This is a genomic window from Cryobacterium frigoriphilum, from assembly GCF_004403305.1.
Lineage (GTDB): Bacteria > Actinomycetota > Actinomycetes > Actinomycetales > Microbacteriaceae > Cryobacterium > Cryobacterium frigoriphilum.
In genome coordinates this window covers 171,381-228,738 of the sequence record NZ_SOHE01000013.1, presented here as the reverse complement: position 1 = coordinate 228,738, position 57,358 = coordinate 171,381, and the positions used below count along the sequence as shown (strand labels likewise).

50 protein-coding genes (2 of these 50 only partly in view) are annotated in these 57,358 nt (G+C 68.5%); 28 read left to right on the top strand and 22 right to left on the bottom strand.

All coding sequences use genetic code 11. The features are described 5' to 3' along the window. The 8 genes from E3T55_RS02420 to E3T55_RS02385 form a co-directional block, all read left to right on the top strand. Positions 1-2,372, top strand: partial view of a transglutaminase-like domain-containing protein gene (locus tag E3T55_RS02420; RefSeq protein ID WP_134517962.1) — the 3' portion only. The gene continues 178 nt to the left of window position 1, outside the view; the window shows 2,372 of its 2,550 coding nt (coding positions 179-2,550); its start codon lies beyond the left edge, outside the window; the stop codon is at positions 2,370-2,372. Positions 2,373-2,381: 9 nt separating this feature from the next. Continuing rightward, positions 2,382-2,924: an FHA domain-containing protein gene (locus E3T55_RS02415; protein WP_134517961.1), complete on the top strand. Its 543-nt coding sequence runs from the start codon at positions 2,382-2,384 to the stop codon at positions 2,922-2,924. 195 nt (positions 2,925-3,119) lie between these two features. Beyond that, entirely contained in the window at positions 3,120-4,580 is a 1,461-nt protein-coding gene (gene leuC / locus E3T55_RS02410) for a 3-isopropylmalate dehydratase large subunit (protein WP_134517960.1), read from the top strand. A 2-nt stretch (positions 4,581-4,582) separates the two neighbouring features. Beyond that, on the top strand, positions 4,583-5,218 hold the full coding sequence (leuD, locus tag E3T55_RS02405) for a 3-isopropylmalate dehydratase small subunit (protein ID WP_134517959.1): 636 nt from the start codon (positions 4,583-4,585) through the stop codon (positions 5,216-5,218). 94 nt (positions 5,219-5,312) lie between these two features. After that, positions 5,313-6,635: a UDP-N-acetylglucosamine 1-carboxyvinyltransferase gene (gene murA / locus E3T55_RS02400; RefSeq protein ID WP_174775420.1), complete on the top strand. Its 1,323-nt coding sequence runs from the start codon at positions 5,313-5,315 to the stop codon at positions 6,633-6,635. A 94-nt stretch (positions 6,636-6,729) separates the two neighbouring features. After that, positions 6,730-7,407 carry a lysophospholipid acyltransferase family protein gene (locus E3T55_RS02395; RefSeq protein WP_420897959.1) on the top strand — a complete coding sequence of 226 codons (678 nt, stop codon included), beginning with the start codon at positions 6,730-6,732 and terminating at the stop codon, positions 7,405-7,407. Position 7,408: 1 nt separating this feature from the next. Next, positions 7,409-8,533 (top strand): NAD(P)H-dependent glycerol-3-phosphate dehydrogenase, encoded by a 1,125-nt coding sequence (locus E3T55_RS02390; protein WP_134517957.1) that lies wholly within the window; start codon positions 7,409-7,411, stop codon positions 8,531-8,533. Further along, positions 8,427-9,533 carry a D-alanine--D-alanine ligase family protein gene (locus tag E3T55_RS02385; protein ID WP_166791648.1) on the top strand — a complete coding sequence of 369 codons (1,107 nt, stop codon included), beginning with the start codon at positions 8,427-8,429 and terminating at the stop codon, positions 9,531-9,533. Before E3T55_RS02390 ends, E3T55_RS02385 begins: the two co-directional genes overlap by 107 nt. 272 nt (positions 9,534-9,805) lie before the next feature. Here E3T55_RS02385 and E3T55_RS02380 read toward each other — a convergent pair whose 3' ends face one another. Further along, the gene (locus E3T55_RS02380; RefSeq protein WP_241992795.1) at positions 9,806-10,354 is read right to left on the bottom strand and encodes a DUF3515 domain-containing protein; all 549 of its coding nucleotides are present in this window, start codon (positions 10,352-10,354) and stop codon (positions 9,806-9,808) included. A 23-nt stretch (positions 10,355-10,377) separates the two neighbouring features. Here E3T55_RS02380 and thiL point away from each other — a divergent pair, with 23 nt between their 5' ends. Next, positions 10,378-11,361, top strand: coding sequence for a thiamine-phosphate kinase (thiL, locus tag E3T55_RS02375; RefSeq protein ID WP_134517956.1), 984 nt, complete (start codon positions 10,378-10,380; stop codon positions 11,359-11,361). Between the two features lie 19 nt (positions 11,362-11,380). On the opposite strand, the gene E3T55_RS02370 is transcribed toward thiL, so the two are convergent. Together E3T55_RS02370 and E3T55_RS02365 are read right to left on the bottom strand one after the other, a co-directional pair. Then, positions 11,381-13,546 (bottom strand): S9 family peptidase, encoded by a 2,166-nt coding sequence (locus E3T55_RS02370; protein ID WP_174775417.1) that lies wholly within the window; start codon positions 13,544-13,546, stop codon positions 11,381-11,383. 38 nt (positions 13,547-13,584) lie between these two features. Beyond that, positions 13,585-14,184, bottom strand: a complete 600-nt coding sequence (locus E3T55_RS02365; protein WP_134517955.1) for an RsmD family RNA methyltransferase — start codon at positions 14,182-14,184, stop codon at positions 13,585-13,587. Positions 14,185-14,405: 221 nt separating this feature from the next. Between E3T55_RS02365 and E3T55_RS02360 the strand changes: the two genes are divergently transcribed. The 9 genes from E3T55_RS02360 to mutM all read left to right on the top strand — a co-directional run bounded on the left by E3T55_RS02360 (position 14,406) and on the right by mutM (position 24,708). Next, positions 14,406-16,733 carry an ATP-dependent DNA helicase RecG gene (locus tag E3T55_RS02360; protein ID WP_134517954.1) on the top strand — a complete coding sequence of 776 codons (2,328 nt, stop codon included), beginning with the start codon at positions 14,406-14,408 and terminating at the stop codon, positions 16,731-16,733. A 95-nt stretch (positions 16,734-16,828) separates the two neighbouring features. Then, on the top strand, positions 16,829-17,317 hold the full coding sequence (gene coaD / locus E3T55_RS02355; protein WP_134517953.1) for a pantetheine-phosphate adenylyltransferase: 489 nt from the start codon (positions 16,829-16,831) through the stop codon (positions 17,315-17,317). Further along, on the top strand, positions 17,314-18,342 hold the full coding sequence (locus tag E3T55_RS02350) for an AAA family ATPase (RefSeq protein ID WP_134517952.1): 1,029 nt from the start codon (positions 17,314-17,316) through the stop codon (positions 18,340-18,342). The genes coaD and E3T55_RS02350 overlap by 4 nt, the downstream gene beginning before the upstream one ends. Continuing rightward, on the top strand, positions 18,339-19,655 hold the full coding sequence (locus E3T55_RS02345) for a DUF58 domain-containing protein (protein ID WP_134517951.1): 1,317 nt from the start codon (positions 18,339-18,341) through the stop codon (positions 19,653-19,655). The genes E3T55_RS02350 and E3T55_RS02345 overlap by 4 nt, the downstream gene beginning before the upstream one ends. Beyond that, a complete protein-coding gene (locus tag E3T55_RS02340; RefSeq protein WP_166791647.1) occupies positions 19,648-22,152 on the top strand; it encodes a transglutaminase TgpA family protein in 2,505 nt (834 codons plus the stop codon). The genes E3T55_RS02345 and E3T55_RS02340 overlap by 8 nt, the downstream gene beginning before the upstream one ends. A 10-nt stretch (positions 22,153-22,162) precedes the next feature. After that, positions 22,163-22,771 carry a YceD family protein gene (locus E3T55_RS02335; protein ID WP_241992794.1) on the top strand — a complete coding sequence of 203 codons (609 nt, stop codon included), beginning with the start codon at positions 22,163-22,165 and terminating at the stop codon, positions 22,769-22,771. Between the two features lie 2 nt (positions 22,772-22,773). Then, positions 22,774-22,977, top strand: coding sequence for a 50S ribosomal protein L32 (rpmF, locus tag E3T55_RS02330; RefSeq protein WP_119976699.1), 204 nt, complete (start codon positions 22,774-22,776; stop codon positions 22,975-22,977). 15 nt (positions 22,978-22,992) lie between these two features. Continuing rightward, a complete protein-coding gene (rnc, locus tag E3T55_RS02325; protein ID WP_134517948.1) occupies positions 22,993-23,694 on the top strand; it encodes a ribonuclease III in 702 nt (233 codons plus the stop codon). A 78-nt stretch (positions 23,695-23,772) separates the two neighbouring features. Next, positions 23,773-24,708, top strand: a complete 936-nt coding sequence (gene mutM, locus E3T55_RS02320) for a bifunctional DNA-formamidopyrimidine glycosylase/DNA-(apurinic or apyrimidinic site) lyase (protein WP_134517947.1) — start codon at positions 23,773-23,775, stop codon at positions 24,706-24,708. A gap of 61 nt (positions 24,709-24,769) precedes the next feature. Here mutM and E3T55_RS02315 read toward each other — a convergent pair whose 3' ends face one another. Further along, positions 24,770-25,921: a GNAT family N-acetyltransferase gene (locus tag E3T55_RS02315; protein WP_166791646.1), complete on the bottom strand. Its 1,152-nt coding sequence runs from the start codon at positions 25,919-25,921 to the stop codon at positions 24,770-24,772. A 303-nt stretch (positions 25,922-26,224) separates the two neighbouring features. Between E3T55_RS02315 and smc the strand changes: the two genes are divergently transcribed. Beyond that, on the top strand, positions 26,225-29,887 hold the full coding sequence (gene smc / locus E3T55_RS02310) for a chromosome segregation protein SMC (RefSeq protein ID WP_134517945.1): 3,663 nt from the start codon (positions 26,225-26,227) through the stop codon (positions 29,885-29,887). Positions 29,888-30,201: 314 nt separating this feature from the next. Here the strand turns inward: smc and fdxA are convergent, their stop codons facing one another. The 11 genes from fdxA to E3T55_RS02255 form a co-directional block, all read right to left on the bottom strand. Beyond that, positions 30,202-30,531 (bottom strand): ferredoxin, encoded by a 330-nt coding sequence (fdxA, locus tag E3T55_RS02305; RefSeq protein WP_134517944.1) that lies wholly within the window; start codon positions 30,529-30,531, stop codon positions 30,202-30,204. Beyond that, entirely contained in the window at positions 30,528-31,943 is a 1,416-nt protein-coding gene (locus E3T55_RS02300; protein ID WP_134517943.1) for an FAD-dependent oxidoreductase, read from the bottom strand. Before E3T55_RS02300 ends, fdxA begins: the two co-directional genes overlap by 4 nt. 98 nt (positions 31,944-32,041) lie before the next feature. Continuing rightward, positions 32,042-33,037: an ABC transporter permease gene (locus E3T55_RS02295; RefSeq protein ID WP_134517942.1), complete on the bottom strand. Its 996-nt coding sequence runs from the start codon at positions 33,035-33,037 to the stop codon at positions 32,042-32,044. Beyond that, on the bottom strand, positions 33,027-33,752 hold the full coding sequence (locus tag E3T55_RS02290; RefSeq protein ID WP_241992806.1) for an ABC transporter ATP-binding protein: 726 nt from the start codon (positions 33,750-33,752) through the stop codon (positions 33,027-33,029). Before E3T55_RS02290 ends, E3T55_RS02295 begins: the two co-directional genes overlap by 11 nt. An 86-nt stretch (positions 33,753-33,838) precedes the next feature. After that, positions 33,839-35,293, bottom strand: a complete 1,455-nt coding sequence (locus tag E3T55_RS02285; RefSeq protein WP_134517941.1) for a sulfate adenylyltransferase subunit 1 — start codon at positions 35,291-35,293, stop codon at positions 33,839-33,841. 4 nt (positions 35,294-35,297) lie between these two features. Then, the gene (locus E3T55_RS02280; RefSeq protein ID WP_134517940.1) at positions 35,298-36,359 is read right to left on the bottom strand and encodes an ABC transporter substrate-binding protein; all 1,062 of its coding nucleotides are present in this window, start codon (positions 36,357-36,359) and stop codon (positions 35,298-35,300) included. After that, a complete protein-coding gene (gene cysD / locus E3T55_RS02275) occupies positions 36,359-37,345 on the bottom strand; it encodes a sulfate adenylyltransferase subunit CysD (RefSeq protein WP_134517939.1) in 987 nt (328 codons plus the stop codon). The genes E3T55_RS02280 and cysD overlap by 1 nt, the downstream gene beginning before the upstream one ends. Continuing rightward, positions 37,327-38,097, bottom strand: coding sequence for a phosphoadenylyl-sulfate reductase (locus E3T55_RS02270; RefSeq protein ID WP_134517938.1), 771 nt, complete (start codon positions 38,095-38,097; stop codon positions 37,327-37,329). The genes cysD and E3T55_RS02270 overlap by 19 nt, the downstream gene beginning before the upstream one ends. Continuing rightward, positions 38,094-39,812 (bottom strand): nitrite/sulfite reductase, encoded by a 1,719-nt coding sequence (locus tag E3T55_RS02265; RefSeq protein WP_277613480.1) that lies wholly within the window; start codon positions 39,810-39,812, stop codon positions 38,094-38,096. Before E3T55_RS02265 ends, E3T55_RS02270 begins: the two co-directional genes overlap by 4 nt. A 133-nt stretch (positions 39,813-39,945) precedes the next feature. Continuing rightward, positions 39,946-40,794, bottom strand: a complete 849-nt coding sequence (locus E3T55_RS02260) for a sirohydrochlorin chelatase (protein ID WP_134517936.1) — start codon at positions 40,792-40,794, stop codon at positions 39,946-39,948. A 63-nt stretch (positions 40,795-40,857) separates the two neighbouring features. Continuing rightward, positions 40,858-42,237: an FAD-binding oxidoreductase gene (locus E3T55_RS02255; RefSeq protein WP_166791645.1), complete on the bottom strand. Its 1,380-nt coding sequence runs from the start codon at positions 42,235-42,237 to the stop codon at positions 40,858-40,860. Between the two features lie 63 nt (positions 42,238-42,300). Between E3T55_RS02255 and ftsY the strand changes: the two genes are divergently transcribed. Next, complete coding sequence (gene ftsY / locus E3T55_RS02250) at positions 42,301-43,176, top strand: signal recognition particle-docking protein FtsY (protein WP_134517934.1); 876 nt, start codon at positions 42,301-42,303, stop codon at positions 43,174-43,176. A gap of 67 nt (positions 43,177-43,243) precedes the next feature. Further along, positions 43,244-43,747, top strand: coding sequence for a DUF2004 domain-containing protein (locus E3T55_RS02245; RefSeq protein WP_166791644.1), 504 nt, complete (start codon positions 43,244-43,246; stop codon positions 43,745-43,747). A 166-nt stretch (positions 43,748-43,913) separates the two neighbouring features. On the opposite strand, the gene E3T55_RS02240 is transcribed toward E3T55_RS02245, so the two are convergent. Continuing rightward, positions 43,914-45,398, bottom strand: a complete 1,485-nt coding sequence (locus E3T55_RS02240; protein WP_174775416.1) for an MFS transporter — start codon at positions 45,396-45,398, stop codon at positions 43,914-43,916. Positions 45,399-45,468: 70 nt separating this feature from the next. Between E3T55_RS02240 and E3T55_RS02235 the strand changes: the two genes are divergently transcribed. Then, the gene (locus tag E3T55_RS02235) at positions 45,469-46,041 is read left to right on the top strand and encodes a TetR family transcriptional regulator (RefSeq protein WP_134517931.1); all 573 of its coding nucleotides are present in this window, start codon (positions 45,469-45,471) and stop codon (positions 46,039-46,041) included. 21 nt (positions 46,042-46,062) lie between these two features. On the opposite strand, the gene E3T55_RS02230 is transcribed toward E3T55_RS02235, so the two are convergent. After that, entirely contained in the window at positions 46,063-46,374 is a 312-nt protein-coding gene (locus tag E3T55_RS02230) for a putative quinol monooxygenase (RefSeq protein ID WP_134517930.1), read from the bottom strand. Between the two features lie 125 nt (positions 46,375-46,499). Between E3T55_RS02230 and ffh the strand changes: the two genes are divergently transcribed. After that, on the top strand, positions 46,500-48,095 hold the full coding sequence (gene ffh / locus E3T55_RS02225) for a signal recognition particle protein (RefSeq protein ID WP_134517929.1): 1,596 nt from the start codon (positions 46,500-46,502) through the stop codon (positions 48,093-48,095). 195 nt (positions 48,096-48,290) lie between these two features. After that, a complete protein-coding gene (locus tag E3T55_RS02220) occupies positions 48,291-49,097 on the top strand; it encodes an LLM class F420-dependent oxidoreductase (RefSeq protein ID WP_134517928.1) in 807 nt (268 codons plus the stop codon). A 108-nt stretch (positions 49,098-49,205) separates the two neighbouring features. Here E3T55_RS02220 and E3T55_RS02215 read toward each other — a convergent pair whose 3' ends face one another. After that, on the bottom strand, positions 49,206-50,342 hold the full coding sequence (locus E3T55_RS02215; protein ID WP_134517927.1) for a glutamate--cysteine ligase: 1,137 nt from the start codon (positions 50,340-50,342) through the stop codon (positions 49,206-49,208). 189 nt (positions 50,343-50,531) lie between these two features. On the opposite strand from E3T55_RS02215, the gene rpsP reads away from it, so the two are divergent. From rpsP to rimM, 3 genes are read left to right on the top strand one after another with little or no spacing between them, the layout of a single operon-like run. Continuing rightward, the gene (gene rpsP, locus E3T55_RS02210; protein WP_134517926.1) at positions 50,532-50,945 is read left to right on the top strand and encodes a 30S ribosomal protein S16; all 414 of its coding nucleotides are present in this window, start codon (positions 50,532-50,534) and stop codon (positions 50,943-50,945) included. Between the two features lie 2 nt (positions 50,946-50,947). Beyond that, positions 50,948-51,184 carry an RNA-binding protein gene (locus E3T55_RS02205; RefSeq protein ID WP_119976672.1) on the top strand — a complete coding sequence of 79 codons (237 nt, stop codon included), beginning with the start codon at positions 50,948-50,950 and terminating at the stop codon, positions 51,182-51,184. Between the two features lie 7 nt (positions 51,185-51,191). Beyond that, entirely contained in the window at positions 51,192-51,824 is a 633-nt protein-coding gene (gene rimM, locus E3T55_RS02200; protein ID WP_174775415.1) for a ribosome maturation factor RimM, read from the top strand. Positions 51,825-51,916: 92 nt separating this feature from the next. On the opposite strand, the gene E3T55_RS02195 is transcribed toward rimM, so the two are convergent. Next, positions 51,917-52,831: an endonuclease domain-containing protein gene (locus E3T55_RS02195; protein ID WP_166791643.1), complete on the bottom strand. Its 915-nt coding sequence runs from the start codon at positions 52,829-52,831 to the stop codon at positions 51,917-51,919. 367 nt (positions 52,832-53,198) lie between these two features. Here E3T55_RS02195 and E3T55_RS02190 point away from each other — a divergent pair, with 367 nt between their 5' ends. After that, entirely contained in the window at positions 53,199-54,053 is an 855-nt protein-coding gene (locus E3T55_RS02190; protein ID WP_134517924.1) for a formate/nitrite transporter family protein, read from the top strand. A gap of 112 nt (positions 54,054-54,165) precedes the next feature. Here E3T55_RS02190 and E3T55_RS02185 read toward each other — a convergent pair whose 3' ends face one another. The 3 genes in view from E3T55_RS02185 to nirB are tightly spaced (at most 2 nt apart) and all read right to left on the bottom strand, a layout consistent with a single transcriptional unit that may run on beyond the window. Next, positions 54,166-55,329: a uroporphyrinogen-III synthase gene (locus tag E3T55_RS02185; protein WP_134517923.1), complete on the bottom strand. Its 1,164-nt coding sequence runs from the start codon at positions 55,327-55,329 to the stop codon at positions 54,166-54,168. Further along, positions 55,329-56,144, bottom strand: a complete 816-nt coding sequence (gene cobA / locus E3T55_RS02180) for a uroporphyrinogen-III C-methyltransferase (protein WP_134517922.1) — start codon at positions 56,142-56,144, stop codon at positions 55,329-55,331. The genes E3T55_RS02185 and cobA overlap by 1 nt, the downstream gene beginning before the upstream one ends. A 2-nt stretch (positions 56,145-56,146) precedes the next feature. Beyond that, on the bottom strand, positions 56,147-57,358 hold the 3' end of the coding sequence (gene nirB / locus E3T55_RS02175; RefSeq protein WP_134517921.1) for a nitrite reductase large subunit NirB. It continues 1,494 nt past the right edge of the window; 1,212 of the gene's 2,706 nt are visible here — the last part of the coding sequence; the start codon falls outside the window, past its right edge; the stop codon is at positions 56,147-56,149.

Genomic DNA, 57,358 nt, shown 5'->3' with positions numbered 1-57,358 from the left:
GCGACTACAACTTTCTGCTGGCCGGCCTCGGCGGCCTGCTCGTGGGCACCGCCGTCGCGATTGTCGGCTACCGGCTGCGGCTCGGCGTTCTGACCGCCGTGCTCGCCGGCGTTCTCGCCTACTTCGCGCTCGGCACCCCCTTCACGATGCCCGCGCAGGGGCTCTTCGTCGTGCTGCCCAGCCTCGAGTCCACGGCCGGCCTCGCACTCGGAGCGGTCTTCGGCTGGGCCGACATCGTCACCCTCGGCACCCCGGTCGAGGCGCCGTACTACATGCCCGTGCTGCCCTACTTCGCGGCCTGGCTCGTCGCCCTGGTCAGCACGATGCTCGCCAGTCGCTGGCTGCCCGGCCGCCGCCGCACGGTGTGGCGGGCAAGCCTGCTGCTCATCGGCCCGGTTCTGCTGTACCTGGCCGGCATCCTGATGGGTACCGATGAGGCCTACTACGCCGCCCTCCGCGGGGTGGCCTTTGCCGTCATCGCGCTCGTCTGGATCGGCTGGCGCCGGTCGAGGGGGAGCGTTGCGGCATCCGCTGCCGACCTGCCGAACGGCAGCCCGGTCCGTGTGGGCACGGACGGCGTGGGCACGGACGGCGTGGGCACAGGCCGGGTGGGCACAGGCCGGTTGCTGCGCCGCAAGGTGCTCGGCACGGCGACGCTTGTGGTGGGCGCCGTACTCGTCGGCTCGCTCGCCGGAGCCGCCCTCACCCCGCCGTCCGACGCTCGATTTGTGCTGCGCGACGAGATCGAACCGCCCTTCGACCCACTGCAGTTCGCGAGCCCGCTCGCCGGTTTTCGCATGTATACCAAGACCCTCGCCGACACTCCGCTCTTCACCGTGCAGGGCCTCGAGTCCGGGGACCTGCTGCGCCTGGCGAGCATGGACTCCTACGACGGCAAGCTCTGGAACGTCGCCGGATCGGGCGGCCCCAGTGGTTCGGGCGGGCCGGGTGATTCGGGGAGTTTTCGTCTCGTGGGCCGCAGCATTCCCGAGCCGGTGCTCGCGACATCCGTTCAGAACGCCGAGGTCAGCATCACGGCGACCGGCTATTCCGATGTCTGGCTGCCCGGAATCGGATACCCGCACACCGTCGACTTCGACGATGCCGACAGCCGTGCCCTCGCCGAAAACCTGCGCTACAACTCCTCGAGCGGCACGGCCGTGTTCACGAGCGGGGTCGAGGAGGGCTACGAGTACACGATTGCCGCGGCCCTGCAGCAGACGTATCGCGATGAGGACCTCGAGAATGTGCCGGTCGCTCAGCTCACCCTGCCGACCGTGCAGAACATCCCCGACGTCGTGGTGGCCAAGGCCGATGAGTTCGTCGGCACGACCGAAACACCGATCGACCAGCTGCGGGCCATCGAACAGGCCCTGAAGACGCAGGGTTTTCTCAGCCACGGTCTCGCCTCCGACGGCGCGCCCTCGCGCGCCGGACACGGCGCCGACCGCATCGACGAGCTCTTCACCCGCAGCCAGATGCTCGGTGACCAGGAACAGTACGCCTCGGCGATGGCGCTCATGGCGCGCAGCCTCAACTATCCGGCCCGGGTCGTGATGGGCTTCGCACCCGAGGTGCCGGAGGGCGCCGACAGCGTGGAGATCACCGGCACCAATGTGACCGCGTGGGTCGAGGTGGCCTTCGAGGGCATCGGCTGGATCCCCTTCTTTCCCACCCCGGACCAGACCGACGTTCCGCAGGACCAGACGCCCAAGCCCAAGACCGAGCCGCAGCCGCAGGTGCGTCAGCCGCCGCGCGCCGATAACGAAGCGGATGACCTGCTGACCGCCGTCGAGATCGACGACAGTACCGAAGACGAGCAGGACCGCGACTTCGAGCTGCCTGCCTGGGCCTGGGCCGTGATCTTCGGGGCCGGAATTCCGCTGCTCGCCTTCTTCGGACCGCTGCTCGTGATCGCCGCCCTCAAGGCCAGACGCCGTCGTCGTCGGCGCAACCGCGGGGCCGGGGATCTGCGTGTCGCCGGGGCCTGGGAGGAACTCACCGACGGTTACGGGGAGCTCGGCTTCGACGTTCCGACGCGCTCGTCGCGCCGTCAGGTCGCCGAGCAGCTCGAGGCCCAGCAGCTCGAGGCCCAGCAGCGTGAGGCCCAGCAGCCAGACACCGCGCAGCAGCCGTCGAGCCTCGTGACGCTCGCCCGCTCGGTCGACCGAGCCGTGTTCAACGGTCAACCCGTCGACGATGCCGCCGTCACGCGGCACTGGAGCGAGGCCCTGGCGTCGCTGGGTGCCGTGCGCGCCTCGGCAGGGTGGGCCAGGCGCCTCATCGCGAGGTTCCGCATCCGTTCGACCCGTTCGCCCCGTTCGACCCGTTCTGGTGGGCCCGGCCGACCTGGCCGACCCGGAAAGCCTTAGAGTTTTCCTGTGAGTACCGATGGATTCATTGTTCCGCCGCCGGGACTGTTCCCCCAGGCGAAGCCAGCGGCGGCACCGCCGGCGCCCGTCATCGAGGGCGCGCCGCCGGCCGCTGCTGCGACGGCGCCACCGCGAACCGAACCGACCGCCCCCATTTCGATCCCGAGCTTTCGCTCGGTGCCCCTGGGCTCGAGCGCGCCGCGCGCCGCGGCCTGGCACCTCGACTGTGCCGATGGGCAGAGCGTGTCGGTCACCGGGGTCGTGCTGCTCGGGCGGCAGCCCGCGGCCGACGCCGCCCGACCCGGGGCACGCCTGCTCGCGGTCGCGGATGCCGCCACGAGCGTCTCCAAGACCCATGCCGTCGTCGAGGTGGACCGGGCAGTGGGGCTGCCGGACACGCTCTGGGTCACCGACCTGCACTCCACCAACGGGGTCATGGTGACCGCCGCCGACGGCACCCAATTCGACCTGGAGCCGGGTGGCCGTGCCCCCCTGACCCCGGGTTCGAAACTGTTCCTCGGGGAGTTCCTCATCGACATCCGCTGGGCCTGACGCCGCGAGTGCTCGCTCGCGGCATGGTTGCTCACTGTGGACCTGTTAGCCTGACGGGGTGCTGTTCGGTCAACTTCTTCTTCCGTGCCGCGACGAGGCTCAGTTTCACCTGGCCGCCTAGTTCCTACTGGGCCCCTCGTCGCGGAGTTCGTCGTTGGCTGACCACCAAATCTTGAGGAAGACGGACAATCACAGATGACTAGTTCCACGAGCACGACCCCACGCACCCTGGCCGAGAAGGTCTGGGCCAAGCACCTCGTCGCTCAGGGCGAAGACGGCGCCCCCGACCTGATCTACATCGACCTGCACCTGCTGCACGAGGTCACGAGTCCGCAGGCCTTCGACGGCCTGCGCCTGGCGAATCGCCCGCTGCGCCGCCCCGACCTCACCATCGCGACGGAAGACCACAACACTCCGACCCTCGAGATCGACAAGCCGATCAAGGACATCACCAGCCGCACGCAGATCGAGACGCTGCGCCGCAACTGCGAGGAATACGGGGTGCGTCTGCACTCGCTCGGTGACATCGAGCAGGGCATCGTGCACGTCGTCGGCCCGCAGCTCGGCCTCACCCAGCCCGGCATCACCGTGGTCTGCGGCGACTCCCATACCTCCACCCACGGCGCCTTCGGAGCCATGGCGCTCGGCATCGGCACGAGCGAGGTCGAGCACGTGATGGCCACGCAGACCCTGCCGCTGAACCCGTTCAAGACCATGGCGATCACCGTCAACGGCACGCTGCGCCCCGGGGTTACGTCAAAGGACATCATCCTGGCCGTGATCGCCCGCATCGGAACCGGCGGCGGCCAGGGCTACGTTCTCGAGTACCGGGGCAGCGCCATCCGCTCCCTGTCGATGGAAGCCCGCATGACGATCTGCAACATGTCGATCGAGGCCGGCGCCCGCGCCGGAATGGTCGCCCCCGACCAGACCACCTACGACTACCTGAAGGGCCGCGCCCACGCGCCGGAGGGCCAGGACTGGCTCGACGCCGTGGCTTACTGGAACACGCTCGCGACCGACGAGGGCGCCGTCTTCGACGCCGAGGTCATCGTCAACGCCGACGAGCTCGAGCCCTTCGTCACCTGGGGCACCAACCCCGGGCAGGGCGTCTCGCTCAGCGGCAGCGTGCCCGACCCGGCGCTGATCGACGACGCCAACGAGCGCTCCGCCGCAGAGCGCGCCCTCGAGTACATGGACCTCACGGCGGGAACGCCGATGAAGGACATCCGCGTCGACACCGTGTTCCTCGGCTCCTGCACCAACAGCCGGGTCGAAGACCTGCGCGCCGCCGCAGAGATCGTCAAGGGCAAAACCAAGGCCGACAACATTCGAATGTTGGTCGTGCCTGGCTCCGCCCGGGTGCGGATCGAGGCGGAGGCCGAGGGCCTCGACAAGATCTTTCTCGACTTCGGAGCGGAATGGCGCTTCGCCGGCTGCTCGATGTGCCTCGGCATGAACCCCGACCAGCTCGAACCGGGGGAGCGCTGCGCGTCGACCAGTAACCGCAACTTCGAGGGCCGGCAGGGCAAGGGCGGGCGCACCCACCTAGTGTCGCCGCTCGTCGCGGCGGCCACCGCCATCCGCGGCACGCTGTCGAGTCCCTGGGACCTTCACAACGATGCCAGCTCGAGCACCTCGAACGGAGACAACTAATCATGGACAAGTTCACGACCGTCACCGGAATCGGCGTGCCGCTGCGCCGCTCCAACGTTGACACCGACCAGATCATCCCCGCCGTGTACCTCAAGCGGGTCACCCGCACCGGCTTCGAAGACGCCCTCTTCGCCGCCTGGCGTGCCGACCCCGAATTCGTGCTCAACCAGAAGGCCTATCGGGGTGGCCGGGTGCTGATCGCCGGCGCCGATTTTGGTGTCGGTTCGAGCCGCGAGCACGCCGTCTGGGCGCTGCGTGACTTCGGTTTCGACGTCGTGCTGAGCCCCCGGTTCGGCGACATCTTCAAGGGAAACTCCGGCAAGCAGGGTCTGCTGGCCGCAACCATCACCGACGAAGCCGCCGAGCAGCTGTGGGCGATCACCGAGGCCGACCCCGGCATCGAAATAACCGTGGATTTGATTGCCAGACACGCCCGTGTCGGTGACCTGACCGTGCCTTTCGAGATCGATGATTACACTAGATGGCGGTTGCTCGAAGGTCTCGACGATATCGGCCTGACCCTGCGTGAAGAAGCGCGGATAGCAGAATTCGAAGCGACGCGGGAGGCCTGGCTTCCCCGCACTCTCCCGGCACGAACCGCACCGGAACGATCAGCACCGGAACGAACCACAAGGTAGGTAATTTGTGAGCACAGTACTTGATGAAGCACGGGCTGCCCGTGAAGACGCCCTCCACCGCGCCAGCGCGGCCAACCACGGTGCAGCCGTGGGCATGAACGTGGACAAGGTCACCATTCGCGGTGGCCGGCCTCTCGTGGGCCGGATTGAGGTCAAGGGCGCCAAGAACCTGGTCACCAAGGCCATGGTCGCCGCGCTGCTCGGGGAAACTCCCAGCCTTCTGAAAGATGTGCCCAACATCAGCGACGTGCGCATCGTGCGTGGCCTGCTCGAGGTGCACGGCGTCAAGGTCACCGAGGGTGACGAGCCCGGCGACATGATCCTCGACCCGGTCGACGTCGAGAGCGCGCACTTCGCCGCGATCGACGCCCACGCCGGGTCCTCGCGAATCCCGATCCTGTTCTGTGGTCCGCTGCTGCACCGCCTCGGCGAAGCGTTCATCCCCGACCTCGGCGGATGCCGCATCGGCGACCGTCCGATCGACTTCCACCTCGAGGTGCTGCGCAAATTCGGGGCCGTCGTCGAGAAGCAGCCCAACGGCATCCGCATGTCCGCGCCGAACGGGCTCAAGGGCGCCAAGCTCGAACTGCCGTACCCGAGCGTCGGAGCCACCGAGCAGGTGCTGTTGACCGCGGTACGTGCCGACGGCATCACCGAACTCAAGAACGCCGCGATCGAGCCCGAGATCATGGATCTCATCCACATCCTGCAGAAGATGGGCGCCATCATCACGGTCGACACCGACCGCGTGATCCGCATCGAGGGCGTCGACAAGCTCGACGGCTACACGCACCGCGCCCTGTTCGACCGCAACGAGGCCGCCTCCTGGGCCGCCGCAGCACTCGCCACCCAGGGCGACATCTTCGTCGGCGGCGCCCGCCAGCCCGAAATGCTCACGTTCCTGAACGTGTTCCGCAAGGTCGGCGGTGCCTTCGATATTCACGACGACGGCATCCGCTTCTACCACCCGGGCGGCGACCTCAAGCCCGTGATCATCGAGACGGATGTTCACCCCGGCTTCATGACCGACTGGCAGCAGCCGCTCGTCATCGCCCTGACCCAGGCGCACGGTACCTCGATCGTGCACGAAACCGTCTACGAGCAGCGCTTCGGCTTCGTCGACGCTCTCGTGAAGATGGGCGCGACGATCCAGATCCACCGCGAATGCCTGGGTGGCCACCCGTGCCGCTTCGGGCAGCGCAACTTCAACCACTCGGCCGTCATCACCGGGCCGACGAAGCTGTACGGCGCCGACATCGAGGTGCCCGACCTGCGCGGCGGCTTCAGCCACCTCATCGCCGCGCTCACCGCCGAGGGCTCGTCGACGGTCAGCAACGTGGGAATCATCAGCCGGGGGTATGAGAACTTCATCACCAAGCTGCGGCTGTTGGGGGCGGATTTCGATCTCGAAGCCTAGCCCCACCGCCGGCGGCGCGGAGGCGCCTCGGGTTCGATCCGAGAAGAGCAAGCCCTCGATCTTCTGGGTGCTCGGCGCCCTCGTGCTTCCGGGCATGAATCTCGCCGTGAAGTTCAGAATTATTGATGGTCACAAGATGCCGCGGCAGGGTGCCCTGGTTTTCGCACCCAATCATTACAGCGAGATCGACCCGATCGTGATGGGCGTCGTCGCGTGGAAGCTCGGCCGGCTGCCCCGGTTCCTCGCGAAGGCCTCGCTGTTCACGATTCCCGTGGCTGGCTGGCTGCTGACCAAGTCCGGCCAGGTTCCCGTGCAGCGTGGCGGATCGGTGCGCGGTAGCCAGCCCGTCGCGGCCGCCCGCCGACTCGTCGAACTCGGACAGATGGTCGTCGTCTATCCGGAGGGCTCGCTCACCCGCGACCCCGACATGTGGCCGATGCGCGGCAAGACCGGCGCAGTGCGCATCGCGCTCGAGCAGGGCATCCCGGTCATTCCGGCGGCGCACTGGGGAACGCAGGCCCTCATGCCGCGGTACTCCAAGAAGCTCAACCTGTTTCCCCGCAAGACCATCTCCGTGAAAATCGGCGACCCCGTCGACCTGTCCCGGTTCAGCGAACGCAGCCTCGACACCGCGACCCTCAACGAGGCCACCGCGGTGGTGATGGATGCGATCACCCGCCTGCTCGAAGACCTGCGTGGTGAGACGGCGCCCGAAAAACGCTGGAACCCCAGCGAGCATGACCAGAAAGAGACCGGCCGTTTTGAAGCCTAAGATGCACCCCGGAACCCGGGTCGCCGTGCTCGGCGCCGGAAGCTGGGGAACCACCTTCTCGAAGATCCTCGTAGACGGCGGCGCCGACGTCGTGCTGTGGGCCAGACGCCCCGAACTCGCCCGTGAGATCACGGAAGCCCGCCGCAACAGCGACTACCTGAGCGGCATCAACCTGCCGGTCGGGCTGCGCGCGACCCCCGACCTGCAGAAGGCCCTCGCCGGGGCCAAGGTCGTGTTCATCTCGGTGCCGAGCCAGACCCTGCGCGACAACCTCGTGCTCATGGAGCCGTTCCTCGAACCCGGCGTGATCCTCGTCTCACTCATGAAGGGCGTCGAGCGTTCCACCGGCATGCGCATGAGCGAGGTCATCGCCGAGACCCTGCCGATCGCCCCCGAGCACATCGCGGCGATCAGCGGCCCGAACCTCGCGCTCGAAATCGCCCGCGAACAGCCGACCGCCGCCGTGGTCTCCTCGCTCAGCATGGAGACGGCGCACATCGTGGCGAAACTCGCCACCAACCGCTACTTTCGCTCCTACGTCAACACCGACGTCATCGGCACCGAGTTCGGCGGCGTGCTCAAGAACCTCATCGCGGTCGCGATCGGCATCGTCGACGGCGTCGGTTACGGCGAGAACACCAAGGCGTCGATCATCACCCGCGGCCTCGTCGAGATGACCGACTTCGCGGTCGCCTACGGCGCCCAGCCGGAGACCCTGTCGGGCCTCGCGGGACTCGGTGACCTGATCGCGACCTGCACGTCGCCGCTGTCGCGGAACAACACGGCGGGCCGGTTGCTCGGCCAGGGTTACAGCATCCATGACGTCGTCAAGCAGATGCAGCAGACCACGGAGGGCCTCGCATCCGTCGGCCCTATTCTGGATCTGGCGCGCGCCAAGGGCGTCGACATGCCCATCGTCGAGCAGGTACGCCAGGTGCTCGACGGCACACTCAACCCGCGGGACATTGCCCCGCACCTCACCACCGAGTCCAGCGAACCGCAGGGCGAAAGGAATATCGATGACTCTCACGGTGGTACTGCTTTTTGGGGGACGCTCAAGCGAGCATTCAATCAGCTGCGCAACGGCGGGCGGAGTGCTGGCGGCGATCGACCGCGAGCGCTATAACGTCATTCCCGTCGGCATCACCCGGGACGGTGCCTTCATACTGGAAGACGACGACCCGGCCAAGTTTGTGCTGCACCCGGATGCACCCGCTGACGACCTTCCCGTGGTCGTTGACAACGGCACGCGTGTGCGGTGGCCGGAGAGCACCGGCAGCCGCGAGCTGACCGTCGTCGAGAACGGCGTGTCGCGGTCACTGGGGTCGGTCGACCTGGTCTTTCCGATCCTGCACGGACCGTTCGGCGAGGACGGCACGATTCAGGGCATGCTCGAACTCGTCGGACTGCCCTTTGTAGGGTCGGGCGTGCTCGCCTCGGCGCTCGGCATGGACAAGCACTTCACCAAGACGGTCTTTGCGCAGGCCGGCCTGCCGATCGCGCCGTGGCACACGGTGACGGCGGAGGCGTGGGCCACAGATACCGCGCCCGCCTACGCCGCCCTCGACCGGCTCGGCCTGCCCGCGTTCGTGAAGCCGGCCCGGGCCGGGTCGAGTGTGGGCGTCAGCCGGGTTTCCTCTGCCGAGCAGCTGGCGGATGCGATGGCCGTCGCCCTGCGCGAAGACAGCAAGGTGCTCATCGAGTCAGGCCTCGTCGGCCGGGAACTCGAGGTCGCGGTGCTGCAGGGCCGCCCCGGGGAGCCGAGTCGGGCATCCGTCGCTGGCGAGGTCATCGTCACCGGGCGCGACTTCTACGACTTCGACGCCAAATACCTCGGCGCCGGCGGGGTTGAGCTGGTCTGCCCGGCACCGCTCGGCGCCGCGGAACTGGCCGAGATGCAGCGACTGGCCCTCGCCGCGTTCGACGCGATCGCCGGCGCCGGGCTGGCCCGGGTGGACTTCTTCCTGACGAAGGAGGGCTGGGTGATCAACGAGATCAACACCATGCCCGGCTTCACGGCGATCTCGATGTTCCCGACCTGCTGGCTGCAGAGCGGATACACCTACCCGGAGCTGATCGACGAGCTCATCGATGTGGCGCTCTCCCGCGCCGAGCGCCGCGGCTAGCTTCACTCTGCGGGTACGCGAGTGGGCGCATCCCGGACGTTCCGGCCGCTCAAGGGGCCGAGTGTGGCTTCTCGTGAGCGAGAAGCCACAAAACGCCCCTTGGGGCGGCTCGCCCCGCTGCGAGAAGCCGAAAAACGCCCCTTCAGGTCGATCCAAGGGGCGTTTTTTGGCGTCTCGCGAAGGGGCGGTGCCTCTCAAGGGGCCGTTGTTGGCTTCTCGTGAGCGAGAAGCCACAAAATGCCCCTTGGGGGCTCAGGGCTCAGGGCTCAGGCTCAGGAACCCGGGATGTCGAGGTCTTCGGCGCCGAGGCACGCGCTCGTGGCGGGAATGAACTCCATGGCGGGCGACAGATCGACGAGGGCGGTCGATCCGGCGACCCGGTCGGAGTCGATCACGATCTCGGTCGCGGGCTCGCGGCCGTAGCTCGTGAACCGGTAGAGCGGAGCCTCGGAGTCGTCTTCGATCCAGTCGATGCCGTTGATGGTCACGCACGGCAGCGTTGTCGGCCCCGGCACGTCGACGCCGCAGTGCAACAGAATGGCCGCCGGGTCGCCCCAGGCGCCGGTCGCCTGCGCGTTCGTCTCGCGGCTGGGCTGGTCGGCGACGGTGTCGGGCAGGCGCACGATCAGGTCGGCGCAGCCCGGGTTCTCGGCGTCGGCGGCCGGGTCGAGCGGCACCGACGGCGTGCAGCCGGTGAGCAACGCCACCGCGGTGAGGACGAGCGCCGCCGCTCCGATGCTGCGGGCGCGGCGCGGGCGTGCACCGCGACGAATCGGGCGGGAAAGCGGATGGTGCGGCGCGGGTGAAGAAGAGGGGGTCACACAATCAGGTTACCGTTTGAAGTATGACGACTTCCGCAGAGACCCTGGCCGACCTGAGCGAGGGCGCGGTGCTCGAGCGTATCTTTCCGCGGCTGCCGGCATCCGCTTCGCAGTTGCTGGGGCCCGGCGACGACGCGGCGGTCATTCGCGCCCCCGACGGACGCTTCGTCGTGACGACGGACATGATGATCCAGGGCCCCGACTTTCGACTCGCGTGGTCGACGCCGTTCGACCTCGGCTGGAAGGCCGCCGCGACGAACCTGTCCGACGTGGCCGCGATGGGCGCCGTGCCGACCGCGCTCGTACTGGCGATCGCCGCGCCGCCCTCGACCGCGGTGTCGGTGCTCGAGGGCATCGCCGACGGTGTGCGGGCCTGCTGCGCGGCGCTCGCTCCCGGATGCGGGGTGGTCGGCGGTGACCTGTCGGCCGCCGACGCCCTCACGCTCGCCGTCACGGCCTTCGGTGACCTCGAGGGCCGCGCACCCGTGCTGCGCTCCGGCGCGCGCCCCGGCGACGTCGTGGCACTGGCCGGCGCCCTCGGCGACGCCGGCGAGGGGCTCGCGCTTCTGTTTCGCTACGGCGTCGACGACGCGGGTGTGCCGGATGCCGGCCGGGCAGACCGGGTGAAGGCGGAGCATCCGCGGGCCCTCGCCGCCCAGTTGCGCCCGGAGCCGCCCATCGACCGGGGACCGGCCGCGGCCCTCGGCGGGGCCACCGCGATGCTCGACGTCTCCGACGGGCTCGCGATCGACGCCGGCCGCATCGCCCGGGCGAGCGGGGTCGGTCTCGACTTCTTCTCGACCGCGCTCGGCGAATCGCCCGAACGTGCCCTCGGCGGCGGCGAAGACCACGGCCTGCTCGCCACGTTCCCGGCCGGGGTCACCCTGCCGACCGGGTTCCGGGCGCTGGGCACGGTCACCGCGGATGCCGGCGCCGTGCTGCTCGACGGCGTGCCGCACGAGCAGGGCGGCTGGGACCCGTACCGCGGCTGGGACGGCGCCGCCTAACCCTTACTCGTGGCGGGACCTAGCCGAGCAGGGCGGGCCGCTGCCATTCGGCGTCGTGCACGTGCTGGTCGAGGAACGCGAACACCGTCTGGTACCAGACCACGGCGTGCTGCGGCTTCAAGACCCAGTGGTTTTCGTCGGGGAAGAACAGAAACTTGTGCGCGGTTGTTCCATCCGGCTCGGCGTGGTGCTCGGCGAGCTCCGACCAGAGCCGCAGGCTCTCACCGATCGGTACCCGGTAGTCGTGGTCGCCGTGGATGACAAGCATCGGCGTCGTGATGTCGCGCACGCTGTGATGCGGTGAATTGTCGATCATGCCCTGCTGCGAGAAAATGCTCTGCCAGTACTGCGAGTTGTCGGTCGTGCCGTTGAACTGGTCGAGCGCCCACAGGCTCGCGTGGCTCACGATCGCGCTGAACCGGTCGGTGTGCCCGGCGATCCAGTTCGCCATGTAGCCGCCAAACGAGCCGCCCATCGCCACCGTGCGGCTCCCGTCGATGTCGAGGCGGGCCTCAGCGGCATCCGTGATCGCGAGCAGGTCGGTGTAGGGAGCGGCGCCCCAGGCGTTCCAGCCGCGGGCAATGAAGTCGAGGCCGTACCCGGTCGACAGCGCCGGGTCGGGCAGCAGCACGGCATAGCCGCGGGCCACGGCGAGCAGCGGGCTCCACCGCCAGCTCCAGGCGTTCCAGCTGTTCAGGGGGCCGCCGTGGATCCAGAGCAGCAACGGCGCCGGATGCTCCGGGTTGGCACCCTCAGGCAGCAGCAGCCAGCCGCGCACCCGGGTTCCGTCCTCGGCGGTGGTCTCGACCTCGGTGATCGTGCCGGGAGCCGCCGGCAGACCCGCGGGCGTGGCGAGCACGGTGACGGCACCCGAGGAATCGATGCGCACCGGATGCGCCGGCGTGACCCACGAGGATCGCAGCGCGACCAGGTCCCCGGTCACCGCGTCGACGGCCACATCCGTGTAGCTGAAGTCGTCGGTCGTGATCTGTACGACCGGCTCGTCTCCGGCGGCGAGCGGAACCCGGAAGATGGGCCCGCGCCCGTTGTCGTCAGCCGTCACGATCAGGTTCTCGGCCGAGGCGTCAAAGGCGAGGCTGGTGGCCCAGCGGTCCCAGTCCTGGGCCACGCGGCGGGCATTGCCTCCATCCTGGTCGCTCACCCACAGTTCGTGGTCGGCTGGGCCGGTCGGGGTACTGAAGGCGACACGCACAAACGCGAGCCGCAGCCCGTCGCGGCTGAGGGCGGGCGAGCTGAAGTGCACGCGCGGTTCGTCGAAGAGAGGGGTGGAGGCCCCGGTGGCCACGTCGATCGACACGATCGCCTGGCGGCCGGAACGCTGTTCCTGCACGCGAACGGATGCGATCAGGGTGCGGCCGTCCGGCGTGAGCGCTTGCCCGGAGGTGTCCATCATGCGACCGGGGTGTGGAGCGAGATCGTGGGGCGTGGGGAGGCCGACCGGGTACCGGGCGGCGGCATCCGCTGAGCCGTCGGAGGTGGGCAGGTCACGGGCCGGGCTGGCGTCGTCTCGCAGGTCGTGCAGATCGAGGGCGAACAGGTGCGGCTCGGCCGGCCCGAGGTTGTGGTCCCAGAACCGCACGGGGTAGCTCTCGTGCAGAATGGCGGCGACCTTGGTCTCGGTGCGGCGGCGGCGGGCCGCGGCATCCGCGTGGATATCGGCCGAACCGGGCAGCAGATCGGCGGTGATGACGATGGTGTCGCTCGCGGTGGCGGTCGCAGCGATGCCGGAGACGCCGCCGGCGAGGCAGGTGAGCGGGCGCGCCTCGCCACCGGTGTGGGGGAGCGACCAGAGCTGAGCGGTGTCGGCGACCGCCGTCGGAGACCCGGAGTCTGGCCGTTTCGAAACGAACAACACGTCGCCGGAGGCGGTGAATCCGACGCCGGATTCGCCCTCGGCCGAGCGTGTCAGGCGGCGCGGAACGCCGGAACCGTCGGCGGCGACGCTCCACAGCGCACGCTCGTAGCGGGTGCGGTCGGCGGCGAGCGTCGCGACGGTCAAAATCACCCGCCGCCCGTCGGGGGTGAGCGCGAGGCTGTCCACGCGGGGGAGCGCGATGTAGCCGTCGAGGGACGAGAACGGTTCGTGCGGAATCAGTTCGGGCGGAATTAGTTCGTTCGGAATCTGTTCGTTCGGAATCTGTTCGTTCAAAATCTCAGGTGACATGGGTCCACGCTATCCCGCGCGTCCTCCCACCCCCGAAATCAGTCGGCGGCGAGCGGCTCGGCGGGGGAGGCGTACCAGACCGTGGTGTCGCCGTAGTCTTTGCGGCGGTCGAGATCGAAGGCCGGGCCCCACAGGGGTTCAGGCGAGCGCGAGCTGCGCTCCACGATCAGCAGGGCATCGTCGGCCACGAGCGGCGCGAGGGCGGCGAGGTTAGCGCCGAGCTCCACCTCGCTCAGGTCATAGGGCGGGTCGATGAAGACGATGTCGAAACCGTCCTTGGTGCCCGCGAGAAAGGACTGCACCGCTTGCGTGCTGACGTTGACCTTGAGCGTGTGTTCCTCGGCGCTGGACCGTTTGGGCGCCATGCGTGACACGGCATCCGCGTTCTTGCGACACATTTGCGCGGCGCCGAAACCGTTCTCGACGAGGGTCACGATGCGGGCGCCGCGGCTGGCGGCTTCGAGCCCGAGCGCGCCGGACCCGGCGTACAGGTCGAGCACCCGGGTGCCGCGCAGGGCGTCGCGCGCGTCGAGGGCGCTGAATATCGCCTCCCGTACCCGGTCGCTCGTGGGGCGCGTCCCCGATTTCGGAACGTGCAGGGTGAGGGAGCCGGCGAATCCGGAAACAATGCGGGTCATGGTCATTCGAGCCTAGCTTCCGCGGCGGTTGCGGCAGTCGCGGCAGTTACGGCAGTCGCGGCGCAGATTAGATTCACGGGCGCAGTTTCTATACTGCGCCACCGAATCTAACCTGCGCCACGAGCATCCATCGCTGGATTGTGGCACCGGCAACGCCGGCGACGGATGCCTCGCGCTGCCCGACCGCCCGCCGTGTCGGTGGCCCCGCCTACGATTGAGGCATGACCGGTTTGCAGCCCACCGCCGTGCCGAGCGACGCGAAGACACTCGACTCCTCCCTGGGTCCCGTGGTCGGCGGCGACACGGCGAAAGAACTCGCCACCGCCTTCGGAATGCACACCATCGCCGACCTGCTGGGCCACTATCCGCGCCGCTATGCCCTGCGCGGCGAATCGTCTGACCTCACCCGACTGATCGTCGGCGAGGACGTGACCGTCATTGCCCAGGTGGTCTCCGTCACCGAGTCCGAGATGAAGTCTCGCCCCGGAACCATGGTCACGGTCAAGATCACCGACGGCAAGGACACCCTCTCGCTGATCTTCTTCGGTAAGGGCAAGAACGGCACCAAGGGCAGCCAGAACTGGCGCACCAAAGCGCTGCACCCCGGCGTGCGCGGCATCTTCGCCGGCAAGGTCACCGCGCACGGCAACACCGTGCAGCTGGCGCACCCCGCCTACAAGACCTTCGACACCGAACTCGACGAGGTCGTGATCGACCCGAAGGTCAAGCGCATGCTGCTTGACATCGTTCCGATCTACCCGGCCACCGCACGAATCACCAGCTGGGAGATCGCCGACGCGGTGGCCCTGGCCCTGAACGCGCTCGGTCCCATCCCCGATCCGGTGCCCGAACTGCTGCGCGCCTCCGAGAAGCTGATGCCGCAGGGCCGCGCGCTCGAGCTGATCCACCGCCCGCACGCCTCGACCGACTGGCAGCAGGCCCGCGACACCCTCCGGTTCATCGAGGCATGGGTTCTGCAGTGCACGCTCGTGCAGCAGCACACCCAGGCCCGAGAGCGCCACACCACGGCCAGGGAGCCGGTGCCCGGCGGGTTCCTGGATCGTTTCGACGCCAACCTGCCCTTCGTGCTCACCACCGACCAGCAGATCGCCGCCGCCGAGATCGCCGTCGACCTGTCCCAGACCTCGCCGATGAGCCGGCTCGTGCAGGGTGAGGTTGGTTCGGGCAAGACCGTCGTCGCGCTGCGGGCCATGCTCGCCGTCGCCGACAGCGGCGGACAGGCCGCGCTTCTGGCCCCCACCGAGGTGCTCGCTGGCCAGCACCTGCGCTCGATCACCGCCATGCTTGGCCCCGACCTCACGGCCGAACTGATGCCGACGCTGCTGACCGGGCAGCTGCCGGCCGCCGAGAAACGCAAGGCCCTCTTGCGCATCGTCAGCGGGCAGTCGCACATCGTCATCGGCACCCACACGCTCATGAGCGACAACGTTGAGTTCTTCGACCTCGGGCTCGTCGTCATCGACGAGCAGCACCGCTTCGGCGTCAACCAGCGCGAGGTGCTGCGACGCAAAGGCGCGACCCCGCCGCACACCCTCGTGCTGACGGCCACGCCCATTCCGCGCACGATCGCGATGACCGTTTTCGGTGACCTCGACGTGAGCACGATCGCCATGTTGCCGGCCGGTCGGCGGCCCATCGAGAGTGTCGTCGTGTCGCTCGGTGAAAAACCCCACTGGTTCCTGCGCATCTGGGATCGCGTCGCCGAAGAGGTGGCGCTCGGCCGGCAGGTGTTCGTCGTGTGCCCCGCGATCGCGCCCAAACTGGCCGAAGAAGGCCAGACGCTCGATCAGGCCGACGGCACGGTGACGGATGCCGCCGCTCCGGCCCGCGCCGCCGCATCCGCCCCGCGCACCGCCCCCCGCCCCGGCCAGCTTGCGAGCCAGGGAACCGGCCAGCCCGCCGCCGAGAAGCGCCCGATCCACGATGTCGAGACGCTGCTCGAGCGCCTGCGGCAACACCAGCCGCTTGCCGGACTTCGACTGGAACCCCTGCACGGGCGCATGACGAGCGAGGAGAAAGACCTGACCATGCGGGCCTTCGCCGCGGGCGAGATCGACGTGCTCGTGGCGACGACGGTTATCGAGGTCGGCGTTGACGTGCCCAACGCGTCGGCGATGGTCGTCATGGACGCCGACCGCTTCGGGGTCTCCCAGCTGCACCAGCTGCGCGGCCGGGTCGGGCGCGGCGGTGTTCCCGGCCTGTGCCTGCTCGCCACCTACGCGAAGAGCGGGTCGACCAGCCGGCAGCGGATCGACGCGGTCGCCGCAACCCTCGACGGGTTTCGGCTGGCCGAACTCGACCTCGAGCTGCGGCAGGAGGGCAACGTGCTCGGCGATTCGCAGTCGGGGGACCGGTCCTCACTGCGGCTGCTGCGGGTCGCGATCGACGGCGACCTGATTGCCCGCGCCCGACAGGCCGCGCAGTTTTTGATCAGCGGTGACCCGGCACTGCGCACCGAGCCGGTGCTGCGGCAGGCCGTGGAACGCCGCCTGAACGACAATCAACGCTCCTGGCTGCACAAGGGGTAGGCGCACGGTTGCCCAGACGGGTAGAAACAAGGTTCTGCCCCTCAGTCTGCTCCTCGATGGGGGCAGCGTAACCGGGGGGCAGTAGTGTGTTTCCTATGCGCAGGATCGCCGTTGTCCCCGGATCGTTCGACCCCGTCACGCTCGGACATCTGGACGTGATCGACCGTGCCGCCGGCCTGTTCGATGAACTCCACGTTCTTGTCGTGCACAACCCGGGCAAGACCGCCCTGCTGCCCATCAGCCAGCGGGTGTCGCTGCTGCAACAGGCGATCGTCGAGGCCGGCCTGCCGCGCAACATCACCGTGTCGTCGTGGAGCATGGGCCTGCTCGTGGACTACTGCATGGACGTCGGGGCGAGTGTGCTCGTGAAGGGCATCCGCTCGCAGGTGGACGTGGCCTACGAAACGCCGATGGCCATCGTGAACCGCAACCTCGCTGCCGTCGAGACGATCTTTCTGCTGCCGAATCCGGCCAACGCCCACGTGTCGAGTTCGCTCGTGCGCCAGGTCGCGGCCCTCGGCGGAGATGTCTCACCGTATGTGCCCGCCGTCGTCAATCGCTTCCTGGAGCGAGCGAAGGCATGACCACCGCCCGCCTCGGCCTCGCCGCCGACGAACCCTCGATCGTGCAGACCGTCTCGCTGCCTGCCGTCGCCGAGGCGGGCCGCAACATCATCCGCAACGTCGAGACCGTCATCGACGGAAAACACGATGCCGTGCTGATCGCGCTCACCGTGCTGCTGGCCGGCGGCCACCTGCTCATCGAAGATGTGCCGGGGGTCGGCAAGACGATGCTCGCGAAGGCGCTCGCACGTTCGGTGGACTGCACCGTCGGGCGCATTCAGTTCACGCCCGACCTGTTGCCCTCCGACGTGACCGGGGTATCGGTCTTCAATCAGGCCCAGAACCGGTTCGAGTTCAAGCCGGGGCCGGTCTTCGCCAACATCGTGATCGGCGACGAGATCAACCGGGCGAGCCCCAAAACCCAGTCCGCGCTGCTCGAGTGCATGGAGGAACGCCAGATCACCGTCGACGGCGCGACCTACCCGCTCGATCTGCCCTTCACCGTCGTCGCCACCCAGAACCCGATCGAGATGGAGGGCACCTACGCCCTGCCGGAGGCCCAGCGTGACCGCTTCATGGCGCGCATCTCGATGGGCTACCCCGACGCCGGTTCCGAGCTCGCGATGCTCGATTCCCGCGACGACACCAGCCCGCTGTCCCGTATCGAACCGGTCGTCTCCGGCGCCGAGCTGCGGGCCATGATGGCCGCCGCCCGCGGTGTCTTCGCGTCCGGCGCGGTCAAGGAATACGCCGTCAACCTCGTGCGCGCGACCCGCGACGACCGGGAGTTGCGGCTCGGGGCGAGCCCGCGTGCGACGCTGCAGCTCATTCGAGCCGCGAAGGCGCAGGCGGCCCTGCACGGCCGTGAGTACGTGCTGCCCGATGACATCGACAGCCTCGCCGTGGCCGTTCTCGGCCATCGGCTGGTGCCCACGAGCCGCGCCCTGGGCCACCACCATCAGGACAGCACCCCGCTCATTGAGGAGATCGTACGGCGCATCGTCGCGGCGACCCCGGTTCCGGTCGGGGCGCAAGGCCGACCGTGACGAACCGCACGCGCCCGGTCTGGCTGCCGTGGCTGACCCTGCGCGGCGGTATGTTTCTGCTCGCCGGGTCGACGCTCGCGGTTCTCGGCGTGGTGCTGGGCCGCCGTGACCTGCTGTTCGTGGCCGCACTGCTCTTGGTGCTGCCAATGGTCGCCCTCGTCTTCGTGTCGGTGCGCCCGGTGCGCGTCGAGGTGCGGCGGGCGGTATTTCCCTCGGTCGTTGCCGCCGGCGAGAGCGCCCTGGTCTCGCTGCGGGTGCGCAACCTGTCGCCGCGGCCGGTGTTCGGTGCCCGCTGGCGCGATACGGTGTCCGGCGCCATCCGCCCGCCGGAGCGTCGTGACCTGCCGACGCTCGATCGTCGTGGCTCCGGCGCCGACGGCGGCCCCGACTCCGCCAGGGTCGACTATCCGGTGCTGCCGCCGACCCGGGGGCTGTATTCGAGCGGACCGTTGCAGCTGGGCCGCCGGGATCCTTTTGGCCTCGCCTTTCACGAACGACCGGTCGGTGACCCGCACGATTTTGTCGTCACGCCGCGCGTGACGACGCTTCCCGGCTCCGGGCTCGCCGTGGTGAGCGGGGACGGTGCCAGTCGAGAGGCCCTGCGCAACATCAGCCCCAACGCAGACGAGCTCATTGCCCGCGAGTACCGCCCCGGCGACCCCCTGCGGCGAGTGAACTGGCGCGCCACCGCCCGGCACGGCGAACTCATGGTGCGCCAGGAGGAACAGCGCAGCAACCCCGAGGCGCGACTCGTACTCGATACCACACCGCTCGATGCCCGGCCCGGTGCCCGGCTCCGCGGCATCCGCTCATTTGAACTCGCGATCGAGATCGCGGCCTCCGTCGGCGTGCACCTCATCGGTGCCGGATTTCGCATGCAGCTCGTCGAGACCGGGCCAAGCCAGATCGCTCCCGGCGCCGAGCGTGAACGCGGCGGGCTGCGCGGCGACGCACCGGTCTACTTCGACGTGGGTGGCGAGCGACCCCTGCTCGAGGCCCTCGCGACCGTGCAGCCCATTGCCGCGGTGCACGGCGACGACCCTCCCTGGCGATCGATGGGAACCGGCCAGAGCCCGACCATCGCGATTCTCGTCGAAACGGATGCTCGGGGTCTGGCCGACCTGCGAGCCCTGCGCGAGCGGTCCCATCCGGCGATCGCATTCGTGCTCGAAACGATGAGTTCGGGCAGCGTGGCGACCCTGCGTGAGGCCGGCTGGCGCTGCATCCTCGTCAACGCGGCCGCCGATATCCCCGAAGCCTGGGACTCGGCCCTGCGCGGCGGCTCCGGCCGGGATGGAGATCGCGATGCCTGACCCCAGCGTGCCTCATGAACCCAGCCTGTCTCACGCCGGCCGGACTGAACCGCGGCGCCGGACTGAAGCGCGCAGCGCCGAGTGGCCGCTCATGCTCGTGCTGCTCGTTCTGCTGCTCACCGGCTTCAGCGGACTCGCACCGGTGCTGCGTGGATCGGCGTGGTGGTGGGTGATCGCACTGATGGCCGTCGTGACCCTCGCGGCGCTCGCCGGGCTGCGCAGAATCGGGGTGCCGCGGGTGCTCGTGCCGTTCGCCGGCCTCGGGGTGCTCGTCATGCTGCTCACCCTCCTGTTCGGGGCCGGTACCGGGCTGCTCTGGCTGATTCCGACCCCCGCCACCATCGGCGTGCTGACCACGCTCGCCGAACAGGGCGCGAGCTCCATCAGCGAACAGACGACACCGGCCGTGTTGACCGAGGGCATCACGCTGCTGCTCGCGGCCGGTGCCGGGGTACTGGCGTGGCTCGTTCACCTCATCGCCGTCACCCTGCGCGTGCCGGCGGTTGCCGGGCTCGCCGTGCTGATTCCGGTGCTGATCCCCGGGCTCGTGCTGTCGGAGGGTGTCGGAACGCTTCCGCTGTTGCTCGTCGCCGCGGCGTATCTGTGGCTGCTGCGGATCGACGTGCGGCTGGGGCACGGGCGCGAGGAGCGCGCGAGTATGAGGCTCCGCGCCGTGGCATCCCAATCGCACGCATCCCAATCGCACGCGTCCGGATCGTGGGTGTCGGGGCCGTGGGGCGGCCCCGGCTCCGGTGGCGGCTCGCTGCTGCTGGGCGGCGTGACCCTGGTCGGAGCCCTCACGCTGAGCCTTGTGGTGCCCACCGTCGCCACGAGCGGCGCGGGCGGCGGGGCCGGATCGCTGTTCGGCGCGGGGGTGAGCCCGATGGTCGACCTCGGGCAGGACCTGCGGCGCCCCGAGGCCGGCCCGGCCCTGCACTATGTCACGACGGCCGAGAACCGCCCCTACCTGACGCTCCTGACCCTCGATACCTTCGAGGGAACCACGTGGACGTCCGATGACGACGTGATCGACCAGACGAACACGGTCGACGCGATCGACCGGCCGGCCGGACTCGGCGATGATGTCGAGACCGTGGAGTTCAGTTCGTCGATCGTCATCGATGGCGTGCGGTCGCCCCTGCTGCCGCTGCCGATGCCGGCCACCCGGGTGAACGGCCTGACCGGCAACTGGTATTGGAACAGCGAGACACTCACGGTGAAGGGCCAGAACGCGAGCACGCAGGGCCAGACCTACACGGTCTCGGGCTTCGAGGTCGTGCCAACGGCAGACCAGCTGCGCACGTCGAGCCGGGAGTACCCCGCGGATGCCGTCGCAAACCTGGAGCTGCCCGAGGAACGCCCGGCCATCATCGACGAGACCGCCCGCACGGTGACGGCCGACAGCGCATCCGTTTACGACTCGGCGGTGGCCCTGCAGGACTATCTGAACGGAGCGGACTTTCGCTACGACACCGAAGCGCCCGTTGAGGAGGGCTACGACGGTGGCGGCCTCGAGGTCGTCGGTACCTTCCTCGAGGCCAAGAGCGGATACTGCGTGCACTTCTCCTCGGCCATGGCCGTCATGGCGCGGGCACTCGGCATTCCGGCACGCATCTCGATCGGCTATCTGCCCGGTACGCGCAACTTCAGCCAGGGCATCGAGACCTTCGAGGTCGACTCGCACGACCTGCACGCCTGGCCAGAGCTGTACTTCGTGGGCGTCGGCTGGGTGCCGTTCGAGCCGACCCCCGGTCGCGGCAGTGTGCCCGACTATGCGCAGGTCGGTGTCACTCCGGCGCCGTCACGCACGCCGGGGGCGACGGATGCGGCGCAGACCCCGCGGCCAGAGGGGGTTGTTCCCACGGATGCCGGAACGGACCCCGGTCAGGCTGCTGCCGGCGATGAGGTGCTCACCGCGATTGTGTTCTGGCCCGGAACTATGCTGCTCGTGGTCTCGATGCTGTTGCTCGTGCCCGGTCTGCTGCGTGGCTGGCGGCGCCGCGGTCGGCTGCGCCGCATCCGTTCCGGGGCCGGTGCCAATATCGACGGGGTCAACGTCGGCCGGGGCACCGGACAGGGCCAACGCGGGGGAGCGGCGGAGGCCTGGGCGGAACTGACCGACACCGCGCTCGACCTCGGGGTGCGAGTGAGTCGCACCGACACGCCCCGCGAGGTGGCCGCCCGGCTGGAGGCCCGGCTGGACGCATCCGCTGACCGGGACGCGCTGAACCGGGACGCGCTGAACCGGGTGCTCGGCGACCTCGAACGGCTGCGCTTCGCCCAGCCGGGGGCCGCTCCGCTGCGGGGGGCCGGCGCGCTCGCCGACGACGTCGACCGGGTCGTGCGGGCGCTCTTCGCCGCGTCGGACCGTGCCGTCAGACTCCGGGCCGCGCTCGCGCCCGTGTCGCTGCTCGGTGCTCACTCCGGTGCTCACTCCGGTGCGCGCGCGAGCGAACGGTTCGCGGATGCGCGCGGGCAGGGTTCGACGAACGCGTAGACTAGGGCTGGTGACCAAGTTCAAGAAAACGCCGTACACGATTGATGTTCGTGACCTCATCAATCGTCCAGGCACAATGCACGAACGGGAACTCGACATCGTCGTTCCCGAAGACCTCGGTGCCGGCCTCGTGTCGGTCAAAGCGGGCTCAACGCTCGAGACCGACCTGCGCCTGGAAGCCATGCACGAGGGCATTCTGGCGACCTTCAGCATCACCGGAACCGCCGAGGGTATCTGCGGCCGATGCCTGAAAGACATCGCGCTGCCGGTTCGAGTTCATTTCTCGGAACTTTTCGGCTACTCTCAAGACGAAGCTTTTGAGTTTGAGATTTCGGACGACCATGTCGACGCGGAATCCTTGATTCGGGACGCGGTAGTCTTGTCACTACCGTTCCAGCCGGTTTGCCGGCGGGATTGCCCGGGTCTTGACAGTGAGACCGGGCAGCCCCTGGAAGACTCACCGCAACTCGATCCCACCCCGCCGACCGATCCACGGTGGTCAGCGCTTGCGGGATTCCAAGCCTCCACCACCATCAACACGGATGAGATCATCCATGCTGACTCGAACAGCGTTGATTTAGACTCACACAGCGTTACTTTAGACAGAGAAGAGAAGTAGTCATGGCAGTACCGAAGCGCAAGATGTCGCGTTCCAACACCCACTCCCGTCGCGCGCAGTGGAAGGCCACCCCTCCCACCCTCGTGAAGACGATGGAAAACGGCAAGGTTGTCTACAGCCTTCCGCACCGTGCCAAGGTTGTCACCGACTCCGCCGGCACCGCCCTCTTCATGGAATACAAGGGCCGTAAAGTCGCTGACATCTAAATCTGTCACCACACGATGACGAACTCTGATCCCGAGCGGTCGCCTCTTCTGGCGACCCTCGGTGTGCAGATCGAGCCGACCCTGCTGGAGCTGGCCCTCACTCATCGTTCGTTTGCGTACGAAAATGGCGGCATCCCCACCAACGAACGCCTGGAGTTTCTCGGCGATTCGATTCTGGGACAGGCCGTCGCGGTCATGCTGTATCGCAGCAACCCGCTGGTCGACGAGGGCGTTCTGTCCAAGCGTCGTGCCAGTCTGGTGTCAAGCGCCGCCTTGGCCGACATCGCTCGTGGAATCGACCTCGGACAGTACCTGCGGCTCGGCCGCGGGGAACTGCTCACGGGCGGCCGCGACAATTCGTCGATCCTCGCCGACACCGTCGAGGCACTCATCGGCGCCGTCTACCTCGATTCCGGCGGCGACGCGGCCACCGCGCTCGTGCTGCGCCTCATCGCGCCGCTGTTGGCCGACCCGAATCGTTTCGGCGGTTCCCTGGATTTTAAAACCTCGCTGCAGGAGCTCGCCGCCCGCCGGGGCACCGGCGCTCCCGCGTACACGGTCACCGAAACCGGGCCCGATCACGCCAAGGTCTTCATCGCCGCCGTCGCCGTCGGCGCCGACCTCGTCGCGCGCGGCGAGGGCACGAGCAAGAAATTCGCCGAAATGGCCGCCGCGCGCTCTGCGGTCGAGCAGCTCACCGCCCGCCGCTCCCGCTGAGCAGCCCGCGCGTGACAGCTGAGCTTGCCGATGTCTGAGCCTGTCGATGCCTGAGCCTGTCGATGCCTGAGCTTGTCGATGCCTGAGCTGCCCGAGGTCGAGGTCGTGCGTGCCGGGCTCGATCCGGCGCTCACCGGGGCATCCGTCACCGCCGTCGAGGTTTTCGAACCGCGCTCGCTGCGCCGTCACGACTCGACGGCCGGGCCCTTTGTCGATCTGCTCGAGGGGCAGCGGATGCTCGCGGTCGTGCGCCGCGGAAAGTTCCTCTGGGTGCCCCTCGCCTCGGGGCGCGCCCTCGTCGCCCACCTCGGCATGAGTGGTCAGGTGCTGCTGCGCGCGCCGGGAGCCGTCGACGACCGAATGCTGCGCATCCGCCTGCGCGTTGAACACCCGGTGCTCGGCGAGCTGTGGGTGCATTTCGTCGACCAGCGCATCTTCGGCAGCATGGCCATCGACACGATGACCCCGACAGCGGATGGCCGCTCCGGCGGCTTCTCGGGGCTGGAACCGATGGCAGCCGGTGATCGCCGTGAAACCGGTTGGCAACGCCGCCTGCCGTCCCAGGTGGCCCACATCGCGCGGGACCCGCTCGACCCTGCCTTCTCAGCGCCGGACTTCTATCGGGTGCTCGCCCGCAAGAAGGCAGGTATCAAGCGGGTGCTGCTCGACCAGACCGTGATCAGCGGTATCGGCAATATCTACGCCGACGAGGCGCTGTACGCCGCGCGGCTGCACTATGAGCAGCCCGCATCGTCGCTGACCTTGCCGCGGGCCCGAGCCCTGCTCGCGGCGGTGCGTACGATTCTGCAGCGCGCCCTCGTCGAGGGCGGCACCAGTTTTGACGCCCAGTACGTGAACGTCAACGGTGAGTCCGGCTACTTTTCGCACAGCCTCAGCGTCTACGGGCAGCAGGGCACCCCGTGCGCGCGCTGCGGCACAACGATCGTGCGGGAACAGTTCATGAACCGCGGCTCCCACCTGTGTCCGAGGTGCCAGCGGGTGCGAGGGAGCTAGGGCGTCACGAACTCCCACCATTCGCGAAGGCTGGGTCTCGAGGTTCGCTCGCAGACCTGCCCTAGTCCCGATCAGAGCTCGTCTCCTGATCCGCGCCGGTGCGCCCCTCCGGCAGGGCGTCCGTGCGTGATCGACGCCAGGCGCCCTCGTAACCGATCGGTACGAAGCCGAGGGCCTCATTCACGGCGAGCATGTGCCGGTTCTCCTCGGCATTGAACGTGATGATCGAGGGATGTCCCGGATGCTCCCGCTGCAGGTAGTGCAGGTTTGCCGCCTTCAGCAGCATGCCGAGCCGGTGGCCGCGATGCTCGCGCAGCACGAGGGTGTCCTCCTGGCTGACCGGTCGATCGCGTTCGGCCGGCACCGAGAGCTGGCTGAACCCCACCAGATGACCGCTCGGGATATACCGCACCGCGGCGGTCAGCAGTATGCGAGGGGAACCGGCGAACGAGCGCTCCTCGTCGACGAGTCGTTCGGCGGTCCACACATCTTCGGGCTCCTGCAGGCCGGCGGTGGGGGCATCCGTGCTCATGCGCGTGTACAGCACGGCCACGTCTTCGCGCCAGCCGGGCGGCGTGTTGTCCCGCCAGCAGTGAACGATGTAGTCCGTGCCCGCGAATCCGGCCGCCTGTTCGGCGAAACTGGCCAACAGGTCGGGACCGATCGGCAAGGCAAGCCGGCTGCCCCGCTCGACCTGCTCCAGACGGTAGCCGCGCTGAAGCAGAAACTGCACCTCGGCATTGTCGCGAGGAACGGCCCCGAACCCGGTCGGCGAGGGCATGGCCGGGCCCGGCGCGGGACGCGAGGCGGCATACACGATCAGAGTGCGGCATCCGTCGGCGGCGGCGAGGGCCTCGATGCGGTCGGTGAGGGCCGAGGCGATGCCTCGGCGGCGCCATCCGGGCAGTACCTGCACGGAGAGCCAGGCCACGTTGGCCGCTCCATCGGGATCGCTGGCGGGAAGCCGTTCCACTGTGGCACGTGCCACGATGGTGCCGCCGACGCGGGCGACGAGAACTCGTTTGGGTTCGTAGCGCTGGTTCTGCCAGACCGGCAGCAGCTCTTCCGGGGTGAAGGCCAGCTCGTCGCTCGCGTACGCCTCGGTATCGACCGTGTTACGGACAGCGACCATCGCGACGAAGTCGTTCCAGCCGGCGGCCCCGGAGGCCTCCGGAATTGTTAGTTCGTCTATGGTGAATTCGATCTCAGCCATGAGAAGCAGGATAGCCCCATTGGGGTGCTGCGGACGAGGGTGCTGCGGACGAGGGTGCTGCGGACGAGGGTGCCGCTGCTTGCGCATGCACGGGCCCTGCGCGTGCGTCACGGCCGCAAACCGGCGCAGGAGTCGCTCTTTTCGCCCGCCACACGGCGCGTGAAGCGCGGGCTCCGGGCTGTGTCGGTGGTGCAGGGTAGCGTTGAATCAGCCCCGCACGAGTGCGGTGACGCGTAACCGAACGACCAGCCGAACGACCAGCCGAATGAACAACCGAATGAGCAACCGACCGAAGGGGTGCGCGTGTATTTGAAGAGCCTCACCCTCAAGGGGTTCAAGTCTTTCGCCCAGCCCACGACCTTTGCCTTTGAACCCGGGGTCACCTGTGTCGTCGGCCCCAACGGTTCCGGCAAGTCGAACGTCGTCGACGCACTCGCCTGGGTGATGGGGGAGCAGGGCGTGAAGACGCTGCGCGGCGGCAAGATGGACGACGTCATCTTCGCCGGTACCTCGACCCGCGGTCCGCTCGGTCGGGCCGCGGTCACCCTGACGATTGACAACAGCGACGGCGCCCTGCCGATCGACTACTCAGAGGTCACCATTTCGCGCACCCTGTTTCGCACCGGTGCGAGCGAGTATGCCATCAATGGCCGCAACTGCCGGCTCCTCGACGTGCAGGAGCTGCTGAGCGACTCCGGCCTCGGCCGCGAGATGCACGTCATCGTGGGCCAGGGCCAGCTCGACGCGGTGCTGCGCGCGAGTCCCGAAGAGCGGCGTGGCTTCATTGAGGAAGCCGCCGGCATCCTCAAACACCGCCGCCGCAAAGAGAAGACCCTGCGCAAGCTCGACGCGATGCAGGCGAACCTGACTCGGCTCAGCGACCTCGCCGGGGAGATTCGCCGCCAGCTCACGCCCCTGGGCCGCCAGGCCGAGGTCGCCCGCGAGGCCCAGACCATCGCCGCGACCGTGCGCGACGCCCGCGCCCGACTCTTGGCTGACGACGTCGTCACGCTGCGGGCCGTGCTCGACGCACACGGTCGTACCGAGCGGGAACGCCACTCTGAACGCCTTGTTCTGCAGGAACAGCTCGCGCATCGGCAAGCCAGGGTGCTGCGACTCGAAGAAGAGCAGGTCGGTGACGTCGTCGACCAGGCGCGGCGCACGAGCTTCGCGCTCGAGGCCGTTCAGGAACGGCTGCGGGGCCTGTTGAGCCTCGCCACCGAACGGCTGGCGCTGCTCGGCTCCGCCGAGCAGCCGACGCCGGTGTCGCCGGGCGTGACGGCGGCCATGGTGCAGCAGGCCGAAGATGAGGTTGAGCGGCTGCTGTCGGCAATCGTTCTGGCCGACACCGACCACGAGTCGCGACGGGCGCAGACCGTCGCCGTGCGCGCCCGGGTCGATGTGGCCAACGAGCAGATCGCCGTGCAGGCCGCGCTGGTCTCCCGCTACGACCTCAACAAGTCCGAGTTGACCGGGCGGTCGGCGACGAGCGCGACGCGCCTCGCGGCCGTGCGTGGCGAGGTGGTGCGGCAGCAGAGCGCCCTCGACGCGGCGTTCGTCCGTCGAGCCTCCGCGCAACAGCTCGTCGATTCCGTGGAGGCGGCCGGAGCGCGCCTCGACAACGAGCAGCGGGCATCCGCCGACGAGGCCACGCCGGCGCCGAGCGCCGCCGCCCTCGATCGAGGCCGTGCCGAGATTCGCCGCACCGAGGGCGAGATTGAACGTCTGCGGGAGGCCCTGCACGGTCACGAACGAGAGCGCGACGCGCAGGCCGCCCGCGGGGGCGCGCTCGCGCTCGCCCTCGACCAGCGTGACGGATCGTCGGCACTGATCGGTGCCGGGCTTGCGGGCATTCGGGGGCTCGTCGCCGAGCACGTGCGCGTGCAGCCGGGCTACGAAACCGCCATCGCGGCCGCGCTCGGTTCACTCGCGAACGCGGTTCTCGCCGACACCCACGAGCACGCCGTCGCTGCCCTCGAGCAGGCAACCGCGAGTGACTCCGGTCGGGTGGAGCTCATCGTCGCCGACTCCTCGGTCGTCGAGCCGGTGACGGATGCCGATTTTGGCCTCGTGTGGGCCCGCAGCGTGATCGAGGCTCCCGCCGGGGTACTCGGAGTGCTGGGTGGCTGTGTCATTGCCGAGACCCTGGCCACGGCGCGGGCCGCGTATGCGGTCGCGAGTGGGTTTCACGGGCTGACCGTCGTGACTCGGGCCGGAGAGGTGCTCACCGACCATGCGCTGCGCGGCGGGTCGGGTGCGACCCCCAGCAAGGTCGAACTCATCGCCGAACGCGACACGGCCGCCGAACGTCTCGGCGTCGCGACGACACTCGTCGACCGGGTGCGCGGCGAACTCGCGGAGTTGCGCGCGGGTCTCCAGACGCAGAAGGGCCAGGTGGAGCGTGCCCGCACCGCACTGCGCGCCCTCGAGGCGGCACGCACGGCTCACGCCGACAAGCGCAGCCGCGCCAGGCTGCAGCTCGACGCCGCTGACGCCGACTACGAGCGGCTCGCGGCCGCCCATGAACCGGCCGTTCGCGCCGTGGCCGACGCCGAAGCCACAGCGGTCGCGGCCGAACAGGCCCTGCAGGCAGCCCTCGCCGTACCGCGTCCGGTGCTCGATGTGGCCGCCCGCGACGCCGTGGTCCTCGAGCTCGAGGCCTGTCGAGAACACGAGGTCGAAGCTCGATTGCGCGTCGACACCGCCCACGAGCGGGTCTCCGCGGCTCGCGCACAGACCGTGTCGCTCACGGCCCGGCTCGAAGACGAACGTACCGCGGCCCTCGAGGCCGCTCGCCGCGCCGTCATCAGGCGCCAGCAAGCGGATGCCGCCTCCAGCGTCGCGCAGGCGCTCCCGCTCGTTCTCGCCTCGGTGGATGCTGCCGTCTCCGCCGCACGACTGCGCGTCAGCACCGCCGAAGCTGACCGTAGCGCCCAGAACGATGAGCTGCGCTCCCTGCGCCGGGAGGAGTCGGCGCTGCGCGACCGGGTGCAGGCCGTCACCGAGACCGTGCACGGCCTCGAACTGCAGATCTACGAGAAGAAGCTGCACCTGTCCGGCCTGTTGGAACGTGCCCTCAGCGAGCTGGGCCTGACCGAGACGGTGCTCACCGCCGAGTATGGGCCCGAGGTGCTGATTCCCGAGGTTATGATTCCCGAGGCGCTGGCGACTGCGGTGCCGGATACTGCGGTGCCGGCTACTGCGGTGCCGGCTACTGCGGTGCCGGCTACTGCGGTGCCGGACGCATCCCCTCTTGCGCAGACGCGCTCGGCATCGGGCACGCGCTATGTGCGCGAGGAGCAACTCGCCCGTCTCGGTCTCGCTGAGCGCAAGCTCGGCCGACTTGGCCGCGTGAACCCCCTCGCCCTCGAGGAATTCGCCGCGCTCGAACAGCGGCACCGCTTTCTCACCGAGCAGCTCACCGACCTCACGCAGACCCGCGCCGACCTGCTCACAATCATCGACGAGATCGACGACAAGATGCAGGTCATCTTCCGGGCGGCATTTGATGACACCCAGGCCGCGTTCGCCGAGGTGTTCCCGGTGCTCTTCCCGGGCGGGGTTGGCAGCATCTGGCTGACCGATCCGAGTGATCTGCTCGCCACCGGCATCGAGGTCTCGGTGAAACCGGCCGGCAAGAAGATCGAACGGCTCTCGCTGCTCTCCGGCGGTGAGCGGTCACTCGCGGCCGTGGCGCTGCTGATCGCGATCTTCAAGGCCCGGCCGAGCCCGTTCTACATCATGGACGAGGTTGAAGCCGCCCTCGACGACGCCAACCTCGGCCGCCTGCTCACGATCTTCGAAGACCTCCGCGAAACCAGCCAGCTGATCGTGATTACCCACCAGAAGCGCACCATGGAAATAGCGGATGCCCTCTACGGCGTCTCGATGCGCCAAGACGGGGTCAGCGCCGTCGTCGGGCAGCGTGTTGAGCGGGAGTCCGTGCGCGAGTCCGTCGCCTCCTGACCCGCCCGCCCCGCCGCGCGGACACCGGCGGTCGTCGAGCCTCGTCGAGACACTCGGAGAGTGGCGCACCTACCGCGCAGTGGCGCTCCTACCGCGCAGTGGCGCCTGAGCGATGAGTGCTCTTCGTTGTCTCAGAGCTTCGCGGTACCTGCGCCGCTGCGCTGTGGGCACGCCTACCGCGCAGCGGCGCAACTACCGCGCAACGCCGTGCCGCGCTCGCGTCCCGCGGCGCAACTACCGCGCAGCGGCGCAACTACCGCGCAGCGGCGCAACTACCGCGCAGCGGCGCACTTACCGCGCAGCGCTCGGGGCGGTTACTCGGCGGGCGCAGCCTGGGGCGGCAGCACGGAGATGACCGGGTGGTCCTTGGCGATCACGCCGATCTTGGCCGCGCCGCCCGGCGAGCCGATGTCGTCGAAGAACTCGACGTTGGCCTTGTAGTAGTCGGCCCACTGCTCGGGCAGGTCGTCTTCGTAGTAGATGGCCTCGACCGGGCAGACCGGTTCGCAGGCGCCGCAGTCGACGCACTCGTCGGGGTGAATGTACAGCGAGCGTTCGCCCTCGTAGATGCAGTCAACGGGGCACTCATCGATGCAGGCCCGGTCCTTGACATCCACACAGGGCAGCGCGATCACGTACGTCATAGCGGCAGCAACGATTCGGAGCGAGCGATCTCGACCTGTTCATCGCGGGACACCACCTTGACTCGTTCCCGCGGTGTGCCCGCCGTGTCGGCCGCGGCCCCCGCCCCGAGCGCACGTTCGTGGGCGTCGAGGGTGATCCAGCCGGCCCAGTCGGTGTAGCGGATGCCGCGCTCGTCGAGCAGGGACAGAATCGCGTCGCCATCGGGCGCGATGTTCCACGCCTGCAGCTCCGGCAGGTCGGCGACGAGCCGGGTCACGGTCTCGAGGGCATCACCCTTGGTGTGTCCGATCAGTCCGACCGGGCCGCGCTTGATCCAGCCGGTGGCGTACAGACCCGGCACGGGCAGGCCCGCGTCGTCGACCACCCGGCCGCCGTCGTTCGGAATCACGCCGCGCGCCTCGTCGAACGGCACGTCGAGCAGGGCGCTGCCGCGGTAGCCGACCGCACGATACACGGCCTGGACCGGGTAGTCGAGAATCTCGCCGGTGCCGCGCACGCCGCCGTCTCCGGTGTGCTCGGTGCGCTCAAAACGGATGCCCTCCACTCGGCCGTCGCCGTAGACCTCGACCGGCGCGTGCAGAAAGTGCAGGTGCAGGCGACGCGAGGCGCCGCTCGGAACCCGGGTCAGCCATCCGTTCAGGGTGCGGGACATGATCTTGACCTGGTTGTTCGAGGCGACAAGCTGTGCCACGTGCTCATCGGGCACGAAGTCGTCGGCGTACACGACGAGGTCGACGTCGGGAATATCGGCCAGCTCCCGCAGCTCGATCGGCGTGAACTTCACCTGTGACGGTCCGCGACGGCCGAAGATGTGCACGTCGGTGACCGGGGATCCGGCGAGTCCGGCGTAAACGTTGGCCGGGATGTCGGTCGAGAGCAGGTCGTCGGGGTGCTTGGCGAGCACTCGCGCCACGTCGAGGGCCACGTTTCCGTTGCCGATCACGGCGATGTCGGTCGCGTCGAGCGGCCAGCTGCGGGGTACGTCGGGGTGCCCGTCGTACCACGAGACGAAGTCGGCCGCGCCGAATGATCCGGGCAGGTCGATGCCGGGAATCGCGAGCGGCGCATCGCTCAGCGCGCCGGTGGCGAAGATCACGGCGTGATAGTTGGCCCTGAGATCGGCGAGGTCCAGGTCGGCGCCGTAGCGCACGTTGCCGAGGAACCGCAGGTTACCGCCGGCGAGCATCTCGTGCAGCGAGTTGACGATGCCCTTGATACGGGGGTGGTCTGGGGCGACTCCGTAGCGAATGAGTCCGTACGGGGTCGGCAGCGCGTCGAACACGTCGATGGCGACCTCGTGGCCGGCCTCCCGCACCAGGCGGGTGAGGATATTGCCGGCGTAGATGCCGGCCGGCCCGGCGCCGATGATGGCGACGCGCAGGGACGAAGTGGTGGGGAGTGCGGCGGTCACGGAAGGCCTTTCGACAACAACGAATAAACAACAACGAATAAACAACAACGAATACACAACAACGAATGAAACGGATGCGCCCGGTCGGCGCGAAAAGGTCAGCGCAGGCCGGCGGCCATGAGCCCGCGGCGCCGCAACAGACGACGCTCGATCGGCGCGAAGATCACGAGCTCCACGAGAATGCCGACGAAGAGGATCACGAGGATCGTGGCGAGCACTCCGGACAGATCGGCGAGCTCGCGGCTCTGCTGCAACATTGAGCCGAGGCCGAATCCGATGGTACCCCCCATTGCGATGATCTCGGCGGCCATCAGCGAACGCCACGCGAACGCCCAGCCCTGTTTCAGGCCAGAGAAGTAGCCGGGAAGGGCGGCCGGCAGCACGACGAGGGTCGCCATCTGCAGTCGGGAGGCGCCGAGCACGGTGCCCACTCGGCGCAGCTGCGGCGGAATCTGGTCGACGCCCGAGACGAGCCCGTTGGCGATCGAGGGTACCGCGCCCATCAGCACGACGAAGTACACGGTGGCGTCGGTGAGGCCGAACCAGATGATGGCGGCCGGCACCCAGGCCACCGACGGCAGCACCTGCAGGCCCGACAGCAGCGGCCCGAGGGCGCGCCGCACCGGGCGGCACTCGGCCAGCAACAGGCCGATCGGCGTGCCGATGGCGACGGCGATGAGAAACCCGGCGCCGCCGCGTTCGAGGCTCGTCAGCACGGCGATCTGCAGGCGGTCGCTCGACCAGGCGCTCACGAGGGCACCGAACACGTCGATCGGGCCGGGAATCAGGTCGGGGCGCGGTCGAGCGATCACGATGTAGGCCTGCCAGGCCACTATCAGCCCGATGAGCAGCAGGATCGGCGGCACGACGCCATCGAGGGTGCGGCGCACGGCGCCGCGCGGCGTTTCGGGCACGGCTTGCAACGAGTCGAGTCCGGCCTCCAGGCGGCGGAGCTCGTCGTGGCCCGGAGCCTCGGCGGCGGCATCAGCGGCTGCGGAATCGGTGACGGCGGCATCAGCGGCTGCGAAATCGGCGGCTGCGGAATCGGCGGCGGCGGGAGCCGTCAGGGTTCGGGTCGTCGTTTCAGGCGGCATTGCGGCGGATCTCCTGTCGCAGCTGATCGGTGATTTCGTCGCCCAGACGGGCGACCTCGGGGGATTCGATGCGGCGCGACCCGGTATCGGTGATCGTCCACTCGTTGACGACCCGGCCGGGCCGGGACGACATCAGCAGGATGCGCTGGCCCAGCCGGGCGGCCTCACGCACGTTATGGGTGACGAAGACGATCGTGCGGCCGGTCTGCTTCCAGACCCGTTCGAGTTCTTCGTGCAATAGGTCACGGGTGATGGCGTCGAGGGCGGCGAACGGTTCGTCCATGAGCAGCACCTTGCGGTCCTGTGCGAGTGACCGGGCGAGGGCGACGCGTTGACGCATGCCGCCGGAGAGCTCGTGCGGGCGCTTGTCGGCGGCATCCGCCAGGTTCACGAGATCAAGCAGCTCGAGGGCGGCGGGGCGCCGGGCCGCGCGCGGCATGCCGCGCAGTTTGAGGGCGAGCTCCACATTGCGGCCGGCGGTCAGCCACGGAAACAGGGCGGCATCCTGAAACATGACGGCCGCCTTGCCGCTCGCCACGGTCACGGTGCCCTCGGTCGGTTTCTCGAGGCCCGCGATGATGTTCAGCAGGGTCGACTTGCCGCATCCGCTCGCCCCGAGCAGGCAGACGAACTGGCCGGCTTCGATGTTGAGGTTGATGTCGTCGAGCACGAGCGGTCCCGTGCCGTAGCGCTTGCCGAGCGCGGCGATACTGATCGCGGTCGGCTCGGTCGGCTCGGTCGGGGCAACGGCGACGGATGCTGGGGGCGCTGTCAGCAGTGACGTGCGCGCCGGGTCAGTGGTCACGGCGACACCTCGGAGCCCGCGCCCGAGCCGTCGCCGGCGCCGGTCAGCGGCCCCGGCACGGTCACAATGCCGGCGGCGAGGGTCGAGCCGTCCTGCGGGTGGATCACGAGGAACGCGCCCGAGCGACGGTTGTCGGCGTAGCGCTCGATGGGCAGGTCGCGCGACAAGCGGATGCTGGCCTGCCCGATATCGTTCACGGCGAGTGTCGTGGCGGGCTGCACCGCGAGGGTGGTCAGGTCGAGGCGGCCGGTCACCTCGGCGACGAGGGCCTGCACGACGGTGGTGCCGAACTTCACCAGCACCCGGGCGCCGGCGGCCAGCGGCCGGGGGTCGAGCCAGAACAGCTCGGCGTCGAGCGAGCGGGTGACGCCGGGCAGGGTGCCGGCCGCGGCGATGACCGCGCCGCGGGCGATGTCGAGCTCGTCGGCGAGGCGCAGCGCGACCGACTGCGGGGCGAAGGCCTCGTCGAGTTCCACGCCGGCGAAGTCGATGCCGGTGACGACGCTCGTGCCGCCGCCGGGCTGAACGGTGACGGCGTCGCCGACGCGGATGCTGCCGCTCGCGACCTGTCCGGCGTAGGCACGGTAGTCGCGGAACGAGTCGGCCAGTTCGGGGTCGACCACCACGGCGCCCTGCGGGCGCAGCACGAGCTGCACGGGCAGGCGGAAGTCCTCGGTGGCGCGGCCGTTCTCGTCGAGATCGTCGATCACCGTGAGGGCCTCGAGCAGTTCGAGCAGGCTCGGCCCGTCGTACCAGGGGGTGAGCGGGGAGCGGTCGACGACGTTGTCGCCGACCAGCGCCGACACCGGGATCACATGCAGTGAACCACGGCCGTCGGAGCCGCGGCCGTCCGCGCCGATGCCGAGTTCGGCAGCAACCTGCCGCACGCTCGCCTCAACCTCGCGGTAGGCAAGCTCGTCGTACTGCAGCAGATCGATCTTGTTCACCGCGACGATCACGTGCGGCACCCGCAGCAGGGCGACCACGCTCAGGTGCCGGCGGGTCTGTTCGAGCACACCCTTGCGGGCGTCGATCAGCATGATCACGGCATCCGCCGTCGTCGCGCCGGTGACCATGTTGCGGGTGTACTGCACGTGCCCGGGGCAGTCCGCGAGGATGAACGAGCGTGCCGCGGTCGCGAAGTAGCGGTAGGCGACGTCGATCGTGATGCCCTGTTCGCGTTCGGCGCGCAGGCCGTCGGTCAGCAGGGCGAAGTCGATTCCGCCGGCGGCACCGCCGAAGCCGCGCTCGCTCGAGGTGCGGGTGACGGCTTCGAGCTGGTCGGCAAGGATCGCCTTCGAGTCGTGCAGCAGGCGGCCCACGAGGGTGGACTTGCCGTCGTCGACCGAACCGGCCGTCGCGAAGCGAAAGAGAGTGCCCCGCGGAACCTCAGAAATCAGAGGCGCCTCGGTGGTGGGGAAGGGTGCGGGGGTGTCGGTTACCAAGGTCATGCGCTTACTCCGTTCCAAGTCCGGCGGCCGAGATGGGCGCGCCTCCCGCTTCGGCGAGCACGCCGTTGAGCAGGGTCAGGTCAAACAGGCCGTTGAGGTCGCCGTCTTTGGCGGTGCCGGCCGCCACGGCTTCCCGATGAGAGAGGGGAAAGGTGCCGGCCAGGGGGTCATTCGTGAACCTCAGGCCACCGAGGGCGCGATCGATGACCGCGTCAGAGAGTGGTTTTCCGGTGTCGGCGGTGAGCTTCGCGTTGATCACGTCGGCCGCCTCCTCGGGGTGCTCCGTGAGCCAGGCGACGGATGCCGTGTGCCCCGCCAGCAACGCCCGCACCGTCTCAGGGTGGTCACGGTTGAAGTCCGCGCCGACGAGCAGCACGGTGGTGGGAAAGTCGCCGTTGTCCCACAGGGAGGCCTCGTCGACGAGCACCGTGGCATCCGCCTCGAGAACGAGGCGGGATACCCACGGTTCGGGCAGCCAGGCGCCGTCGATCTGCCCGCTCTGAAACAGCGTGAGGGCACGGGCGTTGTCGGTCGGCGCGACGGTGACGTCGCCGCCACCGGTCGTGCTGGTGGCAAAACCTTCTCCCTCGAGCCAGGAGCGCAGTGCCACGTCTTGGGTGTTGCCGAGCTGCGGACTCGCGATGATGGTTCCGGCAAGGTCGGCGGGGGAGTCGATGCCTGCGCGCACGACGAGGGCGGCGCCGCCGACGGTCGCACCGGCGACGATGACCGCGCTCTGGCCGGCGCTCTGCACGAAGGTGTTCACGGCCGGGCTGGGCCCCACATAGGCGGCGTCGATCGCGCCGGCACTGAGGGCTTCGATTGCGGCCGGACCGGCACCGAAGGCCTGAGCGTTGAGCGTCGTGTCGCCGAGGGCGTCCTGCAGAAAACCGTTTCCAATACCGACCAGGGCCGGGGCGTGGGTGAGGTTGTCGAAGTAGCCCAGGCGCAGCTCGGTGGGCTCGCCAGAGGCCGTGGTGCCCGCGGTGGCCGCGCCGGAGCATCCGCTCAGCAGCAGACTGGCGGCGAGCACCGTGGCAACGACCCCCAGGGTCGAACCGCGCATCAGAAATAGCCTTCCTTCTTGCGGTCCTCCATGGCAGCCTCGGAGATGCGGTCGTCGGCGCGGGTCGCGCCGCGCTCGGTGATGGTGGACACACCCACCTCGCGCACGACGTCGGCGACGGATGCCGCATCGGAGTCGACCGCGCCGGTGCAGCTCATGTCGCCTACCGTCCGGTAGCGCACAGTGCGCAGCTCGACGGTCTCGTCTTCCCGAGCGGGGCTGACCGGGCTGACGGCGCGCCACATGTTGTCGCGGCGGTAGACCTCACGCTCGTGGGCGTAGTAGAGCGGGGGCAGCTCGATGTTTTCGCGCTCGATGTAGCGCCACACGTTGAGTTCGGTCCAGTTGCTGATCGGGAACGCACGCACGTGCTGGCCGACGGTGTGGCGGCCGTTGTAGAGGTTCCACAGCTCGGGGCGCTGATTGCGCGGATCCCACTGGCCGAATTCGTCTCGCAGCGAGAGGATGCGCTCCTTGGCGCGGGCCTTGTCCTCGTCGCGGCGGGCGCCTCCGAACACGGCGTCGTGCCGGCCGGCCGCGATCGCGTCGAGCAGCGGCAGGGTCTGCAGCGGATTGCGGGTGCCGTCGGCGCGCTCGGTGAGCCGGCCGTCGGCAAGATAGTCCTCGACCCGGGCGACGGTGAGGCGAACCCCGTGGCGGGCGACGGTCTCGTCTCGAAACTCGAGCACCTCGGGAAAGTTGTGCCCGGTGTCGACGTGCAGCAGCGAGAACGGAATCTTTCCCGGCCAGAACGCCTTCGCCGCGAGGTGCAGAACGACGACGGAGTCCTTGCCGCCGCTGAACAGCAGCACGGGTCGTTCGAATTCGGCCACGACCTCGCGGATGATGTGGATCGCCTCGCTCTCGAGCACGTCGAGTTCGCTGAGTCGGTGGTCGCCCGCGGCGGATGGCACGGGCGTGGGGATCGTGTCCGTGACAGTAGTCGTGACTGTACTTTCAATCGTGTTCACAGGTGCAGCCCGCATTCCGTTTTCTCGAGGGTGGCCCAGCGGCCGGATCGTGGGTCGTCGCCGGCGGCAACGCGTTTGGTGCAGGGGGCACAGCCGATCGAGGGGTACCCCTGATCGAGCAGCGGGTTCAGCACGACCTCGTTCGCGGCGGCGTAGGCGAGAATCTCGTCGTACGACCAGGCGGCCACCGGGTTGACCTTGACGAGGCCGTTGCGGTCGTCCCACACCACGAGGGGCGTGTTCGCGCGGGTCGGAGCTTCGTCGCGGCGCACCCCGGTGAACCAGAGTTCGTAATTCTTCAGGGACCGCTGCAGGGGTTCGACCTTGCGCATCGCGCAGCAGGCGTTCGCGTCGCGGCCGAACAGCTCGGCGCCGTACTCGGCGTCCTGCTCGGGCACGGTGAGGGCCGGCAGCACGTCGACGATCGTCGCGTCGAGGGAAGCGGCGACCGCATCGCGGGTCTCGTAGGTCTCGGCGAAGTGATAGCCGGTGTCGAGAAAGAGCACGTCAACACCCGGCAGTTGCTCGGCCACGAGGTGGGGCAACACCGCGTCGGCCATCGAGCAGGCGACGGCGGCGGCATCCGGCCGGAAATTCTCGGCGACCCAGGCCACGACCTGTTCGGCGCTCGCCTCACCAAGCAGGGCCGAGCCGCGGGCGGCGAGGGCCTGCAGCTCGGCGGCGGTGCGTTTGGCCGGGCGCAACGGTACGGTGACGGGCACGGCCGGGCCGGTACGCACGATGCGGGTCGGGGATGCTGAGGTCATTGCAGTGCCTCCTCGGGGGCGCGGTGCGCCCAGACGGCGAATGTCTCTTCGTTCTCACGGTCGGCGAGAAAGCGACGCACGATGCGTTCGACGTAGTCGGCGAGGTCGTCGGCGGTGACCTTGAGGCCACGTACCGTGCGGCCCAGGCCGGCCTCCTCGCGGTCGACGGATGCAAGGCCGCCGCCCAGGTGCACCTGGAACCCGGGCGTCGACCCGCCGTTGCCATCCGGCAGCAGCTGGCCTTTGAGGCCGATGTCGGCCGTCTGGATGCGTGCGCAGGAGTTGGGGCAGCCGTTCACGTGCAGGCTGATCGGGTGTGGGGCCTCGATGCCGGCGAGGCGCTTTTCGAGCTCGAGCACGGCATCCGTCGCCGCCTGCTTGGTCTCGACGATCGCGAGCTTGCAGAATTCGATGCCGGTGCACGCGATCGTGGATCGGCGGAACAGGCTCGGCCGGGCGGCGAGGCCGAGCTCGTCGAGGGCCGTGATGAGGGGTTCGACGTGCTCTTCGGCGATGTCGAGCAGCACGATCTTCTGGTGTGGGGTGGTGCGGAGGCGCGTCGAGCCGTGGGCTTCGAGCAGGTCGCAGAGGGCGATCAGCTGGGTTCCGGAGGTGCGCCCGACGAAGGGAGTGACGCCGATGTAGAAGCGGCCGTCCTTCTGCTTGTGCACGCCCACGTGGTCGCCCTGCGTCTTGGGGCGGGGTGCTGCGGGGCCATCCGGCAGGGTGAAGCCAAGGTATTCGTCTTCGAGAATGCGGCGAAACTTCTCGGGTCCCCACTCCGCGAGCAGAAACTTGAGGCGTGCCTTGCCGCGCAGGCGACGGTAGCCGTAGTCGCGAAAGATGCCGGCGACTCCGCGCCAGACCACTGAGACCTGCTCGGGCGCGACGAAGGCACCGAGGCGTTCGGCGAAGCGGGGGGTGGTGCTGAGGGCGCCGCCGACCCACAGGTCGTAGCCGATGCCCAGTTCGGGGTGGTCGACGGCGACGAGGCCGATGTCGTTGATCTCGTGCACGACGTCCTGGCTCGGGTGGCCGGTGATCGCGGTCTTGAACTTGCGCGGCAGGTTGGCGAACTCGTCGGTGCCGAGAAATTTGCGAGCGATCTCGGCGATCGCCTCGGTCGGGTCGATGAGCTCGTCGGCGGCGATGCCGGCGACGGGGGAGCCGAGGAAGACCCGGGGCACGTCACCGCAGGCCTGCGTGGTTTCGAGCCCGACGGCTTCGAGGCGACGCCAGATTTCGGGCATGTCCTCGATCTGGATCCAGTGCAGCTGCACGTTCTGGCGGTCGGTGATGTCGGCGGTGTCCCGGCCGAAGTCGCGCGAGATCTCGCCGATGACGCGGGTCTGGTCGGTGCTGAGCTGACCGCCGTCGATGCGCACCCGCAGCATGAAGAAGCGGTCCTCGAGCTCGTGCGGCTCGAGTGTGGCGGTCTTACCCCCGTCGATTCCGGGCTTGCGCTGCGTGTAGAGGCCCCACCAGCGGAACCGGCCGTGCAGGTCGGTGCCGTCGATGGAGTCAAACCCGTTCTTGGAGTAGATCTCCTCGATGCGCCCGCGCACGGCGAGACCGTTGTCCTCTTGTTTCCAGACCTCGTTGCCGTTGAGCGGTTCCGGTCCGTCGATCTTCCACTGCCCGTTCGGGCGGCCGGAGGGCCGCGGCGGGCGGACGGCCGGCAACTGTGCGGCGGCCTGGGTCTGATTCGACGACACGATCTACTCCTCGGGTTGGGATGGGGATTCGGGTGGGGACCAGGGCTGGATTCACCGGTCGAGGATCCTCCCCGTGCGGGGTGACCGGTGGCCCCAAGTTATCGCGCGCGACAGGCGCGCAGGGCGGGGCCGGTCATGCGCGGTCATCTGCTGTCATACGGCGTCGCGCGCCGCGCAGCGGGTGGCTTTTCAGAGCATGGAGCCGTAGCATGCGACGCGGTTGCCGTGCCGGGCGGGGCGTGTTTGCGAGCGACGACGACGGATGCTGCGCCTCCCGATAGCGGTCGAGCACTACGTCGATGAGTTGCCGCGGCGCCGCCGCGTCGGCGCGCAGCAGCGGTGCGGTGACGAGGTCGGCTCCGGCCGTTTCGGCGAGGCCCTGGAAGTAGCCGGGGGCCAGCAGATAACTGCTGAGCACGACCCGACGCCCGGGGTTCGCGGCGCGCGCCGTCGTGATGGCGGCGGCGAGGCGAGGCTCGGCCGCCGAGAGAAATCCGATGCTGACCGGGCGTCCGAGGGCCTGGGCGAGCCGCTCGGCGACCGCCCGGCAGTCCGCGACCGCCCGGGCATCGCTCGATCCCGCGGCGGCGAGCACGAGGGTGTCGTGCGCACGCAGGCCGGCCTCGGTGAGGCGCTCGCCCAGCAGTTCCACGAGCCGGTCGTCGGGTCCGAGGGCCGCGCCGAGCACGACCGAACGGTCGGTCGCGGCGCGCACCGCGTCGGTCAGGTCGACGTGCACGTGGTAACCGGCCGACAATAGCAGGGGAACGACGATCGCCGGGGCCGTCGCGGGCAGGGCGCCGAGCGTCGCCGGGGTGTCGGGCTGCTGCACGTCGACGAAGCCGAGCGTCGCGGTCAGGCACGGTGCGGCCGCCGCGACGGCCCGCATCAGGGTCGCCACGGCAGCCTGCCCGGCGGGCGCGTTCGTGCCGTGGGCGATGCCCACGAGAGCAGCGGCTGCCGGCACCCGGTCGAATGTCATGGCTTCAGTCTGTGGGACGACGGTCGCGATCCTCGCTGTGTTGCGCCAGGTTTCAGCGTGCCGTCACGCGAGCGGTACGTTGCTGCGCATCACTCCCTGCGGGTCGACGGTGCGCTTGATCTCGGCGAGGTGGGCGATGTCCTCGGGGGCCATGGCATCCGCTATCGTGAACGAACTTGAGAGCAGGGAGAGGGGCGAGCGGGGAACGGTTGTGCCCGCCGTTGCGGCCCGCAGCGGGTCGAACACGTGGTCGTCGACCTGTCGGCTCGGATCCATCAACAGCGCCGCGGCGAAGATGATGTACTCCGCGCTCAGGCTGCCGACCACTCCCGCGGGGGAATTGCCCCTGGCGTCCGGTCTGATGGCACCGCCGAGCGGACGCAGCTGGAGCATGGTCAGTCCTGCACTGCTGGCCGCGCGAAAGCCAGCCACGAGCGCGCCGATCGTGTCGGGAGTGACCTCCGTGAGGGTTGCGCCCCAGTCGAGCGCGGGCACCGGTTCGTCGGGATCGGCCGACACCTCACCGAGGCGGCTGATGGGAAACACCCGGGTCTGGTCCATGAGCGGCACCACCGACGTGAGGAGCGGGGCGAGCAGTTCGGCGCCGCGTGCCGCGCTGCCGACGAACACCACGTCCACGGTCGCGAAACTGTTGCCGCGCATGGGTTCCGGAACCATCTCGATGTCGGGCATATTGATGAGGCCGGCGAAAATGCTCAGCTCGTTGGGGGCATCCGCCATGATCGCGGCGACCTGCGTGAGTACGACCTCGGCCGAACCAGCGTCGAACACGAGCCGTCCGCCGAACAGTTCCGGGGCCTCGAACAGGTCGATTTCGAGCAGGGTGACCACGCCGAACAGCCCGCCGCCGCCGCGCAGGGCCCACAGCAGCTCCGGATTGCTCTCGGGGGTGACGCGGCACACGTCGCCGCGGCCGTCGACGAGTTCGACGGCGCGGATGGAGTGAGCGGCGAGGCCCTGCCAGCGGCTGAACCACGAGTGCCCGCCCGAGAGCAGATAGCCGGTCACGCTCACGTCGGGGCTGCTGCCGGCGAGGGCGATCAGACCGGTTCCCTCGAGCCGGGCCAGCAGCGTGCCCCAGGAGATGCCGCTGCCGACGCGCGCGACCCGGTGAGCGTTGTCGATCGTGATCTCGTCGAAGGCGCTCGTGCGCACGAGGATGCAGTCCGAACAGTCGTTCGTGGCACCGTGCCCGCGGGGCTGTACGGTCACCCCGAAGCCGCCGGCCCGGGCGGCGGCGAGAATGCGGGTCACGTCGTGCACGTCTCGCGGCGTGGCCACGGCGAGTGGATGCTGGTCGACGGACCTGTTCCAGGGACGCCGGGCGGTGTCCCAATCCGGGTCGCCGGGCCGCACGAGGGAACCGTGCAGGTCGGCGGCCAGATAGTCCAGAGCGGGCTGAAGCCGGGTTGAATTCGACATGGGTATTCCTTTCGTCATCGTTAGCAACGAAGGTACCGACCCTCGCCGCCCTAGGGTAGGGGTATGGCTGAACGCACCCCCTGGTCCCTGTCCGGCGCTCTGCGTGGAATGTTCGCGAAGAAGACGATCGATGCCGCGACCTGGGACGACCTCGAAGACGCTCTGATCCAGGCCGATTTCGGGCCGAACGTCACCGAGGTCGTCGTCGCCGAACTGCGCGCCAAGGTCGCCAGGTACAACACCACCGACCCGGCCGATTTGCAGCGGATGCTGCGCGAGGGCATCGAAGAGCGCCTCGCCGCCTACAACCCCACCCTGACCCTCAGCGAGCGGCCGGCAATCGTGCTCGTCGTTGGCGTGAATGGGGTCGGCAAGACCACCACGATCGGTAAGTTCGCGAAGTTTCTGCACACCTACGGCCGCACCGTCGTGATCGGCGCGGCCGACACGTTCCGCGCCGGGGCCGTCGAGCAGCTCGCCACCTGGGCCGAGCGCGCCGAGGCGCAGATCGTGCGGCCGCAGATGGAGGGCCAGGATCCGGCATCCGTCGCCTTTCAAACGGTGGATAAGGCCAAACGGGAGGGCATCGAGATCGTGCTGATCGACACCGCCGGCCGGCTGCAGACCAAGGGCGGACTCATGGACGAGCTCACCAAGATTCGTCGGGTCGTCGAGAAGCAGGCCCCGATCGCCGAGGTTCTGCTGGTTCTCGACGCGACGACCGGCCAGAATGGGCTTGCGCAGGCGGAGGCCTTCATCGAACATGCCGGAGTGACGGGCCTGGTGTTGACCAAGCTCGACGGTTCGGCAAAGGGCGGTTTCGTGCTCGCAGTGCAGGAGAAGACCGGTATTCCCATCAAGCTCGTGGGCCAGGGTGAGGGCATCAACGACCTCACCGGGTTCACGCCGCACGTGTTCGCGCAGAAGCTCATCGGATGACACGCATGTAGGCCCGCGCCCGCCCGACCCCAACTTTCCCCGACGCATCAAGATGATGAGGACTCACATGACCATCGAACACGACTTCTTCGGCATTCTCGGCAGCGACGACGACGGGGAGGTGTACTGGTCGGACACCGCCGAGCTCGGCGACGAGAGCGTCGAGGTCGACCTCAGCTCACCCGACGAGGATTCCGTGTCGGTCGAAGCGCTCGATATCGCTGCCGCGATGATCCACGCGATCGAAGAGGTCGACTCGCAGGCGCGCGAATCCCTCGTGGCCGACCTCTCCGCCGAGGGTTCGATCACGGCGAAGTACATTGACCAGCAGGTCGAGGAGCTGGGGCCCGAGGCGCTCGGCAACGCCCTGATCTGGGATTCCGGGGACCAGCAGATCGACTTTCTGCGGTCGCTGCGCCTGCAGCGGGTGGGTTTTCACCCACACCACAACGGCAACGAGGAGCACTTCGCGCTGCTGGACTACTCGATCAGCCCCGGCGACACCGACGCCCTGCTCGTGGTGACCATCGACATCCACGGCGACACGATCATCATCGCGACCGACAGCTGAGCCGCCGCCTCAGCGTTCACGACCGTCGTGCGGCCGAAAACTGCAGGTGCGCCCGACTCCGGCACCTCCAGCCGGTCATGCGCCCACACGCTGCACGTGCGCCCGTGATTGCGGGCGCACGTGCAGCGTGTGGGCGCACAAGCCGTCGTCTGCGCGGGTAACCGCTCTAGCCCAGCAGGTCCTTGCGACCGCGCAGCATGACGAAGGACACGGGTGCGGCGACGAAGATGACGATGGAGGCCCAGAGGAAGGCCGACTGGTATCCGCTGACCAGGGCACCGAACTCCACGGCCTGGGAGGAGACCTTGCCGATCAGGAACGAGCTGACGGCCGCCGTGTACAGGGCGGTGAACAGTGCCGTCCCGATCGATCCACCGATCTGCTGCATGGCGGTCACCGCGGCGCTCGCCGCGCCGGCGTCGTGTTCGGCGATTCCCGACAGGGCCACGTTCTGCAACGGAACGAAGATCATCGAGAGGCCGAGGCCCAGCAGGATGAGTCCGGGCAGCACCTCGACCAGGTAATTGCCTTCGACGGTGATGCCGGTCATCCACAGCAGGCCGGCCGCGCCGACGATCGGGCCGACCGTCATGGGGATGCGTGCTCCGATGCGGGCGAGGAACTTCGACAGCACCCCGGCGCCGATGGTGATGGCAACGGTCATGGGCAGTGAGGCGAGGCCCGACTGAATGGGCGTGTAGCCCAGCACGATCTGAAAGTAGAGGGTGAGAAAGAGCAGTCCGCCGAGCAGCGCGGCGCCCGACAGCAGCGCGGTCAGGAACGCTCCGCCGCGCGCTCGGTCGGCCATAATGCGCAGCGGCAGCAGCGGATGGTTCGAACGGCTCTCGAGCAGCACGAACAGCCCCAGCAGCACGAGTCCGAGGGGCAGGAAGACCAGCACGGGCCAGCTGGCCCAGCCGTTTTCGGCCTGGGCGAAGCCGAAGACGAGGGAGGCGAGGCCGAGGGCCACGAGAATGGCGCCGGGCACGTCGTACTTGGTGTTGCCGTGTGCCTTGCTCTCGCGGATCACGGGAATGGCGGCGGCAATCGCGATGATGGCGATCGGCACGTTCACATAGAGGCACCAGCGCCAGCTGGCGTATTCGGTCAGCACGCCGCCGAGGATCAGTCCGACGGCCGCTCCACCGCCGGCGATCGCGCCGTAGACGGCGAAGGCCTTGATCCGGTCCTTGCCGCCGGGAAAGTTCACGGTGAGCAGGGCGAGTGAGGCGGGAGCCAGCAGGGCGGCGAACAGGCCCTGCAGGCCGCGGGCAGCGAGGAGTTCCCAGGTGCTCTGCGCGGCCCCGCCGAGGGCGGAGGCGATGGCAAAACCGGCCATGCCGACAATGAAGGAGCGTTTGCGGCCCCAGAAGTCGGCGATCCGCCCGCCGAGCAGCAGCAGCGCCCCGAAGACCAGGGAGTAGATGGTGACGACCCAGGTGCGGTCGCCGTCGCTCATGCCGAGGGAGATCTGAGCCTGGGGAAGGGCGATGTTCACGATGGTGCCGTCGAGCACCACGGTGAGCTGGGCGAGCGCCACGATGGCGAGCAGCCACCAGCGCTTCGAGTTGGCTGGTTCAGAACTGGAAGGTATGACGGATGCTGCGGCCGCCGCCGTGGGCGGAGTCGTGCGTGTGCTGGGGTTAGGCATGAGGAGTACTCTACCGGCAGAACCGAACGAACTAGTTCGTTTTGTGTAAATTTCTGGGTATAGTCGAGTCATGGCACGCGACGGAGCAGACACCCAGACCCGCATTCTCGACGCGGCGCGCACCGAGTTTGCGGCCTACGGCCTGGCCGGGGCCCGCATCGATCGCATTGCCAGAAGCGCATCCGCCAGCAAGGAGCGCATGTACGCGTACTACCCAGACAAGAAGGCACTCTTTCTTGCGGTTCTCGACCTGAACCTGAGGGAATTCGCGAGCGCGGTCGTGCTCGTCAACAACGACCTGCCGGCCTTCGCCGGCGCGCTCTTCGACCACACCATCTCGCATCCGCAGCACCTGCGCATGATCGACTGGGCGCGCCTCGAGACCGACGGCACGCTCACGGCGAGCCTCGACGTCGTGGTGGGCTTTCGCGACGATCAGGTGCGGCGCATCCGCGCGGCCCAGGACGCGGGAGCGGTCGACCCGGCCTGGGACCCGATGATGCTCATGACCGTGATCTTCGGCATCATCTCGGCTTGGGTGCACGAACCCGGTTCCGAGGCGAGACGGGCCCCCCGGGAGCCCGAGATCGCTGACCGCCGCGCCAATGTGGTGCGCGCGGTCGGGCGACTCTGTCGGCCGTGACCGTCGATACCGGCCGAACTGCTACTGGATGGTGCCCTTCAGCGGGTCGCCGAAGGGAACATTCTCGAGCACGGTGACGTCGGTCGGCTCGGACTGCAGGCCGCGCAGCAGCGCGTTCAGCTGCGTCATCGGGGTGCCGGCGGCGTGCGCGGCGAGGTCGGCCGCTTCGCTCCAGCGTTCGATGATCACCACGTGGTTCGCGCTCCGGTGCGCGGCATAGAGTTCGCAGCCGGGCTCGTCGTGCACCTTCGGCGCGACCAGGGCGAAGGCGTCCAGAATCTGCTGCAGCTTGCCGGGCTGGGGAGTGAGCGTGGCAACGACGACGACCGACATGTGTTCTCCTCGTGAACTACCCGGCGATATGCGGGTGGTTCCACCGTACTGGTATGGCCGCAGCGGGCGGCGAATCGGGCCCGGTGACCGAAGAAGCCGTGAAGTTCCGTTAAACTAATCCAACTATGGCTACTTTTGGAAACCTCTCAGATCGTCTGGCCGAGACGTTCAAGAATCTCCGCACCAAGGGCAAGCTCACGGCGGCGGATGTCGACGGCACCGTTCGTGAGATTCGGCGCGCCCTGCTCGACGCCGACGTGGCCCTCGAGGTCGTCAAGGCCTTCACCGGCATCGTGCGCGAGCGTGCGCTCAGCGACGAGGTCAACAAGGCGCTGAACCCGGCCCAGCAGGTCGTGCAGATCGTCAACGAAGAACTCGTGCAGATTCTCGGCGGCACCCAGCGCCGCCTCGAGTTCGCGAAGAAGCCGCCGACGATCATCATGCTCGCGGGCCTGCAGGGCGCGGGTAAGACCACCCTCGCCGGCAAGCTTGCGAAGTGGCTCGCCAAAGACGGCCACACCCCACTGCTCGTCGCGGCCGACCTGCAGCGCCCGAATGCGGTCACCCAGCTCGAGGTCGTCGCCCGCCAGGCCGGCGTCGCCGTCTACGCGCCCGAACCGGGCAACGGCGTCGGCGACCCGGTCAAGGTCGCCCGCGACGGCGTGAAGTACGCCCTGCAGAAGGTGCACGACGTCGTCATCGTCGACACCGCCGGTCGCCTCGGCGTGGATGCCGAGCTCATGAAGCAGGCCGCCAACATCCGCAAGGCCATCGACCCCGACGAGGTACTCTTCGTCATCGACGCCATGATCGGCCAGGACGCCGTCGCCACGGCGAAGGCCTTCCAGGACGGCGTCGACTTCACCGGAGTCGTGCTCACCAAGCTCGACGGAGACGCCCGCGGTGGTGCCGCGCTGTCGGTCGCCTCGCTCACGGGCCGCCCGATCATGTTCGCCTCGACCGGTGAGGGCCTCGACGACTTCGAGCCCTTCCACCCCGACCGCATGGCCGGCCGTATCCTCGACCTCGGTGACATCCTCACCCTGATCGAGCAAGCCCAGGGCGCCTTCGACGAAGACGAGGCCCGCAAGGTCGCCGAGAAATTCGCGACCGACACCTTCACCCTCGACGACTTCCTCGGCCAGATGCAGCAGCTGCGCAACATGGGCTCGATCAAGAAGATGATGAGCATGCTGCCCGGCGCCGGCGCTATGAAGCAGCAGCTCGACAACTTCGACGAGCGTGAGATCGTGCGCACCGAAGCCATCATCCAGTCGATGACCAAGCTCGAGCGCACCACCCCGAAGCTGCTCAACGGCTCGCGCCGCCTGCGCATCGCCCGTGGCTCAGGATCGAGCGTCACCGAGGTCAACCAGCTCGTGCAGCGTTTTGACCAGGCCGCGAAGATGATGAAGACCGTCGCCCGCGGCGGCATGCCCAACATCCCCGGCATGGGGCCGATCCCCGGCGCCCCGTTCGCCGGCGGCAAGGGCAAGCAGGTACAGAAGAAGAAGGGCTCGAAGTCGGGCAACCCGGCCAAGCGGGCCGCCGAGAACGCGGCCCTCGCGGCGGGCGTCAAGCCGGTCACTCCGTCGACGGATGCCGCGGGTTCCGGCTTCGGCATCGGTGGCGGCGCCAGCACGGCCCAGCCCGGCAAGGGCAAGGCCGGCGGCCCGAGCGCCGAAGAGATGGAAGCCCTGCAGAAAATGCTCGGCCGCTAGCCCGCGCAGCCCCGCCTCGCCTCGCCACGTTCTGCCTCCCCGTCCCTGTGGCGAATTCAGGAAATTCGCGAGCGCGGGGCGACGGATGCCCGCAACCACGGGCATCCGTCACCGACGCCGCCCGGATTTCCTGAATTAGCCACACGTCGGCGGTGGGCGGGCGGGGAGATCAGGGGCGCAACCTAGGATGGCGGCATGACCTCACTGACTTCACCGACCTCAGGGGCGAACCGTCCGGCGCGCCTCGGCGTGCAGATCGCCCCGCAGCACGCTCCCTACGAGAAGATTCGCGACACGCTCACCGAGGTCGAGGCGCTCGGCGCCGACATCGCCTTCAACTGGGACCACTTCTTTCCGCTGTCGGGCGACCCCGACGGCCTGCACTTCGAATCGTGGACCATGCTGGCCGCCTGGGCCGAGCAGACCACCACGATTCAGCTCGGCGCGCTCGTCAACTGCAACAGCTACCGCAACGCCGACCTGCAGGCCGACATGGCCCGCACGATCGACCACATCAGCGGCGGCCGGTTCATCTTCGGCACCGGCGCCGGCTGGTTCGAGCGCGACTACGACGAGTACGGCTACGAGTTCGGCACACCCGGCAGCCGGCTCAACGCGCTCGACGACAGCCTGAACCGGATCGAGGCCCGCTGGGGCAAGATCAACCCGCCGCCCGTGCACGACATCCCGGTGCTGATCGGCGGTGGCGGCGAGAAGAAGACCCTGCGCATCGTCGCCCAGCACGCCGATATCTGGCACTCCTTCGGTGACCCGCAGGTTCTCGAACACAAGCTCGGCGTGCTGGGGGAGTGGTGCGACAAGGTCGGCCGCGACATGAGCGAGATCGAGATCTCCACCGAGTTGAAGACCCGCACGGTCGAGCAGGCCGACCAGCTCTATGACCTCGGTGCCCGCCTGTTCACGCTCGGCGTCTCCGGCCCCGCTTACGACCTCGCGCCGGCCACCGACTGGCTGGCCTGGCGCGACTCGAAGAACGCCTGATCCGCCGCGCTGGTGCCGCGAAAGCGGGTGACTCGTCGGTCTGAGCAGCTGAGGCCGACGAGTCATCCGCTTTCGCGCGATCAGGTGACGCCGGCCGGGCCGAAAGGGTCAGGCCGGCAGACCGAGGCGCAGCTCGCGACGCAGCGAGCGCACCACGGCGGGCAGGCTGCCGCCGGTCGCCGCGGCGACAGCGAGCTGGCGCTGGTAACTCGCGCCCTTGTCGAGGATCAGGTTCAGCTGCAGCAACTCGGTCAGGCAGCCGAGCCGCTCGGCGACCGGTGTGAGGGTCTCGATGAGCCGGCGCACATCATCCGTCACCAGACGCTCATGGCCGGCGGCATCGAGGATGATCTCGGCATCCATGCCGTAACGGGCGGCCCGCCACTTGTTCTCCCGCACGAACCACTGCGGCATGCGCGGCACCGCCTCGCCGGCATCGAGGCGAGTCGACATCCAATCCACGAGGCACTGAATGAGCGCCGCGATACCGCCGAGTTCCTCGGTCGTCGACACCCCGTCGCACACTCGCACCTCGATCGTGCCCCAGCGCGGCGAGGGACGGATGTCCCAGCGCACCTCGGTCACATCCTCGATCACTCCCGTGGTGGTCATGTCGTCGACGTAGCCTTCCCAGGCCTCCCAGTCGTCGAGGTCCCACGGAACCCCCGCGGTCGGCAGCTGCTGGAACATCAGCGAACGGTTGCTCGCGTAGCCGGTATTGACCCCCGCCCAGAACGGGCTCGACGCCGAGAGCGCCTGCAGGTGCGGGATATAGCTGAGCATGCCGTTCAGAATCGGGATGACCTTGTTCTTGTCCTCAATGCCGACGTGCACGTGGATGCCCCAGATCATCATGTTGCGTCCCCACCACTGGGTGCGGTCGATGAGTTTGTGATACCGCGGCTTGTCGGTGACCTCCTGGTCGAACCACTGCCCAAACGGATGCGAGCCGCTGCAGACGGGGTCGACGCCGAGCGGGTCGGTAATGGCGCGTACCTCCTCGACCTGGCCGGCGACATCCGCTACCGCGCCGGCGACCGTGTTGTGCACGCCGGAGACCAGCTCGACGGTGTTGAGCAGCAGCTCCTCGGTGATGTGCGGGTGGTGCGAGCCGTCAGGGCCGCGCAGGGCCTCGAGCACGTCGCCGCCGATTGAGCGCAGGTCGCCGGTCTGCTGGTCAACGAGGGCCAGTTCCCATTCGATGCCGATGGTGGAACGGGCGGATTGCGCGAAGTCGAGTGTCACGGGTGCTCCTTGCGCGGGTTTTCAGACGGATTATCGGAATGCGGGGATCTCTGGCAGAATGATCAGTCGTGATCTCTTCTGTCCGACCCTCTATCTAGACAGAAGAAGATCCCCTAGAGCTTATTGCCGAGTGTGCCCCCACGCTCACGGCCTCAGGTTCGCCAAACATAGAATCTACACAGGAGAATTGTGGCTGTTAAAATCCGTCTGAAGCGCATGGGCAAGATCCGTGCACCGTACTACCGCGTCGTCGTCGCCGACGGTCGCACCAAGCGCGATGGTCGAGTGATCGAAGAAATCGGCATCTACCACCCCACGCAGAACCCCTCGATCATCGAGATCAAGTCTGAGCGTGCGCAGTACTGGCTCTCCGTCGGCGCCCAGCCGACCGAGCAGGTTGCTGTCCTCCTCAAGCTGACCGGCGACTGGGGAATCTTCAAGGGCGACAAGAACGCCAAGTCGACCGTGAAGATCAAAGAGCCGAAGGTTGCTTTCGTCGCTGACGAGAAGAAGAAGCCGGTTCTGCGTCCCAAGGCTGACAAGCCCCTCGTCAAGGCCGAAGAGCCCGCCGAGGCTGCAGCCGACGCGACCGACGAGGCGTAATTTTGCTCGCTCCCGCGCTTGAGCACCTCGTCAAGGGGATCGTAGATCACCCCGACGATGTGCACGTTGCCGAAAAAAAGTCCCCCCGCGGCGATGTCCTCGAGGTTCGGGTGAACCCCGAGGACCTCGGCCGGGTCATTGGCCGCGCCGGTCGCACCGCGAAAGCATTGCGCACCCTGGTGGCGGCTCTGGCCGACGGCAAGCGCGTACGGGTCGACGTCGTCGACACCGATTTCTGAGCCGGAGATGAGTCCGGTGAACGACACAGCAGTTATCAGTGCGGCAGAACCCCAGCCGCAGTTGCGGGTGGGACGCCTGACGAAGGCGCACGGCCTCAAGGGAGCGATCAAGCTCGAATTGTTCACGGACGACCCGGGGCGACGTTTCGTCCCGGGCGCCGTGTTCACGCTCCAGGTACCGACCGGCAGCAGCTGGCATGGTAAGACCATCGAACTCGTCGAGTTGCGCTGGTACAACCAGCACGCCGTCGGGTTTTTCAAGGATGTCCCGGATCGCGAGACGGCAGAAACGCTCGCCAAGGCCATCCTCTGGATTGATCAGGATTCCGCCGAGCAGCCCGACGAGGAAGACGCCTGGTACGACCACCAGCTGGTCGGCCTCGCCGTGCACCGTGACGGCGTCAAGATCGGCACGATCGCGCGGCTCGAGCACCTGCCCGCGCAGGACCTGCTGATCGTGAAGACCGCGTCCGGCGAGGTGATGGTTCCTTTCGTTAAAGCGATCGTGCCCACCGTCGACGTGAAGACCGGCATCGTGACGATCACGCCGCCGCCCGGACTGCTCGAGGAGCTGCCGGACGAACCCGAGTTGCCCGAGGAACCCGCGACTTCTGAAGCCGAGGCTTCCGAACTTCCGTAGCTTGTGCTGTCGATAGCTGACAGCTGTGCGCGTGCCACCCCGCTCTAGCGGCCTCGCCCGCTCACAGCTGTCACGTATCGACACGCTCTCGGTCACCGCGGCAGGTTCAGCCCCGCGCGCCGGTGCAGACCCTGCCAGCGGTGCTCGCCGCGCCGTGCGATCGCAAGAATGGCCGCCTCCACCCTCTCCCACGACTCCATCACCTGCCGATACGTCACGCGCACCACGACATAGCCGCGGGTCACGAGTTCGAGGTCCCGGGCTCGGTCCTTCTCGTACGACGCCCAGTCCGTGTGGTGCAGCCGGCTGTCGAGCTCGACGATCAGCCGTTCACCGACGAGCAGGTCCACCCAGCCGACTCCCTCCACGAGCCACTGGCTGCGGACCAACAGGCCGTGCGCCCGCAGGTGCAGTCGCGCGAGGGTCTCCAGGCCCGAACCGCAGCCCGGGTCGACGAGGCGCAGCATCCACTCGTGCGACACCGGGCCGCCGGTCAGCGCGGACTCAAGTCGGTCCCAGCTCAGTTCATTGCGGTTCAGCAGCGAATCGAAGGCGACGATCGCGTGATCGCGGGGCAGGCAGGTCGCCAGACATCCGGCGGCGTCATCGATGAGTTCGGTGGGTGCTTCCGGGTTGCGGATCGGACCGCGCCAGTGCGTCACAACCGACGGATGTCCCCGCCACGTTCCCAGGGCATCCGCCCGACTGTCGGGTGAACGCAGGCTGGTGCGGGTGCGGGGAACCACGACGTGCAGGCGCTCATCGGGCATCAGCCAGAGTCCGAGCCCACGCAGCAGCGAGACGCAGCCGAGCCGGCCACCGACCCGCAGGGCGCGTACGGTGTCGCTCTGGTTGCCGGTCAGGCAGTACCAGCCCGTACGGATGCGGTGCAGATCGCCCGTCGCGACGGCCCGTTCCAGCACCTTCTGACCGACCCCGTTTCGGCGCAGGGTGGTGGCGTGCGCGACCCCGCCGAGGGTGAGAAGGGTGCGGGCGGCTTCGATCATGCGCTCAGTGTGGCGGTTCGGGGCGCAGCGCGGGGTTCCGGACACGATCTCGATCGGGGGCTTGTTGCGCGGGGCTTGTTGCGCGGGGCCTGTCGAGCGGGGCTTGTTGCGCGGGGCTTGTTGCGCGGGCCTGTCGATGCGTGACAGCTGTACGGGCGCGACCCCGGTATAACGGCCTCGCTCGCTCACAGCTGTCACTTGTCGACACGCCCCGCATTCACCCCGCCTGCACCGCGCCTCACAGCGGCCCGCCGGCACCCTGAGGTGCCCGAAACACCCGGGCCACCCGGCAGAAACCGGCCCGCATCGCGCGAGACCTACCGTGGAACCAGGCCCCACCGGGCCGGTTTCCCCGAAAGGCCGCCCCATGACGTACGTCACCCCCACCCGCCTGATCGACGCCGCCGTAGAGGCCGGCGTCGCCAAGGCGAACCTCAGCTTCGGCCAGCTCCTGGCCCGCGGCACCCTCGCCGGCGCGATCCTCGCCTGCGCCACGACGCTCGCCTTCACCGCGACCGCGCAGACCGGGCTGCCGCTCGTGGGGGCACTGATCTTTCCGGTCGGCTTCGTGATGATTGTGCTGCTCGGCCTCGAACTGGTCACCGGCAGCTTTGCGCTGATTCCCCTCGCCGTACTCGAGCGCCGCACGACCGTGCGGCTGATGCTGCGCAACTTCGGTGTCGTCATCGTCGGTCACCTGCTGGGCTGCGGCGTGTACGCGGGCCTGTACCTCGCGACGATCACGCGGATGGGAACCGACCAGACGCATCCGCTCGTCGCGATGCTGATCGAGGCGGCCGAGGCGAAGACCACCGGGTATGGAGTGCTCGGCGCGAGCGGCATCGCCCTCGTGGTCATCAAGGCAATTCTCTGCAACTGGATGGTCGCCCTCGGCGCCATCCTCGCGCTCACCTCCACCTCCACGGGTGGCAAGATCGTGGCCATGTGGCTGCCGGTCACCATGTTCTTCGCCCTCGGTTTCGAGCACGCGGTCGTGAACATGTTCGTGATTCCGGCCGGTATGCTGCTCGGCGCCGACGTCGGTATCGGCCAGTGGTGGGGCTGGAACCAGACACCGGTCCTGGTGGGCAACTTCATCGGCGCCGTGACCCTGTGCGCCGGACTGCTCTACTTCTCGCACCGGACGCGCGTCCAGCGAGCGGATGCCGCAGCCGAAACCCTCGAGGCCGGCGCGGCCGAGCCGGTGCTCGCGACCCGGTAGACCCGCATCCGCTGTGTGAGGGGAGCGGTCTTGTCGATCAGTGACAGCTGAGCGCGCGCGACCCCGCCATACGCACGTCGTGCGCTCACAGCTGTCACTAATCGACAGAAACCTACACGTCGAGCCGGTACCCGCGCTTGACGACGGTTGCGATCAGTCCGGCGACTGGCAGCGCCTGCCGCAGTCGGCCGAGCGAGACCTCCATGGCATGGTCGTCGGTCGTGCCCGGCAACGCCTGGGCGAGCTCGTCGCGGGACACGACCGCTCCGCGGGCGGCGACGAGGGTGCGCAGAATCGCGAGCGCGGTCGGCGGCAGCGCGATGCGCTGGCCGCCGAATTCGACGACCGCTCCGCGCAGGGCGAGCGGCCCGTGGCGCGTCTCGATCCGTTCGATTCCCACCAGTTCGAGCTGTTCGCAGACCAGCCGAATCAGCGCGCCCATGCGAAAACGGGTCGGCTGAATCGGATCGATTCCGGCCGCCAGCAGGGGAATGGATGTCACCGGGCCGACGGATGCTGCCCTCACGTTGGTCTGCAGGGCGGCGATGAGCGCCGGGTAGACGCCCATTCCCTCGGCGGCCCCGAACAGGGCGTGTACCGAGGGCGCGCTCGTGAAGGTGACGCAGTCGAGCTGCCTGGCGCAGATCGCTTCGATGAGCTTGTAGACGCGTTCATCGGTATCGTCGACCGCGATCCAGCGGTACGGCGCGACGGTCAGCACGCGGGCGTGCACGGCGCGCAGCCGATCGAGCTGCGCTTCGTCGGTGTGGCCGTGCACCTGGATGCCCACGGTCAGGCCTGGCGGATACTCAGCCAGTACCTTGTCAACGAGCGAGGCCGTCGTCTCGGTGTCGCTCATGCCGGAGTCGTTGAGCCCGGTCGCGCGAATGCCGCCGCGTGCCTTGGGGCCGCGCACCAGAATCGTGGTCTCGGCCAGGGCTTCCGTGAGCTCATGTCCGAGGCCGTCCATCTCGGCGACCTCGAACCAGCGCCGCACGCCGTAGCCGGTGGTCGCGAGCAGAATGTCCGGTCGGGCGGCGATCATCGTGCGGGTATCGTCGAGCAGCGGACCGTCCTGCTGCGAGTTCGCGATGCGCAGGGTCGGGGCGTGCACAACGCGCGCACCGCGACGCTCGAAGGCGTCGATCAGATCGCTCGAACGGCGGTCGCTCGTCACCCCGATGCGAAACCCTTCGAGCTGGTCGGGTTGAAAAGCGGTCACCTGAACGTCGGCCAGGTCGGCAACGACGGGAGGTTCGGTGGGTTCGTTCGGCATCAGTCCGCCGCTGCGAACTCGCCGGCGCGACGCAGCAGATCATCGGCGCTGAGATCGCCCCGATAGGCGAGCTTCACGACCTCGCCGATGACGAGCACGGCGGGGGAGGTGACACCCACCCGGGCAGACTCGAACAGAACGGTTCCGAGCTGGGCGATCGTGGTGCGCTGGGTCTGGCTGAAACCGCGTTCGATGATCGCGACGGGCATCTCGGCCGACATTCCGTGGCGCAGCAGACCCTGGCTGAGGGTCGGCAGGGTGCCGACGCCCATGAGTACAACGATGGTGCTGCCGAGCAGGGTCAGGCCCTCGAGCTCCCGGTCGGTGAGGGGGGCGTGGCCGCTCATCACGGTGAAGCCGTGGCTGAGGCCGCGGTGAGTGAGCGGAATTCCGGCGGCGGCGGGCACCGCGATGGCACTCGTGACACCGGAGATCACGGTCACCGGAATGCCGTTGCGGTGGCAGGCGAGCACCTCTTCGCTGCCCCGCCCGAAGACGTACGGGTCACCGCCCTTGAGCCGAACGACTCGGGCACCGGCGAGGGCGTGGTGCACCAAAAGCGCTTCGATGTCGGTCTGTGAGATCGCATGGTTTCCCGGATGCTTTCCCACGTTGATGAGCACGGCCTGCGGCGCGAGGGCGCGCAAGGTCTCGTGCGGCGCCAGCCGGTCGTAGAGCACAACCGTGGCGCAGCGCAGCGCCTCCACCGCGGCCACGGTCAACAGTTCTCCCGCTCCGGGTCCGCCACCAACCAGGGTGACGATGCCTACGGGGTGCGCGTCCGGTTCGGTCAACCCTGAATTTCGGGCTGTCATTGTCACTCTCCTCGAACGGGAATACGGCTTCCACTTAACAGAACAGTACTCGAATCGGCCCGTTCGTCAGCGGTGGCCGGTCGTAATTGGTCACGTTCGACGACGCGGGCGATGCTCGGGTCCGGCTCGATCGGCGCATTGACGAAGGAGCGGAATCGGCGCAGACGCTCGGGGTCGGCGAGGGTTGCCGCCCACTCGTCTTCGTAGGTGTCGACGTGCTTCGCCATCGCGGCTTCGAGCTCCTCGCCGAGACCGAGGCTGTCGTTGATCACCACATCGCGCACGTGGTCGATACCGCCGTCGAGATCTTCCATCCAGCGCGCGGTGCGCTGCATCCGGTCGGCCGTGCGGATGTAATACATCATGTAGCGGTCGATGTAGCTGATCAGGGTGTCTTCGTCGAGGTCGCTCGCGAGCAACTGGCCGTGGGCGGGCTGAAAGCCGCCGTTGCCGCCGACGTACATGTTCCAGCCGAGGTCGCTGGCGATGACACCCACATCTTTGCCGCGCGCTTCGGCGCATTCCCGGGCACAACCGGAGACGCCGAACTTGAACTTGTGCGGCGCCCGCAGGCCGCGGTAGCGCAGCTCGAGCTTGATGGCGAGCGCCACCGAGTCCTGCACGCCGAAGCGGCACCAGGTCGAGCCGACACAGGACTTCACGTTGCGCAGCGCCTTGCCGTAGGCCTGGCCGGATTCGAAGCCCGCGTCGACGAGAACCCGCCAGATGTCGGGCAGTTGCTCGAGCCGGGCGCCGAACATGTCGATGCGCAGCGCGCCGGTGATCTTGGTATAGAGGTTGAAGTCAGCAGCGACCTTCGCGATCACGGCAAGCTTCGCGGGGGTGATCTCCCCGCCCGGGATGCGGGGGACGACCGAGTAGGTTCCGTCCTTCTGCATGTTGGCCATGGCGCGGTCGTTGGTGTCCTGCAGCGTGCCGCGGCCGGCATCGAGGATGTAGGCGGAGTTCTGGCTGGCGAGAATGGAGCCGACGGCGGGCTTGCAGACGTCGCAACCCCGGCCGGTGCCGAATCGCTCGAAGACCTCCTCGGCGCTCGTGAGCTCGAGCACCCGCACCGACTCGAAGAGTTCCTGACGACTGAGCTCGAAGTGCTCGCACAGTGCGTGCGACACGGTCTGGCCCGATTTCGTCAGTTCGGCCTCGAGCAGCTTCTTGATCAGCGGCACGCACGAGCCGCACTGGGTGCCGGCGCG

What these genes read in the sequence shown, in the direction of transcription:
- leuD (WP_134517959.1), top strand. Translation starts at nt 4,583, where the DNA reads ATGGACAAGTTCACGACCGTCACCGGAATCGGCGTGCCGCTGCGCCGC.
- murA (WP_174775420.1), top strand. Translation starts at nt 5,313, where the DNA reads ATGAACGTGGACAAGGTCACCATTCGCGGTGGCCGGCCTCTCGTGGGC.
- E3T55_RS02370 (WP_174775417.1), bottom strand. Translation starts at nt 13,546, where the DNA reads ATGTCACCTGAGATTTTGAACGAACAGATTCCGAACGAACAGATTCCG.
- cysD (WP_134517939.1), bottom strand. Translation starts at nt 37,345, where the DNA reads ATGCGGGCTGCACCTGTGAACACGATTGAAAGTACAGTCACGACTACT.
- E3T55_RS02315 (WP_166791646.1), bottom strand. Translation starts at nt 25,921, where the DNA reads ATGGCTGAGATCGAATTCACCATAGACGAACTAACAATTCCGGAGGCC.
- cobA (WP_134517922.1), bottom strand. Translation starts at nt 56,144, where the DNA reads ATGACAGCCCGAAATTCAGGGTTGACCGAACCGGACGCGCACCCCGTA.
- E3T55_RS02230 (WP_134517930.1), bottom strand. Translation starts at nt 46,374, where the DNA reads ATGTCGGTCGTCGTCGTTGCCACGCTCACTCCCCAGCCCGGCAAGCTG.
- mutM (WP_134517947.1), top strand. Translation starts at nt 23,773, where the DNA reads ATGCCTGAGCTGCCCGAGGTCGAGGTCGTGCGTGCCGGGCTCGATCCG.
- E3T55_RS02385 (WP_166791648.1), top strand. Translation starts at nt 8,427, where the DNA reads ATGACTCTCACGGTGGTACTGCTTTTTGGGGGACGCTCAAGCGAGCAT.
- E3T55_RS02350 (WP_134517952.1), top strand. Translation starts at nt 17,314, where the DNA reads ATGACCACCGCCCGCCTCGGCCTCGCCGCCGACGAACCCTCGATCGTG.
- E3T55_RS02295 (WP_134517942.1), bottom strand. Translation starts at nt 33,037, where the DNA reads ATGCCGCCTGAAACGACGACCCGAACCCTGACGGCTCCCGCCGCCGCC.
- ftsY (WP_134517934.1), top strand. Translation starts at nt 42,301, where the DNA reads ATGGCTGAACGCACCCCCTGGTCCCTGTCCGGCGCTCTGCGTGGAATG.
- E3T55_RS02195 (WP_166791643.1), bottom strand. Translation starts at nt 52,831, where the DNA reads ATGATCGAAGCCGCCCGCACCCTTCTCACCCTCGGCGGGGTCGCGCAC.
- coaD (WP_134517953.1), top strand. Translation starts at nt 16,829, where the DNA reads ATGCGCAGGATCGCCGTTGTCCCCGGATCGTTCGACCCCGTCACGCTC.
- ffh (WP_134517929.1), top strand. Translation starts at nt 46,500, where the DNA reads ATGGCTACTTTTGGAAACCTCTCAGATCGTCTGGCCGAGACGTTCAAG.
- E3T55_RS02365 (WP_134517955.1), bottom strand. Translation starts at nt 14,184, where the DNA reads ATGACCCGCATTGTTTCCGGATTCGCCGGCTCCCTCACCCTGCACGTT.
- E3T55_RS02255 (WP_166791645.1), bottom strand. Translation starts at nt 42,237, where the DNA reads ATGTCGAATTCAACCCGGCTTCAGCCCGCTCTGGACTATCTGGCCGCC.
- leuC (WP_134517960.1), top strand. Translation starts at nt 3,120, where the DNA reads ATGACTAGTTCCACGAGCACGACCCCACGCACCCTGGCCGAGAAGGTC.
- E3T55_RS02190 (WP_134517924.1), top strand. Translation starts at nt 53,199, where the DNA reads ATGACGTACGTCACCCCCACCCGCCTGATCGACGCCGCCGTAGAGGCC.
- E3T55_RS02340 (WP_166791647.1), top strand. Translation starts at nt 19,648, where the DNA reads ATGCCTGACCCCAGCGTGCCTCATGAACCCAGCCTGTCTCACGCCGGC.
- E3T55_RS02220 (WP_134517928.1), top strand. Translation starts at nt 48,291, where the DNA reads ATGACCTCACTGACTTCACCGACCTCAGGGGCGAACCGTCCGGCGCGC.
- E3T55_RS02390 (WP_134517957.1), top strand. Translation starts at nt 7,409, where the DNA reads ATGCACCCCGGAACCCGGGTCGCCGTGCTCGGCGCCGGAAGCTGGGGA.
- rimM (WP_174775415.1), top strand. Translation starts at nt 51,192, where the DNA reads ATGAGTCCGGTGAACGACACAGCAGTTATCAGTGCGGCAGAACCCCAG.
- E3T55_RS02285 (WP_134517941.1), bottom strand. Translation starts at nt 35,293, where the DNA reads ATGACCTTGGTAACCGACACCCCCGCACCCTTCCCCACCACCGAGGCG.
- E3T55_RS02360 (WP_134517954.1), top strand. Translation starts at nt 14,406, where the DNA reads ATGACCGGTTTGCAGCCCACCGCCGTGCCGAGCGACGCGAAGACACTC.
- E3T55_RS02280 (WP_134517940.1), bottom strand. Translation starts at nt 36,359, where the DNA reads ATGCGCGGTTCGACCCTGGGGGTCGTTGCCACGGTGCTCGCCGCCAGT.
- E3T55_RS02245 (WP_166791644.1), top strand. Translation starts at nt 43,244, where the DNA reads ATGACCATCGAACACGACTTCTTCGGCATTCTCGGCAGCGACGACGAC.
- E3T55_RS02185 (WP_134517923.1), bottom strand. Translation starts at nt 55,329, where the DNA reads ATGCCGAACGAACCCACCGAACCTCCCGTCGTTGCCGACCTGGCCGAC.
- E3T55_RS02235 (WP_134517931.1), top strand. Translation starts at nt 45,469, where the DNA reads ATGGCACGCGACGGAGCAGACACCCAGACCCGCATTCTCGACGCGGCG.
- rpmF (WP_119976699.1), top strand. Translation starts at nt 22,774, where the DNA reads ATGGCAGTACCGAAGCGCAAGATGTCGCGTTCCAACACCCACTCCCGT.
- rnc (WP_134517948.1), top strand. Translation starts at nt 22,993, where the DNA reads ATGACGAACTCTGATCCCGAGCGGTCGCCTCTTCTGGCGACCCTCGGT.
- E3T55_RS02260 (WP_134517936.1), bottom strand. Translation starts at nt 40,794, where the DNA reads ATGACATTCGACCGGGTGCCGGCAGCCGCTGCTCTCGTGGGCATCGCC.
- fdxA (WP_134517944.1), bottom strand. Translation starts at nt 30,531, where the DNA reads ATGACGTACGTGATCGCGCTGCCCTGTGTGGATGTCAAGGACCGGGCC.
- thiL (WP_134517956.1), top strand. Translation starts at nt 10,378, where the DNA reads ATGACGACTTCCGCAGAGACCCTGGCCGACCTGAGCGAGGGCGCGGTG.
- E3T55_RS02270 (WP_134517938.1), bottom strand. Translation starts at nt 38,097, where the DNA reads ATGACCTCAGCATCCCCGACCCGCATCGTGCGTACCGGCCCGGCCGTG.
- E3T55_RS02395 (WP_420897959.1), top strand. Translation starts at nt 6,730, where the DNA reads ATGAATCTCGCCGTGAAGTTCAGAATTATTGATGGTCACAAGATGCCG.
- E3T55_RS02240 (WP_174775416.1), bottom strand. Translation starts at nt 45,398, where the DNA reads ATGCCTAACCCCAGCACACGCACGACTCCGCCCACGGCGGCGGCCGCA.